The organism is Psychrobacillus sp. NPDC093180 (genome assembly GCF_044754065.1).
In the GTDB taxonomy this organism is placed as follows: Bacteria; Bacillota; Bacilli; order Bacillales_A; family Planococcaceae; genus Psychrobacillus.
In genome coordinates, this window is record NZ_JBIVOJ010000003.1 from 57,672 (window position 1) to 115,342 (window position 57,671).

The 57,671-nt window shown below is 37.0% G+C and carries 60 protein-coding genes, 1 pseudogene and 1 riboswitch (2 of these 62 cut by a window edge); of the genes and pseudogenes, 42 read left to right on the forward strand and 19 right to left on the reverse strand.

The genetic code is table 11. The annotated features are described in order from the left end of the window. The 3 genes from ACIP9W_RS05760 to ACIP9W_RS05770 form a co-directional block, all read right to left on the reverse strand. A protein-coding gene (locus ACIP9W_RS05760; RefSeq protein ID WP_400787013.1) for a hydroxymethylglutaryl-CoA reductase, degradative crosses the window boundary here: on the reverse strand, positions 1-495 show its start. The gene continues 774 nt to the left of window position 1, outside the view; 495 of the gene's 1,269 nt are visible here — the first part of the coding sequence; its start codon is at positions 493-495; its stop codon lies beyond the left edge, outside the window. 240 nt (positions 496-735) lie between these two features. Beyond that, positions 736-1,296 (reverse strand): helix-turn-helix domain-containing protein, encoded by a 561-nt coding sequence (locus ACIP9W_RS05765; protein ID WP_400787627.1) that lies wholly within the window; start codon positions 1,294-1,296, stop codon positions 736-738. A gap of 209 nt (positions 1,297-1,505) precedes the next feature. Beyond that, on the reverse strand, positions 1,506-2,003 hold the full coding sequence (locus ACIP9W_RS05770; RefSeq protein ID WP_400787016.1) for a TspO/MBR family protein: 498 nt from the start codon (positions 2,001-2,003) through the stop codon (positions 1,506-1,508). A gap of 385 nt (positions 2,004-2,388) precedes the next feature. Between ACIP9W_RS05770 and ACIP9W_RS05775 the strand changes: the two genes are divergently transcribed. Continuing rightward, positions 2,389-3,783 (forward strand): bifunctional metallophosphatase/5'-nucleotidase, encoded by a 1,395-nt coding sequence (locus ACIP9W_RS05775; RefSeq protein WP_400787019.1) that lies wholly within the window; start codon positions 2,389-2,391, stop codon positions 3,781-3,783. Continuing rightward, a complete protein-coding gene (locus ACIP9W_RS05780) occupies positions 3,747-4,826 on the forward strand; it encodes a DmpA family aminopeptidase (protein WP_400787021.1) in 1,080 nt (359 codons plus the stop codon). Before ACIP9W_RS05775 ends, ACIP9W_RS05780 begins: the two co-directional genes overlap by 37 nt. A gap of 165 nt (positions 4,827-4,991) precedes the next feature. Here ACIP9W_RS05780 and ACIP9W_RS05785 read toward each other — a convergent pair whose 3' ends face one another. Continuing rightward, on the reverse strand, positions 4,992-6,410 hold the full coding sequence (locus tag ACIP9W_RS05785) for a sigma-54 interaction domain-containing protein (RefSeq protein ID WP_400787023.1): 1,419 nt from the start codon (positions 6,408-6,410) through the stop codon (positions 4,992-4,994). Between the two features lie 297 nt (positions 6,411-6,707). Between ACIP9W_RS05785 and ACIP9W_RS05790 the strand changes: the two genes are divergently transcribed. The 5 genes from ACIP9W_RS05790 to ACIP9W_RS05810 all read left to right on the forward strand — a co-directional run bounded on the left by ACIP9W_RS05790 (position 6,708) and on the right by ACIP9W_RS05810 (position 12,998). Then, positions 6,708-7,883 (forward strand): aminotransferase A, encoded by a 1,176-nt coding sequence (locus ACIP9W_RS05790; RefSeq protein ID WP_400787026.1) that lies wholly within the window; start codon positions 6,708-6,710, stop codon positions 7,881-7,883. A gap of 1 nt (position 7,884) precedes the next feature. Continuing rightward, positions 7,885-8,082, forward strand: coding sequence for a DUF3311 domain-containing protein (locus ACIP9W_RS05795; RefSeq protein ID WP_400787028.1), 198 nt, complete (start codon positions 7,885-7,887; stop codon positions 8,080-8,082). Next, complete coding sequence (locus ACIP9W_RS05800; RefSeq protein ID WP_400787031.1) at positions 8,079-9,557, forward strand: sodium:solute symporter family protein; 1,479 nt, start codon at positions 8,079-8,081, stop codon at positions 9,555-9,557. The genes ACIP9W_RS05795 and ACIP9W_RS05800 overlap by 4 nt, the downstream gene beginning before the upstream one ends. Before the next feature lies 1 nt (position 9,558). After that, complete coding sequence (locus ACIP9W_RS05805; RefSeq protein ID WP_400787033.1) at positions 9,559-10,674, forward strand: M20 metallopeptidase family protein; 1,116 nt, start codon at positions 9,559-9,561, stop codon at positions 10,672-10,674. Between the two features lie 251 nt (positions 10,675-10,925). Then, entirely contained in the window at positions 10,926-12,998 is a 2,073-nt protein-coding gene (locus tag ACIP9W_RS05810) for a DUF4179 domain-containing protein (protein WP_400787036.1), read from the forward strand. Between the two features lie 72 nt (positions 12,999-13,070). Here the strand turns inward: ACIP9W_RS05810 and ACIP9W_RS05815 are convergent, their stop codons facing one another. After that, the gene (locus ACIP9W_RS05815) at positions 13,071-13,517 is read right to left on the reverse strand and encodes a MarR family winged helix-turn-helix transcriptional regulator (RefSeq protein ID WP_400787039.1); all 447 of its coding nucleotides are present in this window, start codon (positions 13,515-13,517) and stop codon (positions 13,071-13,073) included. 333 nt (positions 13,518-13,850) lie between these two features. Between ACIP9W_RS05815 and ACIP9W_RS05820 the strand changes: the two genes are divergently transcribed. From ACIP9W_RS05820 to thiE, 7 genes are all read left to right on the forward strand, one after another. Next, positions 13,851-14,303 (forward strand): MaoC family dehydratase, encoded by a 453-nt coding sequence (locus ACIP9W_RS05820; RefSeq protein WP_400787042.1) that lies wholly within the window; start codon positions 13,851-13,853, stop codon positions 14,301-14,303. A gap of 86 nt (positions 14,304-14,389) precedes the next feature. Continuing rightward, positions 14,390-14,494, forward strand: a riboswitch (TPP riboswitch). A gap of 98 nt (positions 14,495-14,592) precedes the next feature. Further along, positions 14,593-15,870: an acetylornithine deacetylase gene (locus ACIP9W_RS05825; RefSeq protein ID WP_400787045.1), complete on the forward strand. Its 1,278-nt coding sequence runs from the start codon at positions 14,593-14,595 to the stop codon at positions 15,868-15,870. 30 nt (positions 15,871-15,900) lie between these two features. Further along, positions 15,901-16,584, forward strand: coding sequence for a thiaminase II (gene tenA, locus ACIP9W_RS05830; RefSeq protein ID WP_400787051.1), 684 nt, complete (start codon positions 15,901-15,903; stop codon positions 16,582-16,584). A gap of 17 nt (positions 16,585-16,601) precedes the next feature. Continuing rightward, the gene (thiW, locus tag ACIP9W_RS05835; RefSeq protein WP_400787054.1) at positions 16,602-17,123 is read left to right on the forward strand and encodes an energy coupling factor transporter S component ThiW; all 522 of its coding nucleotides are present in this window, start codon (positions 16,602-16,604) and stop codon (positions 17,121-17,123) included. Then, entirely contained in the window at positions 17,092-17,898 is an 807-nt protein-coding gene (gene thiD, locus ACIP9W_RS05840; RefSeq protein WP_400787057.1) for a bifunctional hydroxymethylpyrimidine kinase/phosphomethylpyrimidine kinase, read from the forward strand. The genes thiW and thiD overlap by 32 nt, the downstream gene beginning before the upstream one ends. Before the next feature lie 16 nt (positions 17,899-17,914). Beyond that, on the forward strand, positions 17,915-18,724 hold the full coding sequence (gene thiM / locus ACIP9W_RS05845; protein WP_400787060.1) for a hydroxyethylthiazole kinase: 810 nt from the start codon (positions 17,915-17,917) through the stop codon (positions 18,722-18,724). Then, positions 18,714-19,331: a thiamine phosphate synthase gene (gene thiE / locus ACIP9W_RS05850; protein ID WP_400787063.1), complete on the forward strand. Its 618-nt coding sequence runs from the start codon at positions 18,714-18,716 to the stop codon at positions 19,329-19,331. The genes thiM and thiE overlap by 11 nt, the downstream gene beginning before the upstream one ends. Before the next feature lie 49 nt (positions 19,332-19,380). Here thiE and ACIP9W_RS05855 read toward each other — a convergent pair whose 3' ends face one another. After that, a complete protein-coding gene (locus ACIP9W_RS05855) occupies positions 19,381-21,525 on the reverse strand; it encodes a type IA DNA topoisomerase (protein ID WP_400787066.1) in 2,145 nt (714 codons plus the stop codon). Positions 21,526-21,718: 193 nt separating this feature from the next. After that, the gene (locus ACIP9W_RS05860) at positions 21,719-22,615 is read right to left on the reverse strand and encodes a LysR family transcriptional regulator (RefSeq protein WP_400787069.1); all 897 of its coding nucleotides are present in this window, start codon (positions 22,613-22,615) and stop codon (positions 21,719-21,721) included. A 129-nt stretch (positions 22,616-22,744) separates the two neighbouring features. Between ACIP9W_RS05860 and ACIP9W_RS05865 the strand changes: the two genes are divergently transcribed. Next, entirely contained in the window at positions 22,745-23,284 is a 540-nt protein-coding gene (locus tag ACIP9W_RS05865) for a flavodoxin family protein (protein ID WP_400787628.1), read from the forward strand. A 713-nt stretch (positions 23,285-23,997) separates the two neighbouring features. Continuing rightward, positions 23,998-24,822 (forward strand): ABC transporter ATP-binding protein, encoded by an 825-nt coding sequence (locus ACIP9W_RS05870; RefSeq protein WP_400787072.1) that lies wholly within the window; start codon positions 23,998-24,000, stop codon positions 24,820-24,822. A gap of 162 nt (positions 24,823-24,984) precedes the next feature. On the opposite strand, the gene ahpF is transcribed toward ACIP9W_RS05870, so the two are convergent. Then, positions 24,985-26,514 carry an alkyl hydroperoxide reductase subunit F gene (gene ahpF / locus ACIP9W_RS05875; RefSeq protein ID WP_400787630.1) on the reverse strand — a complete coding sequence of 510 codons (1,530 nt, stop codon included), beginning with the start codon at positions 26,512-26,514 and terminating at the stop codon, positions 24,985-24,987. A gap of 12 nt (positions 26,515-26,526) precedes the next feature. Further along, a complete protein-coding gene (gene ahpC, locus ACIP9W_RS05880) occupies positions 26,527-27,096 on the reverse strand; it encodes an alkyl hydroperoxide reductase subunit C (protein ID WP_400787075.1) in 570 nt (189 codons plus the stop codon). A 553-nt stretch (positions 27,097-27,649) separates the two neighbouring features. Here ahpC and ACIP9W_RS05885 point away from each other — a divergent pair. From ACIP9W_RS05885 to ACIP9W_RS05965, 17 genes and pseudogenes are all read left to right on the forward strand, one after another. Next, positions 27,650-28,393 (forward strand): IclR family transcriptional regulator, encoded by a 744-nt coding sequence (locus tag ACIP9W_RS05885; protein ID WP_400787078.1) that lies wholly within the window; start codon positions 27,650-27,652, stop codon positions 28,391-28,393. Positions 28,394-28,415: 22 nt separating this feature from the next. Further along, on the forward strand, positions 28,416-29,348 hold the full coding sequence (locus ACIP9W_RS05890; RefSeq protein WP_400787081.1) for an aldo/keto reductase: 933 nt from the start codon (positions 28,416-28,418) through the stop codon (positions 29,346-29,348). Positions 29,349-29,369: 21 nt separating this feature from the next. Beyond that, positions 29,370-30,512, forward strand: a complete 1,143-nt coding sequence (locus ACIP9W_RS05895) for an NADH-dependent flavin oxidoreductase (RefSeq protein ID WP_400787084.1) — start codon at positions 29,370-29,372, stop codon at positions 30,510-30,512. A gap of 204 nt (positions 30,513-30,716) precedes the next feature. Continuing rightward, positions 30,717-31,049 carry a metal-sensitive transcriptional regulator gene (locus ACIP9W_RS05900; RefSeq protein ID WP_282245657.1) on the forward strand — a complete coding sequence of 111 codons (333 nt, stop codon included), beginning with the start codon at positions 30,717-30,719 and terminating at the stop codon, positions 31,047-31,049. 75 nt (positions 31,050-31,124) lie between these two features. Beyond that, a complete protein-coding gene (copZ, locus tag ACIP9W_RS05905; RefSeq protein WP_400787087.1) occupies positions 31,125-31,331 on the forward strand; it encodes a copper chaperone CopZ in 207 nt (68 codons plus the stop codon). A gap of 71 nt (positions 31,332-31,402) precedes the next feature. Then, positions 31,403-33,820 (forward strand): heavy metal translocating P-type ATPase, encoded by a 2,418-nt coding sequence (locus ACIP9W_RS05910; protein ID WP_400787090.1) that lies wholly within the window; start codon positions 31,403-31,405, stop codon positions 33,818-33,820. Positions 33,821-33,987: 167 nt separating this feature from the next. Beyond that, the gene (locus ACIP9W_RS05915) at positions 33,988-34,551 is read left to right on the forward strand and encodes a beta-class carbonic anhydrase (protein WP_400787093.1); all 564 of its coding nucleotides are present in this window, start codon (positions 33,988-33,990) and stop codon (positions 34,549-34,551) included. 526 nt (positions 34,552-35,077) lie between these two features. Further along, a complete protein-coding gene (locus ACIP9W_RS05920; RefSeq protein WP_400787096.1) occupies positions 35,078-35,338 on the forward strand; it encodes a metal-sensitive transcriptional regulator in 261 nt (86 codons plus the stop codon). Between the two features lie 78 nt (positions 35,339-35,416). Further along, positions 35,417-35,644, forward strand: a complete 228-nt coding sequence (locus ACIP9W_RS05925) for a sulfurtransferase TusA family protein (RefSeq protein ID WP_400787099.1) — start codon at positions 35,417-35,419, stop codon at positions 35,642-35,644. A 70-nt stretch (positions 35,645-35,714) separates the two neighbouring features. Next, positions 35,715-36,077, forward strand: a complete 363-nt coding sequence (locus ACIP9W_RS05930; protein ID WP_400787102.1) for a rhodanese-like domain-containing protein — start codon at positions 35,715-35,717, stop codon at positions 36,075-36,077. A gap of 19 nt (positions 36,078-36,096) precedes the next feature. Further along, positions 36,097-36,393 (forward strand): rhodanese-like domain-containing protein, encoded by a 297-nt coding sequence (locus ACIP9W_RS05935; RefSeq protein WP_400787105.1) that lies wholly within the window; start codon positions 36,097-36,099, stop codon positions 36,391-36,393. Positions 36,394-36,441: 48 nt separating this feature from the next. Next, a pseudogene (locus tag ACIP9W_RS05940) lies at positions 36,442-36,582 on the forward strand (glutaredoxin family protein); the annotation flags it as partial. Continuing rightward, positions 36,575-36,970 (forward strand): DsrE/DsrF/DrsH-like family protein, encoded by a 396-nt coding sequence (locus tag ACIP9W_RS05945; protein WP_400787108.1) that lies wholly within the window; start codon positions 36,575-36,577, stop codon positions 36,968-36,970. The pseudogene ACIP9W_RS05940 and the gene ACIP9W_RS05945, both read left to right, overlap by 8 nt. 177 nt (positions 36,971-37,147) lie before the next feature. Continuing rightward, positions 37,148-38,275 (forward strand): MBL fold metallo-hydrolase, encoded by a 1,128-nt coding sequence (locus ACIP9W_RS05950; protein ID WP_400787111.1) that lies wholly within the window; start codon positions 37,148-37,150, stop codon positions 38,273-38,275. Between the two features lie 51 nt (positions 38,276-38,326). After that, complete coding sequence (locus tag ACIP9W_RS05955) at positions 38,327-39,103, forward strand: sulfite exporter TauE/SafE family protein (protein WP_400787113.1); 777 nt, start codon at positions 38,327-38,329, stop codon at positions 39,101-39,103. A 61-nt stretch (positions 39,104-39,164) separates the two neighbouring features. Next, positions 39,165-39,500, forward strand: a complete 336-nt coding sequence (locus tag ACIP9W_RS05960) for a thioredoxin family protein (RefSeq protein ID WP_400787116.1) — start codon at positions 39,165-39,167, stop codon at positions 39,498-39,500. 48 nt (positions 39,501-39,548) lie between these two features. Continuing rightward, on the forward strand, positions 39,549-40,160 hold the full coding sequence (locus ACIP9W_RS05965) for an SAM-dependent methyltransferase (protein ID WP_400787119.1): 612 nt from the start codon (positions 39,549-39,551) through the stop codon (positions 40,158-40,160). Positions 40,161-41,039: 879 nt separating this feature from the next. Here ACIP9W_RS05965 and ACIP9W_RS05970 read toward each other — a convergent pair. Beyond that, the gene (locus tag ACIP9W_RS05970; protein WP_400787122.1) at positions 41,040-41,702 is read right to left on the reverse strand and encodes a DUF2306 domain-containing protein; all 663 of its coding nucleotides are present in this window, start codon (positions 41,700-41,702) and stop codon (positions 41,040-41,042) included. Between the two features lie 250 nt (positions 41,703-41,952). On the opposite strand from ACIP9W_RS05970, the gene ACIP9W_RS05975 reads away from it, so the two are divergent. Continuing rightward, entirely contained in the window at positions 41,953-42,585 is a 633-nt protein-coding gene (locus tag ACIP9W_RS05975; RefSeq protein ID WP_400787125.1) for a LysE family translocator, read from the forward strand. Between the two features lie 103 nt (positions 42,586-42,688). On the opposite strand, the gene yiaA is transcribed toward ACIP9W_RS05975, so the two are convergent. After that, positions 42,689-43,159: an inner membrane protein YiaA gene (gene yiaA, locus ACIP9W_RS05980; RefSeq protein WP_282245638.1), complete on the reverse strand. Its 471-nt coding sequence runs from the start codon at positions 43,157-43,159 to the stop codon at positions 42,689-42,691. Between the two features lie 239 nt (positions 43,160-43,398). Next, positions 43,399-43,728, reverse strand: coding sequence for a YflT domain-containing protein (locus ACIP9W_RS05985; protein WP_142538096.1), 330 nt, complete (start codon positions 43,726-43,728; stop codon positions 43,399-43,401). 156 nt (positions 43,729-43,884) lie between these two features. Between ACIP9W_RS05985 and ACIP9W_RS05990 the strand changes: the two genes are divergently transcribed. Together ACIP9W_RS05990 and ACIP9W_RS05995 are read left to right on the forward strand one after the other, a co-directional pair. Then, positions 43,885-44,382: a flavin reductase family protein gene (locus ACIP9W_RS05990; RefSeq protein ID WP_400787129.1), complete on the forward strand. Its 498-nt coding sequence runs from the start codon at positions 43,885-43,887 to the stop codon at positions 44,380-44,382. Between the two features lie 182 nt (positions 44,383-44,564). Continuing rightward, positions 44,565-44,960, forward strand: a complete 396-nt coding sequence (locus ACIP9W_RS05995) for a VOC family protein (RefSeq protein WP_400787131.1) — start codon at positions 44,565-44,567, stop codon at positions 44,958-44,960. A 57-nt stretch (positions 44,961-45,017) separates the two neighbouring features. Here the strand turns inward: ACIP9W_RS05995 and ACIP9W_RS06000 are convergent, their stop codons facing one another. The 3 genes from ACIP9W_RS06000 to ACIP9W_RS06010 form a co-directional block, all read right to left on the reverse strand. After that, complete coding sequence (locus ACIP9W_RS06000) at positions 45,018-46,055, reverse strand: PTS sugar transporter subunit IIC (protein WP_400787134.1); 1,038 nt, start codon at positions 46,053-46,055, stop codon at positions 45,018-45,020. 208 nt (positions 46,056-46,263) lie between these two features. Continuing rightward, positions 46,264-47,004, reverse strand: a complete 741-nt coding sequence (locus ACIP9W_RS06005) for a metallophosphoesterase family protein (protein WP_400787137.1) — start codon at positions 47,002-47,004, stop codon at positions 46,264-46,266. A gap of 15 nt (positions 47,005-47,019) precedes the next feature. Next, positions 47,020-47,712 carry a TVP38/TMEM64 family protein gene (locus tag ACIP9W_RS06010; protein ID WP_400787140.1) on the reverse strand — a complete coding sequence of 231 codons (693 nt, stop codon included), beginning with the start codon at positions 47,710-47,712 and terminating at the stop codon, positions 47,020-47,022. A 137-nt stretch (positions 47,713-47,849) separates the two neighbouring features. On the opposite strand from ACIP9W_RS06010, the gene ACIP9W_RS06015 reads away from it, so the two are divergent. Next, a complete protein-coding gene (locus tag ACIP9W_RS06015; RefSeq protein WP_400787143.1) occupies positions 47,850-48,584 on the forward strand; it encodes a class I SAM-dependent methyltransferase in 735 nt (244 codons plus the stop codon). 77 nt (positions 48,585-48,661) lie between these two features. Further along, entirely contained in the window at positions 48,662-49,909 is a 1,248-nt protein-coding gene (locus ACIP9W_RS06020; protein ID WP_400787146.1) for an erythromycin esterase family protein, read from the forward strand. A gap of 50 nt (positions 49,910-49,959) precedes the next feature. Here the strand turns inward: ACIP9W_RS06020 and ACIP9W_RS06025 are convergent, their stop codons facing one another. The 3 genes from ACIP9W_RS06025 to ACIP9W_RS06035 are packed head-to-tail and all read right to left on the reverse strand — an operon-like array spanning position 49,960 to position 51,774. Next, entirely contained in the window at positions 49,960-50,775 is an 816-nt protein-coding gene (locus ACIP9W_RS06025; RefSeq protein ID WP_400787149.1) for a DUF2785 domain-containing protein, read from the reverse strand. Continuing rightward, a complete protein-coding gene (locus tag ACIP9W_RS06030; RefSeq protein ID WP_400787152.1) occupies positions 50,772-51,443 on the reverse strand; it encodes a DUF1129 family protein in 672 nt (223 codons plus the stop codon). Before ACIP9W_RS06030 ends, ACIP9W_RS06025 begins: the two co-directional genes overlap by 4 nt. Beyond that, a complete protein-coding gene (locus ACIP9W_RS06035; RefSeq protein WP_400787154.1) occupies positions 51,430-51,774 on the reverse strand; it encodes a PadR family transcriptional regulator in 345 nt (114 codons plus the stop codon). Before ACIP9W_RS06035 ends, ACIP9W_RS06030 begins: the two co-directional genes overlap by 14 nt. A 219-nt stretch (positions 51,775-51,993) precedes the next feature. On the opposite strand from ACIP9W_RS06035, the gene dacB reads away from it, so the two are divergent. From dacB to ACIP9W_RS06050, 3 genes are all read left to right on the forward strand, one after another. Next, positions 51,994-53,478, forward strand: coding sequence for a D-alanyl-D-alanine carboxypeptidase/D-alanyl-D-alanine endopeptidase (dacB, locus tag ACIP9W_RS06040; protein ID WP_400787156.1), 1,485 nt, complete (start codon positions 51,994-51,996; stop codon positions 53,476-53,478). Between the two features lie 108 nt (positions 53,479-53,586). Beyond that, positions 53,587-54,195 carry a TetR/AcrR family transcriptional regulator gene (locus ACIP9W_RS06045; protein WP_400787159.1) on the forward strand — a complete coding sequence of 203 codons (609 nt, stop codon included), beginning with the start codon at positions 53,587-53,589 and terminating at the stop codon, positions 54,193-54,195. Between the two features lie 104 nt (positions 54,196-54,299). Continuing rightward, on the forward strand, positions 54,300-56,393 hold the full coding sequence (locus tag ACIP9W_RS06050; RefSeq protein ID WP_400787161.1) for an MMPL family transporter: 2,094 nt from the start codon (positions 54,300-54,302) through the stop codon (positions 56,391-56,393). Positions 56,394-56,448: 55 nt separating this feature from the next. On the opposite strand, the gene ACIP9W_RS06055 is transcribed toward ACIP9W_RS06050, so the two are convergent. Beyond that, positions 56,449-57,177 (reverse strand): polysaccharide deacetylase family protein, encoded by a 729-nt coding sequence (locus ACIP9W_RS06055; protein ID WP_400787164.1) that lies wholly within the window; start codon positions 57,175-57,177, stop codon positions 56,449-56,451. 208 nt (positions 57,178-57,385) lie between these two features. Here ACIP9W_RS06055 and ACIP9W_RS06060 point away from each other — a divergent pair, with 208 nt between their 5' ends. Then, positions 57,386-57,671 carry the 5' portion of a histidine kinase N-terminal 7TM domain-containing diguanylate cyclase gene (locus ACIP9W_RS06060; protein ID WP_400787167.1) on the forward strand. It continues 1,250 nt past the right edge of the window, so 286 of the gene's 1,536 nt are visible here — the first part of the coding sequence; the start codon lies at positions 57,386-57,388; its stop codon lies beyond the right edge, outside the window.

Genomic DNA, 57,671 nt, shown 5'->3' on the forward strand with positions numbered 1-57,671 from the left:
GGTAGGGATAATATGCACTTCTAAGTCTTTCGCTCCTCCACCTAAAGACACTAATGTAGGGTCTTTTTCATTACAATAGTTTAAAATTTCTTCTTTATGTTCAAAAATCTTTGCTCTTGCTGCATATGGATCCGAAATATTTAGTACTTGGATTTGTCCACGCATAATTGTTCCACTCATGGATGTATAAAAACCACCAAGATCATAAGCTGCTTTTGCTGCATTACTAGCTGCTGCGACAACGGAAGGTTCTTCAGTCGCCATAGGAATGAAAATATCTTTTCCATTTATCTTGAAATTAGTGGCAACTCCTACTGGTATACCAATTTGCCCTACGACATTTTCAATCATCGAATCTGCTAATTCCATCGATAACGGATATTCACCAGATAAAAAGTTTATTTCATTTTCTGTTAAATCGCACCCCTTTGTAACGATTTCAAATCTTTCTTTTGTAGATAGACGATAAAAACCTGGAATTCTAGAATTAGACATAAAGAACACCCCTTCTTTTTGTGTAGTAGTATTCAACATAGTTGAATACTACTACACAAAGGTACAATAATTATTATTGAATGTAAATACTTAATATATAATTTATTCTGAAAAAATCACTAGTAATGATATTAAAAAAGAAGGGGATTTGGTGAGAAGTCTACAAATAGCGAATTGATACTAGAACACTCTTGCTGATTTTATTTGTCTTTTCGACGATAAAAATCAGCATGGTAGTTATCAAAGTGCGTTTCCTTGAATGAATAAAGTTAAAACCTTTGCCTCGGTATTTTTATCGGCTGAAAGAAAAATGTGGGGGATATTCCCCTCGAAATATGCACTATCTCCTTGTTCTAAAAAATGTAATTCACCATCATAATATAAATTTATAGATCCAGATAGAATATAAATAAATTCATCTTCTATATGTGTAAATGGCTCTACTAAATCTGCTTCGGGCAGTACAGTAACTACTACAGGCTCTATTTTGCTAAACTGATTACGATTTGCGAGTGCTTCATATGTGTAGCCAATTTCTTTATTTCCAAGTCTTAGCTTTTTTTCATTGTTTTTTACGATGGATAATTTGCTTTGATTATTTGCCTCTAAAAACCAAGACAATGGTGCATTTAATTCCTGAGCAATTTTCGAAAGTGTCGCAACTGCTGGAGCAGCTTGCCCATTTTCAATTTTTGAGATATGGCTCTTTGTTAAATTACATTTTTCAGCCAATTCTTGTTGCGTAAAAGATTGATTTAATCTCGCTTCTTTAACTTTTTTCCCGATATGATGAAGATAAATGTTACTCTCCCCCTATGTACGTCTAAAATTTTGCTTTCTTTGATGAAATTGTTTCAGTTATTAAACAAATAATACTATTTTTTTTATAGAGAGTTAAGGGATTTAAATAATTTTCTCATGTTACCTAGATGAAATTATATTTCTTAAAAAGATCGGCATAAAAAAAGAGTTTGATAAACAAACTCCCCAAAAAATCTAGAACCGAATTTCTATTTGTTTAGTTTCCATATAGCGTAATTAAGACCGAGTGCAAAAGCAACCCATCCAATATACGGCACCATAAGTGCTCCGGCAGTGTTGTCTACTTTTTGAAACTCATATGCAGTTAAAGCTATTACGGCAAGCATAGCAGTCATTTCGATCAATGCAGTCCCTCGAAGACCCCAACGAAAAAATAAGAATGACCATAAGAAGTTGAGACCCAACTGTAATTCATATAAGGGGATTGCAGGTGTATTTTCTTTTGTGTGTTTAACTTTTTCATCCGCTCGATATTTTGCTATACCCATTATTGTATAAAGGGATGTCCATACGATTGGAAAGATAGGGGCTGGAGGAGCAAAGGAAGGCTGTTTAAGTTTTTTATATTTACTTTGTGCATTTCTATTAGCTAACCATCCTGTAACAGATCCACCTACAACAGGGACAAGAATACTAAGTGCTAATCGTTTTTTATTGAGACGTCCGTCTACTTTTAAAAATTCCATGTTACTTACCTCCTGATATTTAATACTCCTACTATTCCCTATTTCACAAAGGAAAACCAAAAAGTTATTTATGATATCTATTTTTATCCCGCATTAACGGGCAGTAAGAATCCCACTTCAAGATTAAAGAAAATCGAAAAGATAAGTGGGAGATCAACTGCTGGCATGCGCCCGATGAAATGATTCCAGACTAAGTACGCAACATCTGTGTGACCCACATCGTGTGGGACACAACTAACAATCAGTGGGGATGACGGGAACTAAAAGCGCAACGGCATCACTAGCTCGTCCTGTGCGTCGAAAAACCCCCCACTGATTGAAGTTTCACTTTATAGAATTATCAGAAATGGTAGAATGGAATAAATACTAAAATATGGGGGATCTCATGAGATTAAAAATTCTACATACAAATGATGTGCATAGCAATTTCGATAGCTTTGCAAAGGTTGCAAAACTTATCAAACAACATAAAGATGATGATACAATCTTGCTGGAAGGCGGCGATTTTGCCGATTTTAAAAGCATTGAGCTACAGGGTACAAGAGGAATTGCAGCAATTGAGCTACTAGAAAGTTTAGGCTATGATGCGCTCACTATTGGAAATAATGAAATGTTCAATGGGGTAGATACGCTTGAACATATGGCGAGTAGTAGTTCTTTTCCGTTCATCAGTAACAATTTATTCAAAAAAGACAAGACTGAGATTAATGGTGTAAACAAGAGTGTCGTACTTGAGAAAAACGGTATTCGTATTCTAATTACTGGTTCATCCCCTAATATGGGGGTTTTTAATGAAGGGCTAGGAATATATATGACCGATTATAAAGAAGCCATTATAGAAGAAATAGAAAGAAATGCAGGGAACTATGATATTTGTATCCTATTAAGCCATGTGGGGACATTTGCAGATGAGCCACTTGCGATGGAAATACCGGAAATCGATATTATTATTTCTGCGCATGACCATAAACTTTTTGCTGAAGCCAAAGTGGTAAATAATACGATTATGAATAGTGCGGGGAATTATGGCGAGCATTTAGGGATGCTTGAGCTGGAAATTAAGGAAGGGAAAGTGAAGCTGGTTAATTCCTCCACTATTTCTTCACTAGATGTAGAAAGAGATGAACAGATTTTATCCCTCTTGAAAACAAATAAAGAAAAAGCAATAGAAGCATTGAGTAAACCACTTTATAAGCTTCCTCAAGCTCTATGGCATGATGTACTGGAAGAAAATCCAATGACGAACTTAATAGCAGAGGGCTTAAAGGATATGCTTAAGTGTGATATCGGGCTTATTAACAGTGGTATTTGTAATGCAGGGATTTTTCATGAAATGACAAGGAAAAAACTAATTGAAATTTGTCCTTCTCCATTAAACCCAACCTCTTTCGAAATTCAAGGAAAGTATATAAAGGAAGCATTGGAACAATCTTTGGATGCGCAACTTTGCCTAGCGGATGGACGGGGACCGGGTTTTAGAGGGAAATTTACTGGTAGATTGCACATAGCTGGAGCGGAAATAGTACATGATGGTAAGAAGGTGCATAATATCTATGTGAACGAAATACCGCTTGAGGATGAAATGTGGTATACAGTGGCTAGCTCCGATTTTTTACAGCGTGGTTCTATATATGAAAGCCTCGCAAACAACCGAAACGAAAAATATCTTGCCGAAGAAATTAAAGATGTCATTCGTTTATATGCCAATAAAAATGATTTTGTCGAGAAAGCATATACAAATAGATGGAAAGAAACAGCCGAATTGGAGGTACTACTTTGAAACAAAACGAACCAAAGAAAATAAGGCAAAGAGGCGTAGTAATTGGACGTCTACCTGTCGGTGAAAAAAATTGCATTACTGATGTAGCGGATGTAAAAGTGGGACATGTAACACTAGACTATTCTCTGGGGGAAGGAGAATACGCTTGTACAGGAGTGACTGCTATTTTGCCGCACGGTGGTAATTTGTTTCAACAGAAAGTAGTTGGGGCAAGTTATGTATTGAATGGGTTTGGCAAAACGACGGGTCTTGTGCAAGTAGATGAACTAGGTCTTATTGAATCTCCTATTATGCTTACAAACACATTTGCTGTTCCAGCAGTTACACAAGGGACGTTGGAATATATGTTAGAGGGAAATCCAGAGATTGGAGACACAACGGGAACGATCAACTTGGTTGTCGGAGAATGTAATGATAGCAGGTTGAATTCCATTCGTAAATTACCAATCGAGCCGAAGCATGCAATAGAATCTATACAAAAAGCTTCAACGGGTGTTGCTATTGAAGGTGCAGTAGGCGCTGGCAAGGGAATGATTTGTTTTGGATACAAAGGTGGTATTGGTTCCTCCTCCCGTCTTGTTGGAGACTATACAATCGGTTGTTTAGTGCTTAGTAATTTTGGAAGAAAAGAAGAGTTTCAAAGTGATCACTATAGAGTGAAAGAAACGAGCTCTGTCCCGACATTCCCGAAACCAGCTGATGGTTCTATTATGATTGTTTTGGCAACAGATGCACCACTTAGCAGTAGACAGCTAAAGAGAGTCGCAAAAAGATCTGGTATTGGTCTTGGAAGAACTGGTAGTCATTTTAGTAATGGCAGTGGGGATGTAGTAATTGCATTTTCCACAGCAAATAAAGTCACACACTTTAACGAGGAACGCGCAGTAACCAGTGTTCAATTGAGAGATGATCATGCAATTATGAATGATCTGTTTCAAGGAGCTGCTGAAGTGACGGAAGAAGCGATATTGAATTCATTATCCCAGGCAATTACTACAGAAGGACGTATGGGAAATATTGCATATAGTTATTCTTTCGAATGAGTGTGTTTTAAACAATCTATCCGATAAGAAAAGGCTGCTATTGAGCAGCCTTTCATCATTAACAGGGAAAATTGACATATTAGTAGCTAGCTACGGCTATTTAAGATGTGGAATGAGAAGTTAGGCTGATATATTATCACTTTATCCACAATAAGTTTCTCAAATCTACTCATCAATCAATTCTTTCCCACTTATTCTCAAATTGTATTTTTTTAATCGACGAATAACATAGGATTGAGATACACCAAGTTTTGTGGCTGTTTTCCATGTGCTATTCGTGTCGTTATAGGTTTTAATGAGAATGCTTTTTTCAATCTGTTCTAGATAGCGTGGTAAACTCATTTCTTCTACGTTTTGAAGAAACATTTGCCCAGACTGCTGAAGAGGGAAGTCGCTTGGTAAATCATCGTTATCAATTTGTGGTCCAGCTGATGTAATCACTAATCGCTCCATTAAATTTTCAAGCTCCCGAATATTTCCTTCCCAACTGTAATTATATAGGGTATCCATTATATTTTTGGACAAAGTATGTTGGTGTCCATACTTTTGATTGAATTTTTTTAGATAAAAATTCAAAAGCGGAATAATATCTTCTCTTCTTTCACGTAGAGGGGGAATTTTCATCGGAAGGATATTTAAACGATAAAATAAGTCCTTTCGAAATGTTCCTTTATCGACGCGTTCCTTTAAATTTACATTGGTGGCTGCAATAATTCGCACATCTGCTTGTTGGACTTGGTTATCCCCAATCATCCGATAAGTTTTGTTTTGTAAAAATTGTAGAAGCTTCGATTGGAGTGGAAGTGGAAATTCCCCAATTTCGTCTAAAAACAAAGTTCCCTGATCAGCTGCTGCGATTAACCCAAGTTTTCCATTTGCATTGGCCCCTGTAAATGCTCCTTTTTTATAGCCAAATAATTCAGATTCGAGGAGTGATTCTGGGATTGCGGCACAGTCTAGATGAATAAATGGCTTATCATTTCGACTGCTCAGTTGGTGGATTCGATAGGCATAGGCTGTTTTCCCAACTCCTGTTTCTCCGTTTAAAAGAACTGTTGTATCGACATCCGCAATTTTTTGAGACCAAACAGAAATAGATTGGGCAGCTTTACTTTTTCCTACATAGAAATCTTCATCCTGTTCATTTTTTTGCAAGATTAGTTCGCGAATTTGCTGTTTATATAGTTGTAAAATAAACTCCACTTTTTCTAATTCATTCGATTGATTGATCGTTTGTGATAATTGTCTTGCATGCGTAACGACATATTGTATCTCTTGATTTTCATCTAGAATATAGTCCCCGGAAACTAGCAATTGAACATTATTGTGAGTAATTTGCGTGGTGCTTATAAACTGTTTTTGTTCGATGACAAGCCTTGCGATAGAAGGTGAAAATAAACCTTCTTTTTCCATCTTAAAAACGTTTTGGCCAATTAGTTTACCGACTGAAAAATTTTCTTCAGCAGCTTCATTCACCAACAATACATTCCCGTTTTTTTCGATAAGCCAAATGGGATCTTTTAATGTATTAAGAATCTTTAATAGTAATTGATCATCAAATTGTTGTAAGACCTTTGTTGTCAAAGTATTTCCCCCATCCGTAAGTAAATTCAGCATGCCAGAAAGATTTTAAATATTGAGTATTTGATTCTTAATCGACTCATTTTAAACGCTAATATAAGAAAATATAGCATATTACAAGGTGTATTTATATATATATCGCCATAGAATGAATCTATTTAGAATCAACGAATTAAATAAGAATCAAAATTTAAGGAGAGTTTTTTTAGAAAGTAATGATTTATCTGCATTTCTAAAGTTGGCACACTTCTTGCATATATTTAAAAATGTATGCAAAAAGGGATATAAGGGGAGAGCACCATGAAACATTTACTTAGTAAAACTGTAAAAGACATCAAAATTTCTGCCATCCGAGAAATCGGAAACATAGTGGCAAATGATCCTGCGATTATAAACTTTACAATTGGACAACCGGATTTTGTCACACCGGATTCTATTTTAGAAGCAGGAAAACATGCGATTGAAGCACGTAAAACCGGTTATACCCATAATGCAGGTGTGCTTGAACTTAGACAAGCTGCGTCTGACTTTGTGAAAAGACGTTATCAATTAAACTATAGCCCAGAAGATGAAATATTAATTACAATGGGAGCTAGTGAAGCATTGGATATTGCTTTTCGTACAATCTTAGAGCCGGGTGATGAAGTCATTTTACCTGCACCTGTTTATCCAGGTTATGAACCATTGATTCGTATGTGCTATGCAACACCTGTGTTTGTAGATACTCGTAAGAATAATTGTAAAATCTCAGCAAAATTAATTGAAGAAAATCTAACCGAAAAAACAAAATGCGTTGTATTACCGTATCCATCGAATCCTACAGGAACTATTTTGAACGCACAAGAGTTAGAAGAGATTGCAAATCTATTAAGAGGGAAAGATATTTTTATTGTTTCAGATGAAATATACAGTGAACTAACATATGGATTGAAACATATTTCAATCGCTTCATTCCCCGAAATGAAAGAGCAATGCATAGTTATCAATGGTTTGTCGAAGTCACACGCTATGACAGGTTGGAGAATTGGCTACACATTAGCCCCGGCTTATATAACAGACGAAATGTTTAAAGTGCATGCATATAACTGTGTCTGCGCAAGTTCAGTCAGTCAATATGCTGCCATTGAAGCGTTAAAACATGATTTAACAGAAGTGGAAGAAATGCGAAAAGCATATGAAAACCGTCGTAATTATGCTTATCAATGTATTACGGATATGGGTTTAGAAGCGGTTAAACCTGATGGTGCGTTTTATTTATTTGTTTCAATTGAAAAGACGGGTTTAAGTTCAAATGAATTTATCAATCGACTTGTCGTTGAAGAGAAAGTAGCCGTCATTCCTGGATATGGCTTTTCTGAATATGGCGAAGGGTATATCCGTATTTCGTATGCATGCTCAAGAGAGAATCTGGAAGAAGGTATGAAGCGCATGAAACGGTTTGTACAAACTTTATCTAAAGTAGAGGAGGTTATTTAATTTGAAACCATTATATTTTTTGGCGTTTATTCCTGTTGTGGCATTCCTTGTTGGTGTACCTTTAACGAATCAGATTGAACCTTATGTATTAGGGCTGCCTTTTTCAATGTTTTGGATAGTATTATGGGTTATTTTAAGTTCTTTAACTTTACTTATATTGTATAAGTTTGATCAACATGAAGATGAGGTGTCAGAATGAATATTTCATTGACGATTATGATAGCTGTTGTTATTTTTTGCATGTATACGGCGATAAAAGCAGGTAGAGGTAAAAATGACAAACTGGAAGAGTGGGCATTAGGTGGACGAGGTATGGGTGCTATCATTACTTTCTTCTTGTTAGCAGGGGAGTTTTTTACAGCCTTTTCTCTAACTGGGTTAGTGGGACTAGCCTATAATAGTGGAATTGCGACGCTTTATATCATGTCCTATATCTCGATTGCTTGTATTATTGGATATTTTATATTACCGAAGATTAGACGCTATAGTAAGGAGCATAATCTAATTTCACAAGGTGACTTTTTCGAGAAAAAATATAATAGTTCGTTTTTAGGGAAACTTGTTACAATCGTTGGTGCTATTGCCATTATTCCAACAATCGTAATGGCACTAAAAGGGATGGGATTGCTTGTGTCTGTCGCATCCTACGGGGCAATTTCTTCTACAGCAGCCATTTGGTTTGGAAGTATTATTGTCTTAATCTATACACTTATCTCGGGACTTCATGGATCTTCTCGTGTAGCTTTGGTAAAGGATGTTCTAATGTTTGGAGTCCTTTTATTTCTAGGTCTTTACTTACCATTCCATTTTTATGATGGCGTTGGATCAATGGTGAAAGAAATTGCAGTGGCTAAGCCAAATATATTAATATTTCCGGAAACAGGCTTAAGTCTAGTATGGTATGTCTCTACTGTTATTTTAATGTGTTTAGGTTTATATCTTTGGCCAAATTCATTCTTATCGACTTATGCAGCGAAAAATGACAAAGCCCTTCGTAAAAATACAATTTTAATGCCTTTATATTCCTTAATGCAGCTATTTGCATGTCTTGTCGGTTTAACTGCAATATTAGCGATTCCGACTTTAGCAGGCGCTGAAAGTGATTTGGCATTAATAAAGTTGGTGCTTGAAACATTTAATCCATGGTTTGTAGGGTTCATTGGAGCGACGGGATTATTGGCATCTTTAGTACCGTGTTCTGTCGCGCTTATTACCATTGGTTCGATGATCACTTCTAATATTTATATGCCGTTGAAACCAAATACTTCTGTTCGTAAGCAAATGAATATCGCTCGTCTTTTTGCGAGCATTGCAGCGCTTATTAGTCTATATGCATCATTAAATTCACATGGTGCAATCGTGTTCCTCCAATTAATAAGTTATAACTTTATTATGCAGCTATTCCCAGCGCTAATTTTTAGTTTGCAAAAGAAGAACTTTGTTACGATACAAGGCGCAATCAGCGGTATTGTCATTGGTGTATCATTGGCATTATATTCTGCAGCGACAGGGACTACTGTAGCAACGGTATTTCCAAATTTACCTTCATTTATTTTAGATATTAATAATGGTTTATATATGTTAATCATTAACTTAATCGTTACGGTAGTTGTCAGCCTTGCGACTCAAAAAGCGACAGCAACAAGTAAGAGATTAGAAAGTGAGACTGTATAAAATGAAAAACGAGAATTATGAATTAGCAAAAAAACTAAGACATGAACTACATCAACATCCTGAACTATCTAACGAGGAAGTTTGGACGAAAAAACATTTAATGGACTTTTTGGGAGCGAATACAAAACTAGAGATTATAGATAATGGAAGTTGGTTCTATTGCATATACCGGGCAGGAACTGATAAGCCAAATATTGCTTTCCGTGCCGATTTTGATGCGCTTCCAATGGATGAATATATCGAACTGCCATGGGGTTCTCAAATCCCTGGAAAAGCACATAAATGTGGTCATGACGGCCATTCAGCAACACTAGCAGGATTTGCGCTTGAGATCGATCAAATGGGTGCTGATAGAGATATTTTTTTCCTCTTTCAACCTGCAGAGGAAACAGGGGATGGTGCTATTCAATGTGTTGATTTCGTTAAGGAACACAATATTGATGAAATTTATGCCTACCATAATATGAGTGGATTCCCTTACAAGTCTGTTGGGATTATAGATGGCACAACGATGTGTGCATCTAAAGGGATGACCATACATCTAGAAGGTGCTCCTACTCATGCCAGTCAGCCAGAAAAGGGAGTCAATCCCTCTTTCGCTATCGGTAATATTCTCGGTGCGATTCCTAGATTCACCTCACCGGAAAAAAACAAAGGTCTTATCCTATGTACAGTTGTACAAATCGATGTAGGAGAAAAAGCTTTTGGTATTGCTGCATCCAAAGGAGATCTTCGTATGACGATACGTGCTCTTTACGAAGAGGAGCTAGATCGACTACAAGAAAACCTTGAAAACTTTGCAAAAGCCCAAGCAGAGGAATTCGGATTAAAAGTAAGTTTCCAATATAATGATGAATTTCCAGAAACGTTCAATCATAAAGAAAGTGCAGATAAAGTTCGTTTCGTTACAAAAGCCAAGGGAATAGAGTTAGTGGAAATGAAAGAAGCATTCCGTGGGTCAGAAGACTTTGGACACTATACAAAGTTGACAAAAGGTGCATTTTTCTTTATTGGTAATGGGGAAGATTACCCACATGTTCATACAAATGAGTTTGACTTCCGCGATGAACTGATTGAATCGGGTGTTGAATTATTCAAGGAATTAGTTAAATTATAATTTTATATCTGACTATTTAAAAGCTGAACTAATCCAATCGATTAGTTCAGCTTTTAAAATTCCAGACTTAGTTAAAGGTTTAACAAAAGGAAGAATTTTTATTAGATGGAATCTAGACACATAGACTTACGATTTACAAAGAAGTTTGTTATTCTATAAATAAATCATTATTTACAATCATCGTAATTTATAGAAAAATATTATATTCAAATGAAGTAAATGATTTGCGAACAAAAAGGGGGGACAATTGGATGATTACGGCAACAGCAAATTCTATTTCTATCGCTACCATTAGAAGAGAAGGTGGGGATTTAATCGTCGATTGGTTAAATCAGCATCAACAATCGTTCTATATACTCGGCTCTTGTTATCTCAGTAGTCCACAACAAATCGAAGAGATTTTTTACCGGACCATTTTATATGCCCAAAAGGAATTGCCTCGTTTTAAAAGTAAAATGCGATTCGAAACGTGGGTTACGTCCATATTCGTACATAACTGCCGAGAGGTTTCTCGGGATAAAAGTAAAGAAAGTGGAGCTCGTCAAGGTATCTTCAAAGCACTGGATCAATTGCAACAGGATGAGAAAGCAGCGATCGTCCTTACATACGTACAACGATTTACTCAAGAAGAAGCCGCTTATCTTCTCCAAGTTTCAGTGGGGAAGTTGAAAGAGTTGTTGACTTCAGGAATCCAGAAACTCAAAAATGAAGTATGGTCGGGTTCGAACTTTCATGGTTGTATGGAATATCAAAAGGATTATCTCGATTACTTAGAACAAACAATGGAACGCTCGAAAAAGATCGATTTAGAAGTACATATATACGGATGCCAACAATGTCAGGAGGAGTTGGCTGCCTTTCAGGATGTTATATCGACTCTATCAAATCTTACAGATAGAATAGAAGACTTGCATATGCCGACTGATCTCATGGAGAACATCAAAGAAAAGCTAAAAGAAAACGAGAAGTACAGGCAACAGAAGAATAAGAAACGTAAAAGAATGGGACTTGTTTTGGGCAGTGCATTCGCCATATTAATAGGTATAGGTTTTATTACAGGTACATTTGCCAACCTCTACTATTCATGGACAGAAGAAGATCCGGAATTGATCTCCTTTTTACAACAAGATCTTGGTCAAAGGCTGAACCTGGAAGCAGAAAACGAAGGAGTAAAAATTACGATAAAGAGCGTAATTGCAGATGATTTTCAGACACTCATATTTTATGAAATTGAAGATACAGTGGAAGACAGCCAATATATGATGAATTATGATAATGGAATGCTAGTAAAAAATGGATTTGAAATTATGAACAATTCAACATATCCAAGGTATTATCCTCCTGACCTAGAATCAGATGTCAATAATAGAGAAAAAAACGTGTATCGAGGAAAAGTTAGTATGTTGCCTCTTAATACCGATAGCGCAACAATCGAAATTCAAATTACAGGTCTTTATAAATTGATTCGTAATTCTTCTGAATCCCAAAATTTCATGGGCTATGAAAATATTGAAAATAAAACAGGAGAGTGGAACTTCGAGATACCTGTAACCAAAAAGCCTTCCACCGTGTATACCGTGGATGAAGTAATAGAAATAGAAGGAATTCCGATTCGATTTGAAAAACTAACCGTTGCACCTACAGCTACAACAATTCAATTTAGTATTAATCATGGTTTAACAGAAAAACGGATAAACAATCTTAACTTGAACAATCTAGAAGTGAATAATAAAAAGATGGAAGCGGATATGTATGGAAACTCTTATGTAGATTTACAGCAAGATGTGAATTGGACAACTTTTCAAACGCATTTTGACCCTCTTTTTGGAGAAAAACCAAAAGAGGTTAATGTTCAACTAGAATCTGCTAATTTAACGTTTGATATCAAAAAAACGATTGAATTGGATGATAACCGGGAATATCCACAAACTTTTGAATATGCAGGAAGTACAATCTCTATAGACAAGCAGGAAGATGAGCAGTCTACCAATATTATCATAAGTAATCGTGAATTGGAGAATCGAGCTTATGAGACGTTTCATTACAATTTTGTAAATGAGTATGGTGGGTCATCTAGTGCAATGGAGATGAATTCGGAGGCAGTACTTGTTGATAAAAATGGGGTAACTTACGAACTGAATCAACCTGATTTTAGATATGAAGAACTTGAACAACCTCGTTATTTCACTACGGTTGATAGTGCTAAGTTTTATAGTGAAAATGATATTCCAAAAAAAATGGAGATTTACGGATATCAAACAACGAAATATTTAGATGATGTTGTGAAGCTTTCTTTGAAATCACAGATCAAGGAAAAGAAATAAAAGATATAAATATTATCTGGCGCATTTCTTGTTACAGGAATGCGCCATTTTAAATACTTGTTTATCTGAGTCTTATTCGATAGATTCTTGTAAATTCATTAGCGTTTCTAACAAATTATTATATTGTTCCTTACCCATACCATTTTCAACTTTTTCTTGGATTTGTAACCAAATAGGTGTTGCTTCCTCTAATTTGGCAAGACCTATATCAGTTATATAAATAGTTTTTGTTCTTGAATCATTTTTATCTCTAGTAATGTTAACATAGCCGCTTTCCTTTAGGAGGTTCACATTACGAGTAATAGTAGTTTGGTCAAGCAACATAATCTCTCCTAGCTTGCTAATAGAAATATCTTTATGCCGGACGATGTTTACTAACATATAGTATTGAGTGACTTTCAAACCCGTAGGTTGCATTTGTTTTTCATAGGCTTGTGTTACAGTTCTTGCTGCTTTTCTAAGGTTGGCACAGGCACAAAATTGTATGATATAATCCATCTCACTGTTTTTGTCGGTCATCAAGCTTCTCTCCTTTATCATTCATTCACTAGATTTAATTAAAATAAAACATTCGCTTATTTATCTGAAAATTGCCTCTTGACAGATAAAGTTTTAATTTATACCATTATATATGTATATACATGAACTTGAAAAGAAATATGTCTTTTCATTTTCACTGTCTATCAAATATATGTATATACATATATTTTGAAAAAGGAGGATTTCCAAAGGTATACAAATGATTATGCCTTTTTTATGTAAAGCACTGACACTAATAATCTGCTCAATGAAGTAGTAAATAAGCTTAGTTTTTTCTACAAGAAAATAAATTTTATCGGGAGTGTGATTTAGTTGATTAAACAAGCTTTGTATTTAGAGGATTTAAAAGTAGGGGACACTTTTATCAGTGAAAAATATACTTTAAGCGCCGACAAAATCAAAAGCTATGCTCGTGAGTTCGATCCCCAAGTTTTCCACTGTGATGAGGAATTGGCGGAAAATACTTTTTTCAATGGATTAGCTGCTAGTGGCTGGCATACTGCATCGATTACGATGAAATTGTTGACAGAGAGTTTGCCTTTTGCTCAAGGGGTGATTGGAGCTGGCGGAGAGATTAACTGGCCGCGACCTACTCGTCCAACAGATGTTTTATATGTTAAGAGCACAATTAAAGAGATCAAGCCTTCTAAATCAAAGCCCAACCAAGCCATAGTAGTAGTGGAGAGCGAAACACTAAATCAACATAATGAGGTTTGTCAACATTTGCAGGCTAAACTTTTAAGCTTTAAAAAGAGTGAAGATTAGCAAGTATAGTTATACAAGTATTTAGCGAAACATTCTTGTAATTCTAAATAGTTGTGTTAAGATTTAGATGCATGAACAATTAAATAGATGACTGCTAGGGGAGCCTATTATAGGCTGAGACACATCATGGATGTAAACCCTTTGAACCTGATCTAGTTAATACTAGCGGAGGGAAGCAGCTGGGCCCCTACTGTCGTTCGTTTAGTTTAATTATGTAGAAAACAGCCGCTTTCCGTTTATGGAGAGCGGTTTTTTGTTTAGAAAAATATTGCTTGGAAGGGGAAAAGCAATGGAGAAAGAAATACAAAATCGAATTATTAAAGCAGTAAATGAACGTAAAGAGGAACTCCTTCTGATACTGGAAGAATTAGTTGGATTTCCAACAGTTAGTCCTCCTGCAAGAAATACAGAGGAGATCCAAAATTATATTGCCAACTTTTTAGAAGCACACCAATTTGAAACCGATAGTTGGGATGTGTTTCCAAATGATCCGAATGTAGTAGGAATAAAAAGAGGAGCAGATGGATTGCATTATCACAGTCTAATCATTAACGGACATATTGATGTGGCAGAAGTTGGGGATGAGAGTGCTTGGACTGTGCCAGCATTTAAGCTAACAAATAAAGATGGATATGTATTTGGCAGAGGTACCTCTGATATGAAAGGTGCAATGGCCGCAACGTTATTCGCTGTCAAACTATTTAAAGAGTTAAATATTGAAATAAAAGGTGATCTACAAATTCAGTCTGTTATTGGAGAAGAGGCGGGAGAAGCGGGAACGCTTTCTTGTATAGAAAGAGGATATACGGCTGATTTTGCTCTAGTAGTAGATGGAAGTGATCGTCAAATTCACGGCCAAGGTGGAGTAATAACTGGTTGGATAACGATTAAAAGTAAGGAAGTTTTCCATGATGCCATGCGGATGAAAATGTTGCATGCAGGAGGATTAATAAAAGGCGCAAGTGCCATAGAAAAAATGATGAAAATTATTGCTGGTCTTCAAGATTTGGAGAGACATTGGGCAGTAACAAAACAGTATCCTGGATTTGCTCCAGGCACAACAACGATAAATCCAGCGGTTATTGAAGGTGGCAGGCATGCAGCTTTTATAGCAGATGAATGCAGACTTTGGATTACGGTACATTTTTATCCGGATGAAACGTACGAATCAGTTACTACTGAAATAGAAAATCATTTAAACCAAGTAGCGATGGCGGATCCTTGGTTAAGAGAAAACCCTCTTCAATATCGTTGGGGTGGAAAATCTATGATTGAAGAAAGAGGAGAGATATTTCCGGCATTAAAAATGGATGTGGAACATCCAGCAGTTTTACTACTGGCAGCGTGTCATGGGCAGATAGACAAAAATCCAGTCCAAATTGGGATGTCCAAATCTGTTACTGATGCAGGCTGGCTTGGACAAGCTGGAATTCCGACAGTTATTTATGGTCCAGGAAAACTGGAAGAAGCGCATTCGGTTAATGAAAAACTAAATATAGAGGAACTACTCTTGTTTACTCAAACTCTATTGTTATTTATTTACCAATGGTGCAATACCAAAAAATAAAAGAAACCAATATTTCAGGAGGTATATCTTATGATTTCTACAATGAAATTTAGTGAACGATTATTTGAAAATGTAAAACCAATTTGGGCGAAGAATCATCAACATCCATTTGTGCAGGAATTAGGGAAAGGAACATTGGCTGAAGAAAAGTTTATTCATTATATGAAGCAGGATTATGTCTATCTATTAGACTATTCGAAGCTTTTTGCGGTAGGAGTTCAAAAATCACTTGATTTAGAAATGATGACCAACTTTTCTAAAACCCTTCACGATACACTCCATTTTGAAATGGATTTACATCGTGCTTTCGCTGCAGAGTTTGGCATTTCTAGAGAGGAGTTAGAAGCTACTAAGCCAACTCCTACTAATTTAGCCTATACACGCTATATGTTAAATGTTGCTCAAAATGGTTCGCTTGTAGAATTAGTTTCCTGTTTACTCCCTTGTGCTTGGGATTACTGGGAAATTGGGAAGCTACTTCGCGCACAATATGGGGATAGTTTGTCCACAAACAAATATGCAAAATGGATTGAAACATATGATTCCGAAGAATTTGCAGCTGGCGCAAAGTGGTTAATCCAGCTAATGGATACGTTAACGGAAGGTAAACCCGAAAGAGAACTTTCTCGGATCGAAGAGCATTTTCAAATGACGTCTAAGTTCGAGTATCTATTTTGGGAAATGAACGATCAATTAGAAGAATGGCCAATCTAAGGTAGAAGGTGAAAAGAATGAATAAAACAAGAAAGCTAACTTTGACATCGGTCATTATTGCGATAACGACCATATCTAGTCATCTCATATTTATACCGGTTGGTTTTGCTAAGATTTTCCCAATCCAGCATTTCGCAAATGTACTTTTGGCTGTGTTGTTAGGTCCATGGTATGCAGTTGGGGGAGCATTAATCGTTTCTACTTTACGAAATTTATTGGGTACGGGCTCTATTTTTGCTTTTCCAGGAAGTGTAATTGGCGCACTTCTATCTGGTTTCTTGTATTCAAAAACGAAAAAGCTTGGATTTGCATTTGTTGGAGAAGTTGTTGGTACTGGAATTCTCGGTGCCATTGCAACGTACCCAATAGGCGTCCTTCTATTTGGAAAAGAACTAACACTTTTTGGATTTGTGCCAGCCTTTATGTTTAGTTCGTTTACCGGAGCCTTTTTAGCGTTTGGATTGTTAAAAGTGATGATGAAAAACAAAATGATGGGAGGATTATTACATGAAAACAGTGCTTACAATAGCAGGATCTGATTCAGGAGGAGGAGCAGGTATCCAAGCGGATATTAAAGCAATTTCTGCAAATGGGGCATTCGGAATGTCTGTCATTACGGCGGTGACTGCCCAAAATACAAAAGAGGTGCGCTCTGTTCAACAAATTGATTTGAATATCATTCAAGACCAATTAGAAGCAGTCTTTGACGATATTCAAGTCGATGCAGTGAAAATTGGGATGCTTGGAAATGTTAAAACAGTTCAGGTGGTAGCAGAAGCATTAAAAAAATATAAACCTAAGTATATTGTAGTAGATCCAGTAATGATCTCAAAAGGTGGCCATTATCTTTTGGAGAAATCTGCAGTGGAAGCTTTAAAGGAAAAAATACTTCCTCTATCATCCATCGTCACACCAAATATTCCAGAAGCGGAAGTATTGATAGGTAGAACATTGCAAACGGAAGAGGAAATGTATAAAGCGTGTGAGCAAATAATGGAGATGGGGGTGGATGCTGTACTGATAAAAGGGGGACATTTGATGGGGCCTCCAAATGATCTTTTCTACAATGGAGTGGACTTTCATTGGTTAAAAGCGAATCGAATTCAGACAAAAAATACACATGGATCGGGCTGTACATTATCTTCTGCAATTGCAGCAAATCTAACAAAAGGCTTTACTTTACTTGAAGCGGCGACATTAGCAAAACAGTATATAACTACTGCGATTAAGCATAGTTTGTCTTTAGGTTCAGGACACGGACCGACACATCATTTTTATGATTTATATGAGAGTTCGAAAATGGGATTGAAATAGATAGGAGAAATACTAGATGAATAGAAAAGTAGTAAGTGACTTATTCTCACTTGTCCGCAGTCGAAACCCACTCGTACATCATATTACCAATATGGTGACAATCAATGATTGTGCAAATGTAACCCTTGCAATTGGAGCTTCTCCTGTAATGGCAACAAGTGTTGAAGAAGTAGAGGAAATGGTGCAATTAGCAAACGCACTAGTGCTGAATATAGGAACAATTCAAGCTGAGACTTTTTCTGCAATGCTATTAGCTGGGAAAGCTGCAAATGAAAAAGGAATCCCCGTTATATTTGATCCGGTCGGAGTAGGAGCTACAACGTATAGAAAAAAGTTAGCAGGAGAACTAGTAGAAAAGATAAAAGTAGCAATTATTAGAGGGAATGTAAGTGAGATAGATTCACTAATTGGTGGAAATGGGAAAACACGTGGTGTAGATGCAGGGAATAACTCATTGGATAGTGAAGAACTTGCGAAGAAAGCTGCAAATCTTTTTTCATGTATTGTAGTAGTGAGTGGAAAAGTTGATATTATTTCTAATGGAAAAGAGATTGTTCAAATTGAAAACGGCGATATATGGTTAACAAAAGTAACAGGTACAGGATGTATGACAACCTCCTTAATAGCTAGCTTTGCAGGAACAACAGATGATTATTTTTCTGCGAGTATCGCGGGAATGTCAGCAATGAGTTTAGCAGGAGAGCGAGCGAGAGGAAGACTTTCTGAAGGAGCCGGAATTGGCCAATTTAAAGTTAAATTGATGGATGAGATTTTTCAGTTAGATGAAAATATATGGGGAAAAGAGGTCTCTATTCTTGAATCTTGATATGACATTGTATTTAGTGACGGAAGAATCAGTACAGATCGATTCATTGTTAAAAGTAGTGGAGCAAGCAATCAAAGGTGGCGTGACGATTGTACAACTCCGGGAAAAAAGTAGTTTAGGAAAAGTATTTTATGAGAAAGCAAAGGCAGTAAAAGAACTGTTAGATTCATATAATGTTCCGTTAATAATAAATGATCGAATAGATATAGCGATTGCAGTAAATGCAGCAGGAGTGCATATTGGACAGTCTGATTTACCTCTTGCTGTTGTAAAGAAAATCGTCCCTAAATCATTTATTATTGGAGTTTCAGCTGGAACTCTAGAAGAAGCGAGGAATGCGGAAAGGGATGGAGCAACTTACTTAGGAGTGGGCTCTGTGTTTCCAACGGGTTCGAAAGAGGATGCGAAGCTATTACCTCACGGAGTACTGGAAGAAATAACGAAAACTGTTTCAATCCCTGTCGTGGCGATCGGTGGTATCGCAATAGAGAATGTCGATACATTGCAACATACAGGAATTGCTGGTATTGCTGTAGTGTCTGCGATAATGAATGCAGATTCCCCTTCACTTGCAGCGGAAAATTTTTTAGAAAAGATTAAGAAGTAGAAAAAAGAGGATATCCTTTATATTTGATAGGGACATCCTCTTTTTCTATTTATTCTTTTGCAAAATCTAACTTTACTTTACCTTCTACGAAAGTAAGGCTAGCATTAAACGTTTGTCCGTTTTCTGCTACGAAACCTTTTATTTCATTTGTCTTGCCTTTTGTACAAAGAAGTTTAATCTGGCTTGGGGTAATCTTTTTCTTTAAAAAGAAGCCATTGAATGTTTGAGTACAGCCGTTTTTGTATTCTGTGCAACCATAAAAACTTTTATGGGCAATTATGGACCCTTTTTTACACTTGGGACAGGTTACAATAGGATCTCTCTTGAATTTCGAATCATATTTTGATGCTCGAGGAGCGAGTTTTATATCAATATTTTTTGTTTTTAATTGATTCGGGACTTCTTGTAACAAGCTTTGAATAAACTTTGCGATGCTACCAAGAAACCGTTCCTGTGAACCTTCTCCATTGCCGATTTTTCGCAAGTATGTTTCCCATTTTGCAGTCATAGATGGGCTTGCAAGAAGATTTCCTTCAATTGCTTGGCAAAGAACACGTCCCTTATCAGTAATAGACACGATGTTTTTCGTTACATTAATATAGCCATGTCGTTTAATAGTTTCAATAATCCCACTTCGAGTAGCTTCTGTTCCAAGACCTTCAACTTCTTTTAAAATATCTGTTTCATTTTTATCCTCCACAAGTTTTCCACAAGTTTTCATCATCGCGATGAGTTGACCTTCTGTGTAAGGTTTTGGAGGTTGGGTTTTTCCTTCTTTTATTCCAATATTACTCTCTACTTTTTCTTGTTCAATTAAAGGAGGAAGTGAGGGTTCTTCTTTTTCTGTTTCTTTAGAAGAACGAACAAATAATGCCTTCCAACCTTTATCGCGCTCTGTTTTACCGGTAGTAAAGAAAGGTAATTCGTTTACATCGGTTGTCACTTTTGTTTCCGTATATAAATAATCGGTATGAAACATAGCGAGTGTCGTGCGTACGATTTCTTCGTATAGATTTCTTTCAATATTAGATAACCCCGCAAGCTTAGCTTGTGTAGGTAGTTTTTTGGTCGGTATAATTGCATGGTGTTCCTGAACTTTTGAATTATCCACATAACGCTTTTTAGGCACGAGCGAAGCAACAGGGAAGGGGTGTCCAATAAGCTGTTGATATTCCGATACTTGTCCAGCAAGATAAGAAAACTCACTTGTGGTTATAAAGCGAGAATCCGTTCTTGGATACGTCACAAGCTTCTTTTCATATAGTCCTTGCATCGTCTTTAAGACATCTGCCGGGCTCGTTTTCCACAAGCGATTGGCAGTTGCTTGTAATGTGGACAAAGAATGGAGCTGCGGTGGTGGCATTCGTTTATCCAGCTTTTCCACAGAAGTAATAACTCCAGGTGAGTTTGGATGGATATGATGTTTCGAGAGCAGTGCTTGAATGATTTCTCTTTTTGGCTCTTTTGCTTTTGCTTTTCCTTTATAGGTCCCATGCTCTGCTGTAAACATTGCTTCAATCTCAAAGAACGGTTCTGAAACAAAGTTTTCTATCTCCATTTGTCGTTGATAAATTAAATAGATCGTTGGCGATTGAACACGTCCGATTGGAAATACTTCTCGAATACCCTGCGATTGCAGAAGGAGAGAATATAACCTTGAACCATTCATCCCTACAAGCCAGTCACTAATTTGACGGGCTTTCGCTTCTTCATACAACAGAAGATCTTTGCGATTGTCCTGTAGATTAGCAAATCCTTTTTGAACTTCTTCAACTTCCAGTGAATTTATCCACAATCGTTTAATCGTTTTTCCTCTCGCACCTGTTTGGTTATATATACTATAGAAGATATTCGAACCTTCACGGTCTACGTCGCATGCATTAATAACAGTATCTGTCCCTTTTATGAGCTTCTTCACAATCGTAAACTGTTTGAATTTACCCTTTGCCACTTGGAATTCATATCGGTTTGGTAAAATTGGCAAACTGTTTAGCGACCATTTATCCCATTTCGGATCATATGCTTTTGGTTCTTTCAATTCTACTAAATGACCGATTCCCCAAGTTATATATGCTCCTTCAGGGAAGATTGGGCATGGGTTTATTTCTAAAAATCCCTCGTGGCGCTTAACAGAAAAAGCGTCTGCGTATGCCTTTGCTTGGGATGGTTTTTCGGCTAGGATGACAGGTTTCATAGCGGCACCTCATTTCGGGTAAAATAGAAACGTTCGTTCTTTTATTATCGCATAGATTAAGAAGGTTTTCTAATGCAATGGGAGTCTTAATTTTATTAATTCAGACATGATAGGTTATTTCATCATCCGCCTATGGGAGAAGGGGACCCTTTACTTGAGAGAGCATTAAAAGCGATTAGGGTTTCTCAGCGCTTCATGTAAAAGCTTTAAAGGTTTCATGAGTTAATCGTATAAATGCTTGTAGAGGAGGAGTCATCAACTTATCTTTGTGCCAAGCAATCTGAGTAAAAACTGGTGTTGAGGTATTTAGCCAAGCCAATTCCTTCATTTTCCCTGAACGGATGTCAGACTCGATTGCCATTTCAGGTAGTACGGCTATACCCAATCCTGCAATAACACATTGTTTTATGGCCTCTATACTTCCGAACTCGTATTTATTTAATGGGTAGACCTTCGCTGAACGAAGATTGTCTTCTAATAGAGTTCGATAAGAACACCCAGTTTCAGTAAGCAAAAAGGTTTCTTGTTCTAGATCTTTTGGACAAACTTCCTTTTTTACAAGCAATGGATGATCAGGAGCAACAACTAATTTGATATTTTCTTGTATAAGAGACTCTATTTTTAAGGCATCTCCTGGTTTCAATGCATCCATGATAAATGCAATATCGAGCAAACCCTCCAGTAATTGCTTTCTAGCCATTTCGTCGGAATGTGCAGGCTTAAAAATGACTTTGACGTTAGGATATGTCTTCTTAAACTCCATGAGGATGGGAGGAAGCCGGTAAGTGCACTGGCTTTCCTGTGCCCCAATTGTAAGAGTCCCTGATAGTTCTTCATCTCCTCCAACAGCCATCTTTGCCTCTTCATTCAGCCTAATCATTTTATCAGCGTATAATTGAAACTTTCGCCCGGCTTCTGTCAAAATTAAGCGTTTACCTAGACGTTCAAACAACGGTGTTCCCAGTTCGGATTCAAGCGATTTCATTTGTGCTGTTACGCTCGATTGAGCAAAATTCAACATTTTAGCAGTTTGGGTAAAGTTCAGAGTTTTAGCTGCTATCTGAAAGGTAATAAGATGTTTGTTCTCCAAATGTTTCACCTTCTTAAATCGTATTTTACGATTGATTCAATCAAAATAATCCGTTTTAATGATTAATGTTTTCATTATATAATGGAAACTATAGAATAACAAATTCGCGATAAAGTGGAGGGATTTATGATGACCATAGCAGTTCTGTACGGAGGAACTCGTCCAAACGGCAATACAGAGACATTAACAAAGAAGGCGATTCAAGGATTGGACGTGGAAGAGATATATTTGAAGGATTATTTGATTAAACCGATAGAGGATAAGCGACATGCTGAGGAAGGGTTTACGAAAATCGATGATGATTATAATTCAATCATTGATCGCATACTTCAGCATGATATTCTTATTTTTTCTACGCCGATTTATTGGTATACCATGTCGGGAACGATGAAAAATTTTATTGATCGCTGGTCTCAGACATTGAAAGACGCACAGTATCCTGATTTTAAAAATCAAATGGCTCAAAAAAAAGCATATGTGATTGCAGTGGGTGGAGATAACCCATACGTGAAAGGCTTACCACTAATTCAACAGTTCCAACATATTTTTGATTTTATGGGAACAAGTTTTGGAGGATATATTATTGGAGAAGGTAACAAGCCGGGGGACATTCTTCAAGATATGCAAGCATTATATGCGGCTAGCCAATTTCAGAAAAGTATACGTTAGTAAATCCTGTGTTACTAATTTGGAGAATGGTACTACGAAATGCACATAAATCCAGCTATTAATCTGGTTATGTGCATTTTTTTATTGGTTAGTAAACTATAGAAGGTTTAGATATGTGGGAGCTTTTTTCAAGTAGAATTATAGGGAAACTGCGTCGTAAGAAATTTTATTAGGTGACCACTAAGAATTTAGCACGGCGACGCTTCGCTTTCCGCGGGCTCGCGCCACCGCACTAAAACCCTTCAATTAAGTAGTTGCAGAATAAGTATCTCCAGAAAATGGATAAGGGCAACCAAACAGCAGTGAAAGCAACCAGTCGTAGCCTGAGAGCAACCAAACGACTGTTGAGAGCAACTAGAGGCAGTCTGAAAGCAACCAAATCCCTCTTGAGAGCAATCAATTTCATAAAACAAGTTTTCTTGAATCGAGACGCAGATCACTACCGCGCAGTTTCCCTATTCTGTGCGTTATTGCATTTTATCGTTCTCATGAGCTTAAATTGGCCAGTGACAGGTGCCTAGCAACCTTGTTCCTTTATGCATTCTCTTATAAGAGTTTTTACTAATCTACTCTTCTATAATTTAAAGTAGATTAACTTGTGTATAATATATAGTGATAAACGAATATTCACAATGATCAAACGAATATATTCTGAGCAACATTGCACAACTCAAGGTGAAGTATGAAATTATTTCAAATATGGGGGAAAGGCTATGGACAGAGTTATTACTTTTAAGGATGTATCATGGAGAAGAAGTGGTCAGGAAATATTAAGTCAGATTAACTGGGAAGTAAAAGAAAATGAGCATTGGGCCATTCTAGGGTTGAATGGTTCTGGAAAAACATCATTATTAAACATCGTCAATGGCTATAACTTTCCAAGTTCAGGAAACGTTTCAGTTCTAGGCAATAAATTTGGCAAGACCAACCTACCAGAGCTACGGAAGGATATAGGGTATGTGAGCAGTTCATTAGAGAGGTTTTCTCAAATTTTAGAGCGTGAAACAGTAGAGGAAATTATTGTTAGCGGTAAATTTGCCTCATTTGGTTTATACGAAAAAGTGTCAAATGAAGACTGGAAAAAAGCGGATGCTTTACTTTCTGCATTGCGTTTAGATTATTTGAGTGGAAAATCATATAATTTGTTGTCACAAGGAGAGAGAAGAAGGGTACTTATTGCTCGGGCTTTAATGAGTGATCCAAAAATTCTTATTCTCGATGAACCATGTACAGGTTTAGACGTATTCTCCCGTGAAGAAGTATTATTTTTAATGAATGAGATTGTCCAAAACGATTGTCATTTACTTTATGTGACCCATCATATTGAAGAAATTGTGGATGTCATTTCGCATGTGATACTTCTTAGAGACGGAAAAATAGTTGCTTCGGGACCAAAGGAAGAAGTTCTGACAGATGAACTATTATCAGAAGCTTATAAAATGCCGGTAAAAATTCGTTGGGAAGAAGATCGTCCATGGCTAACGATACAAAAGGATTTTGAAAAGATAAAGTTTAGTAATGTAAAAACTTTACTATAAAAGTATAACTATCATATTTCGAGGATGGTTGGCTCACTCCCAGACGGAAGAGGGGGCTGATGTCTAAAATAAACAGAGTGCCACACAAGTTTACACAGCTTTTTGTTTGTGCACAAAAAAGGAACAGGCTCATTTTAGCCTGTTCCTTTACCTGTTTATTCATTAATTTCGAACTAGATAATCGAATGCACCTAAAGCAGCGGTCGCACCTGAACCCATCGAAATGATAATCTGTTTATAAGCGCTATCTGTGCAGTCTCCTGCAGCAAATACACCTGGCACGTTTGTTGCGCCACGCTTATCGACAACGATTTCTCCAAATTTCGTACGTTCAACTGCGTCACCTAGCCATTCCGTACTCGGCACAAGACCGATTTGAACAAATACGCCAGCTAGTTCAACATGCTTTTCTTCACCTGTTTCACGCTCAATGTAAGTTACACCGTTTACGCTATCAGTACCGGTAATTTCTTTCGTTTGAACGTTTTTTAGAACCGTAACATTAGACAAGCTATAAAGACGTTCTTGTAAAACAGAATCGGCTTTTAACTCAGGCATAAATTCAAGAACAGTTACATGGTTTACAATTCCTGCAAGGTCAATCGCTGCCTCGATACCGGAATTACCTCCACCAATAACAGCAACATCTTTACCTGCAAATAATGGGCCATCACAATGAGGGCAATATGCGACGCCTTTGTTTTTAAACTCAGCCTCGCCAGGTACACCAACATTGCGCCAACGCGCTCCTGTTGAAAGGATAACGGTTTTACTCTTTAGAACAGCACCATTCTCCAGTTCAATTTCGACTAAATCTTTCTTCTCCAAACGTTTTGCACGCTGTAAGTTCATCACATCGACATTGTACTCTTTAACGTGTTCCTCAAGACTTGAAGCAAGTTTTGGACCTTCCGTATGTTTAACACTAATGAAGTTTTCAATCGAAGCTGTATCTAAAATCTGACCACCGAAACGATCGGCAACAATCCCAGTACGAATGCCTTTACGTGCTGCATAAACAGCTGCACTTGCACCCGCAGGCCCACCGCCGATAACTAGTACATCATACGGATCTTTATCCGCGAACTCTGATGCATCTGGACCGCTTCCCAGTTTTGCTAGAATTTCTTCGACAGACATACGACCGCTAGAGAATGATTCTCCATTTAATAATACAGTCGGAACAGCCATGATGTTTTTGCTTTCCACTTCATCTTTAAACGCTGCCCCATCAATCATCGTATGCGTTATGTTAGGGTTTAACACGCTCATTAGGTTAAGTGCTTGTACAACTTCCGGACAGTTTTGACAGCTTAAACTAATATACGATTCGAAGTGATAAGTTCCCTCAAGATTTTTCACTTGCGCGATCACTTTCTCATCGACTTTAGGGGCTCTGCCACTTACTTGTAATAAAGCGAGAACGAATGAAGTGAACTCATGTCCTAGTGGTATACCAGCAAAAACAACGCCAGTATCTTCACCAATACGATTAACACTAAAGCTTGGTGTTCTTTCTAAGTCTACCATTTCTACTTTAATGCGGGATGACATCGTGGCTAACTCATCCACTAGTGATGCCATTTCACGCGATACTTTATCTTCTCCAGCGCTAACTTTTAGTAGCACATCGCCCTCCATCAATTCAAGATATTGGGCTAATTGGGCTTTTATATCTGCGTCTAGCATAATTCTATCTACTCCTTAAATTTTCCCTACAAGGTCAAGGCTTGGTTTAAGTGTTTCTTCGCCTTCTTTCCATTTTGCTGGGCAAACCTCACCTGGATTGTTGCGAACATATTGTGCTGCTTTGATTTTATCAACTAGGATGCTTGCGTCACGACCAATGCCATCTGCATTGATTTCAGCTGCTTGAACGATTCCGTCTGGATCGATGATGAATGTACCACGTTGTGCAAGACCTGCTTCTTCGTCAAGTACATCAAAGTTGCGTGAAATAGTTTGTGCAGGGTCACCGATCATAATGTATTCCAGTTTGCTAATTGCATCTGAATGATCATGCCATGCTTTATGTGTAAAATGTGTGTCCGTTGAAACAGAATATACTTCAACGCCAAGATCTTTTAGTGTCGCATATTGATCTTGAAGATCTCCAAGTTCAGTAGGGCAAACGAATGTAAAATCTGCTGGGTAAAAGCAAACAACACTCCATTGACCTTTTAGGTTTTCTTGAGAAACCTCGATAAATTCACCGTTACCGCTATTAAAAGCTGAAGATTTGAATGGTAATATTTCTTTTCCTATTAAAGACATAATTAATATTCCTCCTAGTGTGTTTTTGTACATAGTTAGTTTAGGTTATATAGTCCAGTCCTAAACGGCAGCAATAATAAAAAATACTGCATCTTAACTATAATAATTATAATTACATAATTATTGTCGTATAAGTGTTCCTTTTTGTCAATAAAAATGCCCTGATTAATCATGGAGATTATTAGTTAGTACTTATGTTTATAATAGATGTATTAATGAAATGTATAATGTTATTTATTTTTATACACTCCATAAAGAAAGAAATTAAGTTTTAATTCCATCAATATATTCTCAATTGTACTGATAAATTCTCAATTACAGAGTATTCAGTTAATTGGAAGCGATTACTGGTACTTTTTCAAATAGGCAATGTAGGGTGCTAGAATAACTGAGAATAATTCATTCCAAATAATGGGTTTTTACAATCAATACCCAAAAAACAATCTTTCTAAATAAAGAATTGAAACTTGTTTCAAATAATGAAACAAAGTGTCGAGTTGTTGTATCGCAGAAAACGGTAACTTAAGATGATGTCAGAGAAGAGGTGAATGGGATGGGTAAATATGAAGTTTCAACGTTAAAAAAAGGGCTTCAAATATTAGATTTACTGCAGGAAGAAGAATTTCTAACATTAACAGAAATCACAAAGGCTCTAGATATAAATAAAACAACGGCTTTCCGGTTGCTAAGCACCTTGGAGAATATGAATTATATTAGCAAAAAAGACAGGTATTTTATGCGAAATGTTGAAAAGTTTCGAATAGATGGAAGGAAACGCGCCATTGACTGGCTCACACTACGAACTCCTTACCAATTGGGGGTAAGTGAAGCTGAAGGTATATATATTGGGGAATTGGAAGGAACAGACGTGGTGATGAGGCAAATGATCAAACCTCCCTTTAGGGAACCACACCATTCAGAAATTGGAGATCGTTCACCGTCCCATATAAGTGCGCTAGGTAAAGTAATCTTGGCCAATTTAAAATTAGCTAAACAGCAAGAAGCTTTTGCTTGCCTTCCGTTTCACCAAGCCACAGACAATACATTTAATGATAAAGAAATGTTTGCTCACCATTTGGAAGTGATAAAAAGCCAGGGGTTTGCGATTGATGACGAAGAACGATTCGTGGGGGTACGTTGCATTGCTGCTCCTGTATTCCATAAAGATTATGTCATTGCAGCGGTCGCAATAGCCGGTCCTGTAGACAAGATGAAAAAGTCTATATTAAGAGGTTTAACAAATAAGGTTGTAACGGTAAGTAAAGAAATAACAAAAGAACTAAACATTCGATATTAAAATTGCGAAGAGGAGATTCATTATGAATACCAAAAAACAAATTGGCAAATCAGGAATTTATATTAATCCAATCGGTCTTGGCACTAACGCGGTAGGGGGACATAATCTTTATCCGAATTTAGATGAAGAAGCAGGAAAAGAGCTTGTACGAGTAGCGATTGAAAATGGAGTCAACTTCATTGATACAGCTTATTTATATGGGCCAGGCAGATCAGAGGAATTAGTTGGAGAAGTTCTAAAGGAAACTGGAAAACGAGAAAACATTGTACTTGCGACGAAAGGATCTCCTAAGTTTGTAGGACAGGAATTGCAAAATGACAATACACCAGCCTTTTTAAAACAGGCAGTAGAAGATAGCTTGAAACGTCTGCAAACCGACTATATCGACTTATTCTATATTCATTATCCAGATGGGGTTACACCGGGATATGAAGCGGTTGGCACTTTAAAAGAATTAAAAGATCAAGGGAAAATCAGAGCAATCGGCTTATCTAATTTTTCGTTGGATCAGTTAAAAGAAGCAAATAGAGACGGCTATGTGGATGTGTATCAAGGAGAATATAATCTACTACAACGATCAGCTGAAAAAGAAATTCTGCCATATACTGCTGAACAAAATATTTCATTTATTCCATTTTTTCCACTTGCCTCAGGTTTGTTAGCAGGGAAATATAATAAAGAAATGACATTCAATGACTTACGTGCCAACATGCCGCATCTTCAAGGAGAGGAATTTGAAAAGAATCTGGCAAAAGTAGAACAACTCCGTGAGATTGCGCATGCAAAACAGGCTGAAGTGGCGCATGTCGTTCTAGCGTGGTATTTAACTCGTGACTCGATTGATGCTGTTATCCCAGGTGCTAAACGCGCAGATCAAGTGCTTAACAATTTAAAAACACTAGATGTTCAATTAACAGAAAACGAAATTGCTAAGATTGACAGTATTTTTCGCTAAATGAAGGAGAGAAAGTCTGCAATGAAAGAGTTATACAAACCATTGTTTGAACCGTTTACTTTAAAGAATGGCGTTCAGTTAAAAAATCGAATTGTCATGCCACCGATGACCACCTTTTCTGCAAATCCGGATGATACTGCCTCAGATGCTGAGTTAGCATACTATGCGGCTCGTTCGAATGGACCGGGTATGGTCATTACAGCGTGTGCGTATGTACAGGCAAATGGAAAAGGCTTTGAAGGTCAGTTCGCAGCTGATCGGGATGAGATGATTCCTAGTCTGAGAAGAGTTGCATCTTCTATAAAAGAAAAAGGGGCGAAAGCTGTACTACAACTTTATCATGGTGGAAGATTGGCTGTACCACATCTAATTCCAAATGGAGAAACAGTAAGTGCAAGCAGTGTTGCTCCATTACTTGATAGAGGTTTTTACAGTATTGATGCAACCCCTCGTAGCTTGAGTGAAGAAGAAGTTTTAGAGCTCATTCAAGCTTTTGGAGAAGCGACTCGTCGCGCTATAGAGGCTGGTTTCGATGGGGTGGAATTGCACGGTGCGAGCGGGTATATTATTCAACAATTCTATTCTCCTCATTCTAATACGCGAACAGACCGCTTTGGAGGTAGTGTTGCAAAGAGGCTCTCATTCCCGCTTGCAGTTATAGAAGAAGTAAAAGCCTCTGTTGCTAAGTATGCAAAAAATCCATTTATATTAGGCTATCGTCTATCTCCTGAAGAACCAGAAACACCAGGAATAACGATGGCTGAAACTTTTACTCTTTTAGATGCACTAGTCGAGGCGAAAGTAGATTATATTCATATGGCATTAAATGATTTATGGTCGAAGCCTCGTCGTGGCGTGGAAAGCAATCGTTCACGAGTGGAACTCATCCAAGAATATATTGGAAACAGGGCTCCTATCATAGGGGTAGGCTCTATTCACACACCTGAACAAGCATTACAAGCACTCGAACAAACTGGTATTCCGCTCATCGCTTTAGGAAGAGAACTTATAATGGAACCTGAATGGGTAGCAAAAGTGGGACAAGGAAAAGAAAACGATATCAAAACGACAATAAGTCCAAATGATCAAGCGCGTCTCCAAGTACCAGATCCACTTTGGGAACTCATGATGACAGTACCAGGTTGGTTCCCTGTTAAAAATTAATAAAATTCATAATGCTAATTTGTCCCTAGAAGTTGAAATATAACTGGGGACATTTTTTATTCACTACAGGCTCGTTTACAAAATCATTTAACCTCACTTATAGGGCTCTAGCAATTACAACGAATCTTTTAAAAAATAGAACTCCAAGCTTTACATACCCCCTAAAGGTATGTTAGAGTGTAATCAAGATAGGAGGTTAAACAGATGGAAAACTTAGTGGAGGAAGTAGCTTGCCATAAAGAAGAGGTTACCTCATGTCGAAAAAGTCATCATCCAGAACATGTGAAAAATAATTTAACAACTCGATTGAATCGAATTGAGGGTCAAATTCGTGGTATTAAAGGCATGATTGAAAAAGATGTTTACTGTGATGATGTGATTACTCAACTGTCTGCTACACAATCTGCGTTAAATAGTGTTGCCAAAATTCTATTAGAAGGTCACTTAAAAGGTTGTGTCGTCGATCGCCTTTCAGAAGGTGATGAAGAAGTATTAGACGAATTAGTAGTGACGATTCAAAAGCTCATGAAAAAATAAAAAGAATAGTGACTATTTTTTTAATTGATATATACCCCCATAGTGTATAAGGGAAATACAAAAGGAGAGAAAAAAATGAAAAATATAACATTAGAAGTACAGGGTATGTCTTGTGGACATTGTGTAAATGCAGTCGAGGGAAGCGTTGGTAAATTAGCAGGAGTAGAACAAGTAAAGGTTAACCTAGCGGATGCTCAAGTCGATGTGGCATTTGATGAATCGCAAGTAACGCTTGATACTATTAAAGAAACGATTGAAGATCAAGGATATGAGGTAGAATAAAGAGTGCTATTTAAAGCACTCTCTCATTTTCAACAAAGCATACCCCTATTAGGTATAAGGAGGTAAACATCATGAGTATAGAAGTAAAAGAATCAAGTATACAAATTACTGGAATGACTTGTGCGGCATGTGCAATCCGTATAGAAAAAGGGCTAAATAAAATGGAAGGTGTCGAGCAAGCAACAGTCAATTTAGCATTAGAAAAATCATCGATTAAATATGACCCGTCCAAACTGAATGCAGTAGATTTCGAAAAGAAAATTGAAGCACTTGGTTATGGTGTGGTGAAAGAAAAAGCAGAGTTTGAAATTACAGGAATGACTTGTGCTGCGTGTTCTACTCGTATTGAAAAAGGATTAAAGAAAATGGAAGGTGTAGCATTAGCAAATGTTAATTTAGCGCTTGAAAAAGCAACAATCGAATTTAATCCATCAGAAGTAACAATTGCGGACATTATTGCGAAGGTAGAGAAGCTTGGTTACGGTGCACAACAAAAGCAGGAAGACAAAGAACAGGTAGATCACCGTGAAAAGCACATTAAAGATCAACAACGTAAATTCATTGTTTCTGCAATTTTATCGCTTCCGCTATTATGGACGATGGTAGGTCATTTTTCTTTTACATCGTTTTTATATGTGCCAGACATCTTGATGAATCCATGGTTTCAAATGTTATTGGCAACACCTGTTCAATTTATAATAGGAAAACAGTTTTATGTGGGAGCTTATAAGGCACTTCGTAATGGTAGTGCCAATATGGATGTACTTGTGGTGATGGGTACTTCAGCTGCTTATTTTTATAGTGTATATCAAGCGATTGTAACAGCGGGTACACATCATGGTCCACATTTATATTTTGAAACGAGTGCAGTTTTAATCACGCTTATTCTTTTAGGTAAATTATTTGAGGCAAAAGCTAAAGGACGTTCCTCTGAAGCGATTAAAAAATTGATGGGACTTCAAGCAAAAACAGCAGTCGTTTCACGGGATGGTATTGAAAAGGAGATACCTTTAGCAGAAGTGATGATTGGAGATACAATTCTAGTCAAACCCGGTGAAAAAATTCCCGTTGATGGAGAAGTATTAGAAGGAACTTCAGCCGTTGATGAATCCATGTTAACAGGCGAAAGTTTACCAGTCGATAAAAAAACCGGCGACGTCTTATACGGGTCGACGATTAATAAAAATGGTTTTATCAAAATGAAAGCTACAAAAGTTGGTCGTGACACAGCATTGGCTCAAATTATTAAAGTTGTAGAGGATGCACAGGGATCAAAAGCACCAATCCAACGTATGGCGGATCAAATTTCAGGTATTTTTGTACCGATTGTAGTAGGAATTGCGATTCTCACTTTCCTAGTTTGGATCATTTGGGTTAAGCCAGGGGAATTTACACCGGCACTGGAAGTGTTAATCGCAGTGTTAGTTATCGCTTGTCCATGTGCCCTTGGTTTAGCGACACCAACTTCTATTATGGCAGGTAGTGGTCGTGCGGCGGAATTTGGAATTCTATTCAAAGGCGGCGAGCACTTAGAACAAACACAAAGTATTGATACCGTCGTTGTAGATAAAACGGGTACTGTAACACATGGTAAACCTGTATTAACTGATGTTTTAGTAGTAGATCATCAAGACGAAGAGAAATTTTTATCATTGATTGGTGCAGCAGAAAAACAATCCGAGCATCCATTAGCACAAGCAATCGTTCAAGGGATTGGGGAAAAAGGTATTGAACTTGGTGACGTCCAATTCTTCGAAGCGATTCCAGGTTATGGTGTGCAAGCTACTGTTTCTGGCCAAGGGGTTGTCATTGGCACACGTAAGCTCATGCAGCAATATGGCATCGATATTACAGCAGTTCTTCCAGCGATGGAGAAATTAGAAAGTGACGGAAAAACAGCGATGTTAGCTGGAATTAATGGACAGTATGCAGGGATGATTGCCGTAGCAGATACAATCAAAGACACATCCGTGGAAGCTGTACGTCGTTTAAAAGAAATGGGTATTAAAGTCATCATGATGACAGGTGATAATAAGCGTACAGCACAAGCTATTGGGAAAGAGGTAGGCGTTGACGCAGTGATTGCAGAAGTTCTTCCAGAAGGTAAAGCAGAAGAGGTGAAGAAACTGCAAGCGACCGGTAAAAAAGTAGCCATGGTCGGTGATGGTATTAATGACGCTCCAGCACTAGCTACAGCTGATATTGGAATGGCTATTGGTACAGGGACAGACGTTGCAATGGAAGCCGCTGATGTAACGCTAATCCGTGGGGATTTAAATAGTATTGCAGATGCAATTTTAATGAGTCGCAAAACAATGCGCAATATTAAACAAAACCTATTCTGGGCATTTGGCTACAATACACTTGGTATTCCGATTGCAGCCATCGGGTTACTCGCTCCATGGGTTGCAGGGGCAGCAATGGCATTTAGTTCTGTATCAGTCGTATTAAATGCTTTACGTTTACAAAGAGTGAAATTAGAAAAATAATTATTTAACTATAGAGTGAACGGTGTCTACACTGTTTACTCTATAGATTACATATTACTCCATGTAAATTCAGAGGCTTCTATATATAAGAACAATTGGAATTATTGTATATTGAATATAAAAGAAAGATATGAAATAATTTTATAAACTATTGAGGAGTGATATAAATGACATTAATTTCTGAGATTCTTGAATACAATAAACAATTTGTTGAAGATAAAGAATATGAAAAATATAAAACGACCAAATTTCCTAATAAAAAAATGGTGATTCTTACTTGTATGGATACCCGTCTTGTGGAATTATTGCCCAAAGCAATGAACGTAAAAAATGGTGACATCAAGCTTATTAAAAATGCAGGAGCAATTGTGTCGCATCCATTTGGAAGTGTTATGCGAAGTATATTAGTTGCCGTTTATGAGCTTGGTGCAAAAGAAGTCGCGATCGTGGGACATCATGGTTGTGGAATGAATGGGTTAGAGCCTAATTCTTTCTTAGAAAAATGTAAGGAAGGCGGATTAGATGAAACCGTCCTACCAACCTTAATGAATGCAGGTATTGACGTTAAAAGCTGGTTAACAGGATTTCAATCAGTTGAAGAAAGTGTCGAACAAAGCGTTAATATGGTCAAGAATCATCCGATGTTTCCCAAACACATAAGTGTCCATGGGCTTGTAATCTGCCCGGAAACAGGAAAGTTGGATATAGTAGTAGACGGTTATGAGAATTAATTGATTGTAATGATGTTTTTGCATTCATCGATTTTAAACGAGGAATTCTGTTTTTAAAGAGGAGATTTTAATCTCCACAAAAAAGATAAGGATGCACACTTTGTAGATCTTTTATCACATGGAAATACTTATATCAAACGACCTCATTGAGTGTAATGAATAAAGACTGTCCAGAAAAAATAACATCTGGGCAGTCTTTTACATTTAAATGTACATCATGAGTTGTTAGGATTTATATAGTAAATCTCCCGAGAATTCTAAAGCACAATACATACCGTCTAGGGTACCGATGAATGCTTAATGAACTTGTTCGGCTGAAACTGCCTTACCTGAAAAAAGTTTTGCGTTAGAAGTAGCTTGATATATTTAAAAACATTATCTAAGGAAAATATTAGATGATTTCTGGAAGGCTTATGTCCTCAATAAGTAGTGTGTAAGAATAGAGTATGATTAGTTGACAACATACCAGAGAGGGTATATCATACTGCATGTCAGTAATTTTATGATTCAAAGGGAGGGGATTTCCGTGGATTACAATGATCAAATGAAAAATAGAGTCAAGCGCATGGAAGGCCAACTGCGAGGGATTTTGAAAATGATGGAAGAAGACAAGGATTGTAAAGAGGTCATCACACAGTTGTCAGCTGTTCGATCAGCAGTAGACAGAACGATAGGTGTGATAGTGAGTTCAAACTTAGTTGAATGTGTTCAAGATGCTGGGGCAGATGGAGAAAAAACAGACCAACTAATTAAAGAAGCTGTCAACTTGCTTGTAAAAAGCAGATGAAACTTAAGGGTTGACATCTTTTTTTTCTTCCATTAATATACCCATAGGGGTAATTGTAAAGGGAAAGGAGGAACAAAAATGAATGTTGATAAAGTATTAGATGTAAAAGGATTAGCATGCCCAATGCCAATCGTAAAAAGTAAAATGGCCATAAATGAACTGGAAGCAGGTCAATTACTAGAGGTTCACACAACAGATAAGGGAGCCAAAAATGACTTTCCAGCCTGGGCTAAATCTGGTGGACACGAGCTTCTGAAACATGAGGAAGAAAATGATGTATTAAAGTTTTGGATTAAAAAGGGTTAATTCTATTTTTTTATAAAAATAAATACCCCTATCAGTATATAAATGATATTTATTTAAGGTGGTAAAAAATTTGGAATATGTAACATACATCATTATTGCGCTTTTCTTGGTTTTCATTTTACAGCGTGCTCTACCAACAAAAGGTGTGAGACAACTATCAACAACCGATTTAAATGGAGAGTTAGGTAACAAGGAAAAGCAATTTGTTGATGTTCGAACATCTGGTGAATTTAAAGGCAATCATATCAAAGGCTTTAAAAATATTCCTCTCCATCAACTTTCTCAGAAAGCGGATAAGGAGCTTTCAAAGGAAAAAGAAGTGATTATCATTTGTCAAAGTGGGATGAGAAGCCAAAAAGCGACTAAGATACTAAAAAAAATGGGCTTCACAAAAGTAACAAATGTAAAAGGTGGCATGAGCACCTGGAGATAATAGAATAGGGGGACTTAAAATGAAAGAAATGACTGCAAAAGAAGTGGAGTCTTTAATAAATGAAGGGAAGCTATTAAATATCATCGACGTACGTGAGGTAGATGAAGTAGCAGAAGGAAAAATTCCAAGAGCAATAAACATTCCACTAGGATTAGTTGAGTTTCGTATGCATGAATTAGATAAGTCAAAAGAATATATCATGGTTTGTCGTTCAGGAGGAAGAAGTGGCCGTGCAACAGAATTTCTTGAAGACCAAGGTTATAACGTGATCAATATGCAAGGTGGCATGCTTTCTTGGGAAGGCAAGGAAGAATAAATTTTTTTTGAATTTTATATACCCCTGACGGTATTTGATTGACGACAACCTGAAGTTATGCAACGACTTGTAAAAACAACAGGACAAATGGGTGTTCCTCAAACTGAAGTGAATGGTCAATGGATTGTAGGCTTTGATCCAAACAATATCATGATTGCATTAAGAAATGGAGGAAAAGTAGATGAATAATAAAGTAGCAATTATCGCAAGTAATGGTGGATTATTTGATGCATACAAAGTGTTTAATATCGCAACTGTAGCTGCTGCAACAGATCAAGAAGTAGCTATTTTCTTTACATTTGAGGGTTTGAACTTAATTCATCAAGAGGCATATCAGCAACTTCCAATGCCAGAAGGAAAAGAGCATTTTGCAGAAGGATTTACAAAAGCCAATGTTCCGGCTATCCCGGATTTAGTAGCAATGGCAAAAGAGATGGGTGTTACATTCATTGGCTGCCAAATGACAATGGATGTTATGGAATTAGATAAAGAGAACTTTATTGATGGAATTGAAGTAGGCGGAGCTGTTACATTTTTAGAGTTTGCTAAAGACGCGGACGTAACATTGACATTTTAACCTGACTTAACAAATGTTTATTACGACGAGCTTGTACAGGAGCAGATAAGGTGCGGAGTCGGAAATTTATTGAAAATAGCAGACGTTATTATTGAAGTACAAGGTAAATTTTCTTTGAAGATGTTACATCGACTTTTTAATTTTTTTATAAATAAATATACCATAGGGGGTAAAAGTATGACTGTGAATACCATGACTTCAAAAGAGGTAACAAAAAAAGTATTTAACAAAGAAGAGCTATTTATTTTAGATGTGCGGAATGAAAGTGATTTCGCAGATTGGAAAATCGAAGGGGAAAACTTTGATTATTTAAATGTACCATATTTTGAATTACTTGATGGTGTGGAAGGGATTTTGGCTAAGATTCCTTCTGATAAAGATGTACTTGTTGTTTGTGCCAAAGGGCGCTCGTCTATGGTAGTGGCAGAGATGCTTTCAGCAGCAGGACTTTTAGTTTCTTCCCTAACGGGTGGAATGAGTGCATGGAGTGAACATATAGAACCTGTAAAAATTGGGGATCTAAAAGATGGGGGAGAAATTTATCAGTTTGTACGAATTGGTAAGGGATGCTTGTCTTATATGATCCTCTCAAACGGTGAGGCTGCCATTATTGATGCGGCAAGAATGACGAATGTCTATCTGGATTTTGCAAATCGTATTGGGGCAAAAATTACCCATATTTTCGATACGCATCTACATGCCGACCATATTTCTGGTGGGAGACAACTTGCTGAAAAAACAAACGCAATATACTTGCTTCCACCAAAAGACGCTGTGGATGTTACCTTTGAATATGAACCATTAGAAGATGGAGATGTAGTGACAATTGGTAATGCTTCTATAAATATTCATGCGTTATATTCTCCAGGACATACAATTGGATCAACGTCTTTTGTTGTGGACGAAAAGTTCTTATTATCAGGAGATATATTATTTATTGATTCCATTGGAAGACCAGACTTAGCTGGGTTAGCCGAGGACTGGGTTGGAGATCTAAGAGAAAGTCTATACACGAGATACAAAGAGTTATCTGGGGAACTAATCATTCTACCAGCACACTTTATGATTATAGATGAATTAAACGCAGATGGTAGTGTATCTGAAAAGTTAAGTACGCTCTATGAAACAAATCATGGGCTAAACATTGAGGATGAAAATGAATTTACAAAAATGGTGACTGAAAATTTACCGCCACAGCCAAATGCATATCAAGATATTCGTGAAATGAATATGGGGAGAAAGAGCACTGATGAAGAAACGCAACGTGAAATGGAAATTGGACCAAATCGTTGTGCAGTTCGATAAGGAAATTAAAAAGGGAGCTATTGTAGCTTCCCTTTTTAGTAGGAGGTTAAAATGGATATAAGCTTTATTGCTATCATCTTCTTCATAGGATTAATAGGCTCATTTATTTCGGGAATGTTAGGAATAGGTGGATCCATTATTAATTTTCCTATGTTGTTGTATATCCCTTCAGCACTTGGCATTGCTCATTTTACAGCCCATGAAGTGTCGGGAATAACTGCAATTCAAGTATTTTTTGCGACAATCGGTGGTGTCATTGCCTATCGTAAAGGTGAATTATTAAATAAAAAACTGATTGCTTACATGGGTGTTAGTATTTTAATTGGTAGTTTCATTGGAGGATTGAGCTCCACACAGATTCCTGAAAGCGGAATTAATATAGTCTATGGAATTTTAGCGATAATTGCTGCCATCATGATGTTCATACCTAAAAAAGGACTTGATGACATACCCCTTGAGCAAATAAAGTTTAACAAATGGCTTGCCGCATTACTTGCCTTAATCGTGGGGATAGCTGCAGGAATTGTTGGTGCAGGAGGAGCGTTCTTGTTAGTGCCCATCATGCTTACTGTATTAAAAATACCAACACGAATGACGATTGCTTCCTCCTTGGCAATCACCCTTATTTCATCACTAGGTGCCATTAGCGGAAAAGTGTCAACCGGCCAAGTAGAATTCTTACCATCAGTTATCATGGTGATTGCCAGTTTAATTGCTGCACCACTTGGGGCAATGACTGGGAAAAAGTTAAATACAAAAGTGTTACAGATAATTTTAGCTGTATTAATATTTGTAACTGCAGTGAAGATTTGGTTAGATATATTATAATGTCGCTGACTTGAACAAACTGTATCACAAAATTAATACTATGAAAACGAAAGGAGAAGATATGATTACATTAACATCGCTCACTTCAGTAGAAAAGTTTATCGAGGAACATCAATTTAGTTTCTTATATGTATCCAGAACTAATTGTGGCGTATGTCATGTTATATTGCCTCAGTTAAAGGAGTTGTTAAAAGAATTTCCACTCGTACAGCTAGGGCATATAAATGCAGACGATGTCGAGGAAATAGCTGGACGTCTTTCGATTTTTACGGTGCCTGCGCTACTTTTATTTGTAGATGGCAAAGAAATTATAAGGGAAGCCCGATTTGTTCAAATGCAATCTTTACAGGATAGGATAAGTAAAGTTTATAATATGATTGTTCAAGAAACAGACTGATGTTGTTTCATTCACTTCGCAATTATAGTTTGGAAAGGATGACATAAGATGAATCATTGGAATGCACGTTTTCAAACAGAGGATTATGTTTATGGTAAGGAACCAAATGTCTTCTTGAAAGAATTTCAACATAAATTAAATGTTTCTGGTAATGCTTTGGCCATAGCTGAAGGGGAAGGGCGAAATGCAGTTTACTTAGCTGAACAGGGAATGAACGTTACAGCTTGGGATTATGCGGAATCTGGACTTCAGAAAACAGATAAGCTTGCGGAAGAACGGGATGTAGCTGTCTCGACCGAACTGGTAGATTTAAACGAAGCAAACTGGAGTGAAGCTAAATGGGATGAAATTGTATGCATTTTTGGTCACTTTCCGACCGAGCTTCGAAAGAAAACCCTTCAAGGTGTCAAGGAGGCTTTAAAGCCCGGTGGTTATTTCCTGACAGAGGTGTATTCACATTACCAGATTCCTTATCAAAGTGGTGGACCGCAAGAACTGGATTTTCTATACAAACCAGAGGAGTTTTTGAAAGACTTTGCTGACTGGCGCATAGTTCACTTTTTCATGGGAGAGGTTGTCCGTCATGAAGGTGATAAACATAATGGACTATCACATGTAATTCAATTTGTTGGGCAGAAACCGAAAGATCAACAAAATTAAAGCAAAAATGGTTCCATATATATCTAATCTATTATAAAGGACGACTCTGAAATATGAATTAGAGTCGTTTTTTATGGTTTAGAAGATTATAAGCACTATGGTTTGTCGACCAGTATAGGGGAACTGCGCGCAGTAGTGAATTGAATAAAGAGTCCGCTGCAGGACGTAGTAAAGTTTTCATATTCCTCATTTTTGGAACAAAGGCTAAGAGCGCCACATCGTGTTGGCCTCGGCTAGAGTCGACGTCCTTCCGCTATAATCTATGCAGGATAAATCATTAAATTCCAATAAATGGTTTAACACGACATAATAAGTTGCGAACGCGACAAAGCCAAGCAAGTGGAAGCTTCTTGTAAAGTAATCCCAAATAATATTCATTCATATCGGCATCTCAGTCCAAGTAAACTTGGGTTATGAAAAATTGGTTGCTCTCAGGGGTCATTTGGTTGCTGTAAGACTACAACTAGTTGCTCTTACCAATCAGTTGGTTGCTCTTAGACTAGAGTTGGTTGCTTTCGAGATTTTTTTGATTGCCCTTAGCCATTTTTTGGAGATACTTATTTTGCGGCTACACAATTGGAAGGATTTAGTGCGGCCGCGCAAGATGCCCGCGGAAAGCGAAGCGCCGCCGTGCTAAATCCCAGTGGCCACTTTCTTCAAACTCACTAAGTCGCAGTCTCCCTATTATGTGCGACATTCCACTATTATTGCTCATTTCCATTTGCCATATTTGCCATATCCTCTATTTCCTTCATTTACTTGAAGTAAGGTTTATTGTCACTCATGAAATGGGCTTTGTCAGAGAAGCTGCCGATAGGGGAATGTTTCTAAATCAAGGCATGATTATTAAAGAAATATCCCTCAAAATTACATTTTCTATTATTCTACTACTGTTGGATGATTAGGTAAGTTGGATACTCGCTTTTTAATTAGTTTTCTTTGTATATATAACTCTGCGATAACAATATTAGGCACCCAAGACAACCATGCGATAATAGCATAACTAAGTTCGAATCGCTCTAAACCTAATAACAACATGAACAAAGGTAGCCAAATGCGCAGTGTGACTGCTGCAAAAGTTAAGGAGTAATTACGTATCATCCACTGTTGGTGATCATTCACTCGATTAGCTTTTACTTTAGAAAGTGCTTGATAGGCAGAAACCAACCAAAAAACTGATAAGGAACCAAAACCTAGCTTTCCAGCCAATCCTCCTGTAGCGTAAAATGCAAGATAAAGACCGGAAACACCGCCGAATAGAATACCGAGCATATACAGCTTTCCTAATCGTTTATGACGAATAATATTTTTTTCTCTAAACTTTGCAGATAAAGTGAAAGGACCAATCGCTAATGCTACTACACTTGCTGCAATATGGGTAAATAGCATAACGTACCAGAATGTACTCAACTTAGAAAGCGACATTAACTTCATCTGAACGAGCCCTGCATGATCCACTCCGATAATAAAATACTGAACAATGGCGTAACCGGCTACGCCAATTGCTAAAAAAATAAAAATAAATCCACTTATTTTATTCATCTTGATACCTCACCATTTTTAGTAGAATTAAATTCTGCTTTGCGGCATAAATATACTATCTGCATAAAATTCTGTCAACGATTATAAATTTACAAAAGAGTTAGTGGTGAGAGCTCGAATCGTATTTTCTCAAGAGACAAATATAAAAGTTATAAGAGAATAAGAATATTATATAATTTTTCTGTATTTTTATGCTAAAATAATTACAAACGGACGTATGAAGGGATAAAATTTGGAAGAAGTGTATCTTTTGAGTTTATTTTTTACGTATTTATTAGCAGGACTTGCGATTGCAATGCCTGTAGGAGCAATGACGGTTGAAATGACGAAGCAAGGTTTGAAAAATGGGTTCATGCATGGTTGGGCTGTGGGACTAGGTGGGATGACCATCGACTTCCTATTAATTATTGCCTTATATATGGGACTTGCTTCTGTACTTGCTGAACCTTTTATTCAAATACCAATGTGGATTATTGGTGCAGGATTTTTAGCATTTTTAGGTTATGAATCTATTAAAAATGCAGATCAGGGCATTACGTTGGCTGGTGAGAAACCAACGAAATCATTTTTTAGCTCATATCGCAATGGTTTGCTTGTAGCAGTTTCTCCTGGAAACCTTGTATTTTGGATTTCAGTCTTTGGAGCAGTGCTTGCTGATTCTTACGATACGACACAGCCCGCTACATTTTTAATCGTTGGAGCTGGTATTTTGTCAGGTATCTTGCTTCATGATGTTGGATTACTTGCAATTGTTTCAGTAACAAGAAAAGTAATGAATCAAACCATGATAAAATGGGTATCCATTATTGCTGGATTAATATTGTTTGGTTTTGCTGGATACTTTTTATATGAGTTTGTATTGACGATAAAAGGTATATTATAGTTACCCTTTAACAAAAGGATGGAATTTAACGACTTAGCGATGAACTAATAAGTGCCAGTTGCTCACATGTTTATTAGTGTGAGTGACTGGCACTGTTCATTATTCAATCTGCTTCTCGGGCTTTTTGCGTATCCCTTACATTTTTCTGAACTGTTATCGCTGCGAATATGCTAAGAACAAAAGCCATAGCATAAAATCCTTTTTCGCTTAAAACGATACTTCCTGCATTATATAAGCCAATGCCCATCAATAAAATAGAAATAATAATTGCAACCCAGCTAATTCCATAATAAATATTCGTAACTGGGATTCCTTCCTCTTTGTCTCTTACTGCTTTTTGTAAAGATACAGATGCATAGAGTCCAAATATTAAAATTGCAAAGTAATAGCCTTTTTCATTCAATTCCATTGCGGCATTGAACAAACCTATTAGATAAGCAGAGATTCCTATTATCAGTGCTGCCACAGAAGCCCCTTTGAAAGCGGAAGTAGGTTCACCATCTTTTCTTTCCATTTTCGGTTTTGGGACATTTTGTTTTTCCTTATCAAAAAATCCTTCATGATCATTAGTCATTGAATGTTTCCCTCCTTTATAACCATCATATCCAAACGACTATTAATCGGCAACGTTTTTTGAATAGTCTCTCCTTTCTAAATAAATGAATCAAACAGTTTAAAAAAAGAAATAATTCGAGCTAGCAGGAACAATGAAAGAGGGGATAAAGGTGTAAGTTAAATAATATATGCACAAAAGAAAAATCCTATTTCCCTTTACAGGAAATAGGATTTTTCACTTTATTAACAGATGTACATTTATTCTTGTGGTTTATGCGCAATAATTACTAACTTTCCTTTATCGAGCTCCATTTCTGCAGCTGCAGCTTCTTCTTTTGATAACCCGGTTGCCTCCATTTTGTTACGGAGTTCGTCCCCACGGGAAGTAAAGATGTTTTTCATCGAATCCAGAAGACCTTGTTCTTTTAAACCAACGTCTTTTGTATCTAAAGCATCGTTAATATCGTCGGCTCTTTCTTTGAAATGGGCGAAAATATGAATGTGGTCCTTTGAATAACCTTGTGATTCCAGTGTCTCAATTTCTTGTTTTGCTTGTAAGGCATTTTCTACTGTTAATTTGACTGTCATTATAATTCCTCCATTTGTTGTTTTATTTGTGATATACCTATCTTTACCCTTCCGGATATGATTTAAACAAAAGTGAAAATTCTGTGGAATCAAAAAGTGTGAAAGAATATAATGACTTTGATATGCTTAAAAGAAAATAGAATGGAAGAAGTTCATATGGATAATAAAATAGAGCAGATAGCAAGTTTTAAGGCGGCAATGGGCAATTACCCTACAGGCGTAACAGTAGTAACAGCATTTAACCAAGAGGGGAAACCGATGGGACTGACAGTTAACTCGTTTGCATCGGTTTCCTTAGAACCACTACTTATTTTGTGGTCAATTGATAAGCGAGTGTACTCGTATGAAGAATTTTTAAAAGTAGAAAAATTTACCGTGAATATTTTAGCTTCTGATCAAAGTGATTTATGTACGCTATTTTCTAGCAAAGTAGAAGACCGCTTCAGCCAATGTGACTGGAAAAAGTCTGAACTGAATTTGCCGGTTCTTGCGGATACATTAGCTACTTTACAATGTAAAGTATTTAGCCAAATTGATGCAGGAGATCACACGACGATAATTGGTGAAGTGCTAGATATCCAAAATGAAGATAAAGAACCGCTTCTTTATCATCGAAGAACTATTGGAGCTATACCGGAAGAATTTTATAATTAAGTGCCAAAAAAGATGTTTTCTATTTTATAGGAGGCATCTTTTTTTGCTATCGGCAAAAGCTCGCCGTTTTACCTTCGAGAAGATTCTATTATAGTTATGCAAATTATCATCGTAAAAATTCAGAATATATGGCATAATCAGAATGAATATGTTTCCAATAATTTTAGAAAAGAGGTTCTCAGATGGGGCGAGTTGTACACTTTGAAATTCATGTGGATGATATGGACAGAGCTAAGCAATTTTACGGAGAAGTTTTCGGTTGGCAATTTGAAGACTGGAGTGACTTTGCAGGAACACCTTATTTTGGGGCTATCACAGGAGATAAAGAGGAAAGGGGAATTGATGGTGCCTTAATGCAGCGTAGAACTCCATCACCTGAAAGTGGACAAAGTGTAAATGCATTTGTTTGCACAATGCAGGTGGAAGATTATGATTCTACAGAAGCAGCAATTTTAGCTCAAGGCGGTACAATTTCTGTTCCCAAGCATGCATTGCCTGGAATGGCATGGCAAGGATATTTTACCGATTCCGAAGGGAATATTATTGGGATTCACCAAGCAGACGAAAATGCCAAATAAGTGAATGATGCCAGGAACCGATACTATTTTATATAGTTTGGTTCCTGGCATTTATATCTATTCAAAATCTAATTTATAATCATTTGCTTTAATCAGTTTTAACTTTCGAGAGAAGACATAGATGAGACCGATATTTAATAGAATCGGGAGTATTAAAAACGTACTTAACATGATGGTTATATTTTCTAAAGTCCATCCGCCATCCGCTAAGTTTATGTAATTTAAAGGTCCAACTAATCCGGATATGCCGAACCCAGCACTATAAGGTGTTCCTTGGATGTTAAGTACTCCTGCGAGTGCACCTAGTATTGCTGCACTAATTAGCATAGGAAAAGCAATCTTTGGTTTCATAAAGAAGTTTCTCATTTGAATTTTTGGAGAACCAAGCACATGTGCAAGAGCGGTTCCAAGGCTATTTGCTTTGTAGCTTGCAATGGCCAAACCAAACCCAGTTGCAACAATACCTAGATTTGCGGCACCCGATCCAATACCAGAGAGCATAATAACTGTAGCAACTCCAACGGTAGAAATAGGGGATAGGATAATCAGACTGAAAACTACTGCTATAATGGCACCCATTAAAACTGGTTGTAATGTTGTGAGATGTGCTATACCTTGTCCCAACAAACCAGTCGAGTTTTTAATAAATGGTAATAGTAAATATCCAATCATCCCCGGAACTAAAATAGTTAAAGTAGGAATAACTAGAATGGAATACTCCTTTAAACGGTCACCAACTAGTTTTACAAATAAAACTGCTAGTGCGGCAGTAATTCCCGTGTTAATAACAATTCCGATGCCTTGAAGCGCAAATAAGCCGTCTGCTGTTTTTTGAACCGCACCACTACCGACCATAGCTGCAATACCAACGCTAGCTGTTTGAATGGGTGTTAGTTCAAACTTAATCCCGACCATAACACCAATCATCACAGGTAATAAACTCATAACAAATATAGTAATATCAAATAAATGCTGTAATGCTGGAACGTGAGGGATTATTAATTTTAAAATTTCCCCTAACAATGCATTGGGAATCAATGCTACTACAATCCCAATGCTCATTCCGGTTAATAACTTATTGAAAAAGTCTTTCACGTTACTAATCTCCATTTCTATTATGTATATTGTTGTTCATTATAGGGAGAATTCAGAAAACATTCAATACACTTTAACGCTTTAAAGTGAAAGTGTGAAAAAATGCATCAAAAATATATTATATTTAGTTGGATTTATGTGATTGAAAATAAAATAACTCCCTTTGAACATTTTATTGTTTAAAGGGAGTTGATTTATAAAAGTTAATTTAGTCTCCGACATAAAATAGTTTAAACATGATTTCTCTTTGAGGCACTTGAAGTGTCTCAAATCTTTGTAGAAAAGCTTTTTTATCATAAGGTGCATGATGGATTTGAATAGCTGGCTGCTTCGGTTTCGCAAAGTCAATAATCGCATAAGGAGCAGTACTTCCTTTTGAAACACCTAGTGCACCTGGGTTTACATAAATTTGATGTTCATTTTTAAAAAGGTGCTCCGGATGATGGTGTCCAAAACAAATAATATCAGCAGGGTAATGGCCGAACATTTTCTCCATATTATTTAGAGTTGGCTCTAGTATACTGTGAAAGGGCTCGTCTTTAATATGGGAATCACGCTTATTTAATTCAATATGATAGTGAATTCCAATGGTGCGCGTCTCGTTTATTTCTTTTTCAATAATCCGAGGTAATCGCCGTAGCTGAGCCTCATTTTCAGCAGATAATTGCTTTGCGACCCACTCGTGGTGTTCCCGTGTGTGTTTATAGGTTTCTGGATGTCCTTCCCCTGCAATAAGTGACAGGATGGCTTCATCATGGTTTCCCGTGATCATTCGAATATTTGGACGCGATAATAGTAAATCTAGCACTTCATTGGTGTCTGGACCCATTGCAATCATATCGCCAAGGCACCAAATTTCTTCTATAACTCCATGTGCGTCTATTTCCTTCAAGACTGCTTTAAGTGCTAGTTCGTTGCCATGAATATCTGTTAGTATAGCAATTTTCACATGTATTCTCTCCGTTCAAGGAAATAATTTATCCTTATCATCATGAATAGCATTTCTTTTCCGTTTCACTAGTTTAGATAAATAAAATAAAAGGATTGCTGTTGCGATAATAATCCAAATAATATATTCATCCCAGTTGGCGGACAGTATTCCTGCTGGTATGAGTGCGAGGACGAAGAAATAAATAAAATTACCGATAGAAGTTGCGAGTAAATAAGGAAGCAGTCGGATAGTGCTGAGACCTGCAACAATATTGACTAAACTCGTAGGGACAAAGGGAAAGATTCTCGCTTGGAATACGTAAACAAATCCATTTGCATCTATTTTTTCTATCAGTTTTGTATTAAATTTTTCTGCAATAACCTCTTGAAAAATATAGCGCGCACCATAATAAACAAGCAAAGAGGCAAGCACACCAGTTAGCCAACTCCATATAAAACCATTGATAAACCCAAAGAGTGTCATATTAATCGTAATCACAAGAATGAGTGGGAAAACAGTAAAAGAGTTTTGAATGAGCATAACTAGAAACATGAAAAATAAAGCATATCCCATATTTTTATTTAAAAACGTACGAATTGCTTCCACGTCACCGTTCCAAAGTAACATGATTAACTCTCTATTCAATATAAAAAATAAGCCGAAAAGGAACAATCCACACCATAGTAACCATTGTCTTTTGGTTAGTTTATTTAATATAGTTTTCATAAGTCACCGTGCTTTCTATACAATGTACGGTTCAAAGAGAATTATTATTCAATAGTACCATGATTTTGTAAAATCTAAAGTAAATTGCTAAGCTAGGAATAAAAGAAATAAATTTCAATGGGGATAGAGGGAATGCTATGGAATTTAAAGGGTCAAGTGCATACGATCAAGTAGAGTTCTTCAAAAATTATATGAAGAGAAGGGGAAGACTGGACAGCCCAAACAATGCAATAGAAGGTCCGATCATCTATGAACTGATGGGCGATTTTCAGGAAAAGAAAGTATTAGATTTAGGCTGCGGGGATGCTTCATTCGGGAAAGAATTATTAGAAAAGGGTGCTAAGCATTACTTGGGAATAGAAGGTTCGGAACAAATGGTAGCCACCGCAAAAGAGAATTTACTTAATAGGAACGGGATTGTCCATTTCGGCACAATGGAATCTTTTCATTTTCCTGTAAATGAATTTGATATCATTACTTCCCGATTTGCTATTCATTATATAGAAGATATTCAAAAACTGTTTAACCGTGTATACGATACCTTAAATGATAACGGACGATTCATATTTAGTGTGCAACATCCGCTTACAACGTCCTCATTTGTTAGTAAGCAAACTGGGGATAAGCGAGGAAACTGGGTAGTGGACGATTATTTTCTGGATGGGGTGCGAAAAGAACCATGGATAGACAAAGTCGTTGTTAAATACCACAGGACTATCGAACAATATTTTACCGCACTAAAAAATGCAGGGTTTTCTGTGTTGGATTTACGAGAAGGCACTCCAAAGCGAGCACATTTTAGTAGCGAAGAGGAATATGAAAGAAGGCTTAGAATTCCTATTGTTTTAGCATTTTCTTGTTTAAAAGTATAAGAGAAAAGGAATCGTATCAGTGAAATGAATGAAAGACTTGCACCCAACTCAAACTGAATGGAAAAGGAGTGTATTCATTGATTCCACTAGAAGATACGATTAAAAAATATGCCTTACCATATGAAAACACCGAAGATTTAACACCAATCTTGGAAGCGATTGGAGATGCTAAGATTGTTCTATTAGGAGAAGCAAGCCATGGAACTTCCGAGTTTTATACAGCTCGAGCGGAGTTGTCGAAACGTTTAATAGAAGAGAAGGGATTCACTCTTATTGCGGTGGAAGGAGACTGGCCGTCTACTCAGCATATTAATAGGTATATAAAAGGCTATAAAGAAGGCCCTGAGAATGTGCGACAAGCATTTAAAGCCTTTGAACGCTTTCCTACCTGGATGTGGGCAAATGAAGAAATCGCTGAGTTTGTTACATGGTTAAAAGAGTATAATGCACAAAAAGAAGAGAAGGTGGGATTCTACGGAATTGACGTGTATAGCCTATGGGAATCACTTGATGAAGTAATCAATTATTTGAGTAGGACTAACCCCCAAGGGACGGATCTAGCGTTTGCCAAAAAAGCCTTCTCTTGTTTCGAACCATTTAATCGTCATCCTGAAACCTATGCATTTTCCTCAGTCAATATTTCAGATGCATGTGTTGACGAAGTATCTAAGCTGTTAACTTCTATCCGGGCTCATGAAGACAAATATAAAGATGCCGAAGAAACAGATTTAAATTTAAAAATAAATGCCATGGTCGCTAGAAATGCAGAAGAATATTACCGTGCGATGGTTCGAAGTGATGAGTTATCATGGAATGTTCGGGACGAGCATATGGTCGAGGCGATCAATGAGATTATGGACTACCATGGAAAAGATGCGAAAATAATTATTTGGGAACATAACACGCATATCGGGGATGCATCTGCTACGGATATGGAAGCGGCCGGAATGGTGAATGTGGGACAAATTCTTCGTTTGCAAAATAGAAAAGAAAATGTATTTGCTATTGGCTTTGGTACGCATAGAGGTACGGTTATCGCTTCGAACGAATGGGGACTTCCATATAAGGAAATAGAAGTACCTCCAGCAAGAAAAGAATCATGGGAAGCTGCATTACATAATGCTGGTGCGCATGACAAGCTATTAATATTTAATGAAGAGAATCGATCCATATTTAATAATTGGATTGGGCATCGCGCCATAGGGGTAGTGTATCATCCTGAATTTGAGGCTTACGGCAATTATGTCCCATCCAAAATCGGCAGTCGTTATGATGCGTTTATTTATATGGAACAAACAAAGGCACTTTCGCCGATTCAAACGTAAGGCTGAAAATCAATAAAGGCGCTCTCAGGGTACTGGAGCACCTTTGCTTTCTAATAGAGTAATTTCAATACTAGTTGTTTAACTGTCTCTTTCAAATCACTTTGAATAGCTTCTTTTTCGAGTAAGAAGTAGGTGGATTTCAAGAAGTTTTTAAATGCTAGTTTTGCGTAATAGGGTTGTAATACATCGTCGGCCTTTGCTTGTTTATCAATAAGTGATTGATGAAACCCTAGTAACCAATTAGCGATTTCTGATTCCTGAAAGTGATGCTTTGTTAGCGTTACAAACGCATAAGATAAGCGTTCTTCTTCGTCGTCTTGGTAACCATGAGCGATGGTGATAAATCGAGTGATATGTTGTAGCGCTTTGCGTGCATCCTCTTCAGTTGCTAATGGATGTTTGATCAATGAATCTAACAAATCTGCCCCGTGTGCTACTGCATGAGCCCAACCTTTTTGAGCTACATGACCTCTTAGATCATTCTCTTTTGTCATATAGTCATGAGTAGTATCTATTACTTTTCTTACTAGATCCTCATCGACTACTTGTTTGCTCGAATCGTATTCTAATATGGCAGCGTATACAAGAGAAGTGAACGATCGTGTAAATACAAAGTCGGACGAAGATTGTTCGATATTCTTTACTAGTAATTCATTTTCTAGTAGCTTATTTAAAATATATTCCAGCTGCTGTTTATTTAGATGATCTTTAAAAATTAACGTCCAAAAAGCAGTGTATATTAATTTATCTCTTAAAAAAGGGTCTGTTGAACCGATATTTTCAATCATATCATCTAAAATATCAAATGATACAAGTTTCAAATCATCTACTATAAGACAATTTAATTTATCTTCAAACTTCGTCATTTTTTTCTCCCTTTCATGATCCAAGATATAAGTACCAGCACTGCACCGACTCCTAAAGAGGCGATCCAAGGAAATTCAAAGGAAGGACCAAAGTCTTTTATAAAGTAGCTTGCAACCATAATTATTAGAAATCCGCCCGCTCCGAATAAACCGGCTTTTACCATTAGTTTTTTATCGCTGGATTTTTCATCGAATAATGATTGATGGATCAAACTAAAAATTACTTTTACTCCCACGCTAACCATTAAAGCAATTAATACTAATATAATAAACGATGGGATGATAAACACCCTCGAATCGACTTCCTGCATTTGTCCGATAATGAGAAGGGCGATACTTCGAATAACCAAGAACCAGCCTAATAAATTTACTGCTACTTGGCTAACAAGTTTTAACGAGTTCTTCTTTTCTTCCTCAGGTAAGTGGCTAATGATTTCATCTGCATAGCTTTTTGGATCATCTCCGAAAATATCTCTAGCTGTCTTTCCATCCTTTTGACCTTCTAATAAGTGATCTAACATTTCCATTAAAACTTCTTCCGACTGTTGTTCCGATAAGCTGAGTTTCGTTCGTATATAAAGCAATAAATTCGAGTAGTACTTTTCATTTTCCTCTGTAAGCAAATCTCTTTTTTGATTGTTTTGTGCAATTAATTCACTTGCTTTCATTTGAATCTACTCCTTTCGTTAGTAGGGCATTAATGGGGATAGATAATTGATTCCACTCTTCTGAAATGACTATTAGTGCTTCTTTTCCGGCTGGAGTTAATGAGTAATACTTTCGGTTTGGTCCAGATTCCGAAGGTTTCATTTCTCCTGTAATAAGTTTATTTTTTTGCAATCGTAATAAAACAGGATAAATTGTTCCTTCGCTAACGTCCGCTAAACCAATGTTCTGTAATTTACGAGATAATTCATATCCATAAACAGGTTCTTTTTCAATGACAGCAAGCACGCATCCATCAAGAATTCCTTTTAGCAATTGACTTCTGATTGTCACAAATAATCCTCCTAGCAACTATATTGTTAAACAAGATAGTGTTCTAAAAAAGAACTACCTTGTTAAGCAAAGTAGTTGGTTTGAGTATAATATAAAAAGAAAATTAATGTCAACTAGGAAATTAGAACGCATTTTTTAAAAGTTAATAAATCAACTTATTTTCTGACAATTACGTGTTAAAATACAAATAACTACATCATTCAACATGGGAGGTACATAGTGAACAATTGGAGAAAAATTTTAGTTAGCCTCGTTGCTCTTTTCATGATCAGTAGTAGCGTATTTATACCTTTAAAAGAAGATTCCAAAGTAGAAGCAGCCACATCTTATGCAAGTTTACAAAATAAGCTAAATAATATCATGGCAGATAGTAGGATGAAAAATGCCACGTCGAGTGTGACCGTCCGAAAAGCATCCACAGGAGAAATTGTTTATCAATATAATGGGGATAAAGAAATTACTCCTGCCTCTTCTCTAAAACTGCTGACAGGTGCTGCGGCTCTGGAAACTCTTGGAGAGAACTACCGCTTTTCAACTATTGTATTAACAGACGGTAAGTTGAAAAATGGAACACTAAATGGCAATTTGTATGTAAAGGGGCAAGGGGATCCTACATTATTGAAAAACCACTTTGACAATTTTGCAAATAGTTTAGCAAAACAGGGCATCAAAAGGGTTTCAGGCAATTTAGTCGGAGATGACACATGGTACGATAATGTTCGTTTATCTGCAGGGATATTAGCAGAGGACGAGCCTTATTATTATGCAGCGCCAATTTCTGCACTAACACTTTCGCCTAATGGAGATTTCGATGCAGGCTCTGTCATTGTGGAAGCAAAGCCAGGAACAAACGGGAAAGCGACTAAAGTAACGATGACGCCTGTTACAAGCGTTTTAAAAATAGTAAATAACTCCAAAACAGTTCCTAAAGGGAGTAAAAATACATTAAAAATTACGCGTCAAGTCGGGACGAATAAAGTTATGATTACTGGAAACTCACCAATTGGCACTTCCGGGATAAAAGAATGGATATCCGTAACGAATCCAACTATTTATACCTTAGATATTTTCAAAAGGTCACTCGCGGAAAAAGGTATTACATTTGCAGCTTCTTCTAAAGTTGTAGAAGGAAAAACTCCTAAAAATGCAAAAGCATTAGTCTCAAGAAAGTCCATGCCATTGAAAGAACTAATCATTCCTTTTATGAAACTAAGCAATAATACACATGCAGAAATGTTAGCAAAGGAAATGGGCAAAGCCAAATATGGAGAAGGCAGCTGGGATGCAGGTTTACTGGCCATGCATGAATACGCAGCCTCGGTTGGATTAGACGTGACGAAATGGAAGTTTGAAGATGCATCTGGTATGTCATACTCCAATAAAGTTAGTTCTGGCCAGTTGTCGCAGCTACTGTATGTTGTTCGCAAAGAGCCTTGGTACAATACGTATTATAAGAGTCTTCCAATTGCAGGGGTATCCGACCGATTTATAGGCGGAACACTTCGCAATCGATTGAAGTCAGCTCCGGCGAAGGGTAATATACAAGCAAAAACAGGCAGTCTTGAAAATATTAAATCACTTTCAGGTTATGCTAAAACGAAAAATGGAGAAACGCTTATATTCACGGTATTAACCGAGAAAAACAAAACAAGCACAATTCCAGTTATAGACCAACTTGCAACTACAATCACTAATTATAAATAACTAAAAGAAAAGCAATTCGATTGATATTACAGGGTGGTCACCGGTGCCTGGCACCATTACCACTTCTGTAATATTTTTGATTTGAAGATTGTTTATGAAATGGGCGTCATGTACTATAATTACGTAAGTAGCGAGGTGAAAGAATTGGCGCGTGAACGTAAATATACAGATGAGGATTTGTTTCAAGCGACGAAACAAATGATTATTACTGATGGTTATGAAGCATTTACTTTTAGTAAATTAGCAACGGCCTTAGATGTATCAAGAGGAAGTATTTATAAATATTATGAAAATAAGGATGAATTAATATCCGAATTTCTTATGTATGAGATGAATAGTTTTCTAAAGAAATTTAATGAGCTTGATAAGTCAGGGGATTTCCAAACGCAATTTGATCTATTAATCGATTTCATCTTTGAACAGAGCAATATACATCAAGTAGTAGAAATCATCCATCAAATTCCCATTAATACAACAAAAAGAGTGGAAGATAACAAATCCAAGCTAAGTGAATACTATGTGGATATGTATGAACAATTTCAAGGGTTTATCGAGTTAGGAAGGAAAGAAAATGTGATTAAAAATCATATACCTACTGCAGTTTTACTAGGTATGATTTTTCAAACGATAGCAATACCAAACCATTTTGGAATACCGCAAGCGGAATGGATTTCTTCTATCAAAGAAATACTAAGTCATGGAATGTTCGAAAAATGATAATTGACATAACTGTCACCTTTACACATAATGGGAAGGGTAGTTATGTTTTTTTTATTCAAAGTGACACTTGTGTCACTTAAGAAGCTTAGGGAGGGAGAAAAATGAAAAAAGCTTTACGTCATGTTACAGATTTTGTAGCTAAAAAGAGTGGCATGTGGATGACACTAGGAATCTGGTTAGCTATTACAGTTCTATTAACTGTTTTTGCGCCAAGTGCAAGCGAATATAAAGTATCTAGTGTAGATTCATTACCGGAGGATGCAAAATCAGTTATAGCTCAAAAGAATATCGATGAACATTTTAAAGACGCGGAAAGTATTCCAGGAATCCTTGTTCTACAATCGGAAGAAGGGGAAATAAATGTCGAAACCCTTGGAGTGGCTTTAGAGAAAGTAACCTCTGCTAATATAAATGGATTAAAAGAAATGATTTCATTTAGCAGCTTGCCACCTCAAGCACTTACAGGTTTTTTCTCAGAGGATAAAAAAACAGCTGTTATTCCTTTTAGTTTTGATCCATCTTTAGAAACGGATGAACTAGAAGCTAGTTTGGAAGCAACAAAAAAAATCGTAATTGATGAAACAGGTTCTACTGTTTATATGACTGGTCCCGCTGGAATTGCTGTAGATACGACCAACTTATTTTCTAGGGCAGATATTGTTTTATTGTTATCGACCGTAGGCATAATATTGATCCTGTTAATGGTAATTTATCGTTCCCCTTTATTAGCTCTGATTCCGCTTTTGGCAGCTGCAATTGTGTATCAAGTTGTCAATCAGTTGCTCGGCATTTTAGGGGCAAACGGTTTGGAATTAGCTAGTCAATCTGTTTCCATTATGTCCATTCTTTTATTTGCCGCAACAATCGATTACTCGTTATTTGTATTCTCTCGTTACAGAGAAGAGTTGAAGAACTATGAACAAAAATTCGATGCGATGAAGTGGGCGATGCGTGAGACCGGAATTCCAGTATTTTTTGCTGGAGGTACAGTATTTGTTGCAATGCTTGTTCTCTTTTTCGCTAACTTTGGAGATTATAAGAACTTTGCCCCAATTTTTGGTACTACGATGCTCGTCATTATGTTTGCTTCGGTAACGTTGATCCCAGCTTTATTTACTTTGTTCGGGCGTAAGTCGTTCTGGCCGCGTATTCCAAAATACGGAGAGCAAGAAGTAAAAGCAAGTTCATTATGGGGTAAAATCGGTTCTTTTGTTGTGAACAAACCACTAATTGCGGCATTTTCAATACTAATAATATTAGTAGTTTCAGCGTTGAATATGTTTAACATGAAATATGAGTTTGATACGATCAAATCCTTCCCAGATGACATGCCTTCTCGAGAAGGCTATGAAATAATCGAAGAGAAATTTGAGAAAGGGGATCTCGCCCAAACGACCGTTTTGTTTGAATCTGACAGTGAAATTTCAGAAGACGTTCAAGCAAGTGTAATGGAACAGTTATCTAAACAAGAATTAGTTAGTTCTGTTCGTCCATCGGGAGTTTCGGAAGACGGTCTTGCGGTTCAATATCAATTAACATTTGAAGAAAGTCCTTATTCCGCAAAATCCATGGACGCGCTAGAAGAGATGGTAAAAAATGCTAAGAGCATTGTAAAAGCTAGCGACGCTGAAGGAGAGCTGTTTTTCGCTGGTGAGACGGCTATTAAAGTAGATGATCGATCTGTAAATGATCGAGACTTAATCGTCATCGTGTTACTTGAAACTCTGTTAATTTTCACCTTGCTAATCGTTTTAACGAGATCGTTCAAAATGCCGATTTATATGATGGGAACGATATTATTATCTTTCTTAGCGGCACTTGGTCTTGGAATGTTTTTATCGAACCTATTCTTCGATATAGATACGATTAGTAATCGAGTTCCACTGTATTCATTTGTCTTCCTAGTAGCGCTCGGAATTGATTATAATATTATTTTAATCTCGAGGTTTTTAGAAGAACGTAAAAAGCACAATGTAAAAGAAGCCGTTCAAATTGCAGTGACAAACACAGGAGGGGTTATTTCTTCAGCAGGTATTCTATTAGCCGCAACTTTTGCCGTGCTGATGACACAACCGATACAGCTCCTTTTTGTCTTCGGTTTCATCGTCGCTGTCGGAATTATATTAGATACATTCCTAATTAGAGGTATTCTTCTGCCAGCATTAATCGTTCTATTTGAAAAAGATAAAAAATAAAAAGCATAACAGTATTCTTACTAATGCTAGCCGCTTGTAAGAATACTGTTATACGTTAGTTTTTCAAGCTCATACTTGTTATTTCTAGTAGCTCTGATATAGTAACGAACTCATATCCCTGAGCTTGTAGTTTTGGAAGAATTTCTTCCAGTGCCTTTACCGTTTGAGAGCGATCTCCACCTGCATCGTGAAACAATACAATATTGCCTGGTTTGGCACCGGATAAAACGGTCGAAACAATTTTATCCACACCTGGGGATTTCCAATCTTCCGTATCCTGATGCCATGACCACATAACTACTCTGTAGCCATTTTCTACAGCTGTATTGATGATTCGATCATCATAAGTTCCTCCTACAGGACGATAATACAGCGGATAAGTACCAGTAATATCATGGATGATTTCATTTGTCTTTTTTAATTCATCTTCTAGCTTTTCCGGGGTGATTTTATAAGGGTGGGTATACGTATGATTGGCTATTTCATGCCCTTCTTGTCCCATCTTCAAAATTAGATCAGGCATGTTCTCTGCGCGTTCACCAATCACAAAAAATGTAGCTTTGGCATTGTATTGCGCTAGTAAATCCAAAATTTGTGTAGTATACGTGGAATGGGGGCCATCGTCAAAGGTGAGGGCAATAATTTTTTCCTCCGTCTGAATGTCCCAAAGCACATAACCTCTCTGTTCATAATACGGTCTACCTTTATCCATTGCGGAGGAAGCATAAGCGATACAAAAAATTAAAATAATAAATAATCCAATCTTCCATACTAAAGACTTCATAAATAGTTCCTCCTAGTTCGACTACAGTGAGGGAAGTTCGTTTTAATTATTGTTCACTTAGACAGCCAGATTATACGGTAACATTCTCTTTAGATACGTGAAGTTTACATAGGAATTACCTAAAATTTAAGTATAGTCAGAGGGTCATAAGCTACTATATAATACAAATAACGATATGAAGTAATTGGAAATGGAGTAATAATCATTAATGTACATACTAATAGTTATATTAGCTGGGACGATTAGCCTCTTTTTATGTTTGTACGCTCATTTAAAGCTCAAGGAAGCACCTGGAGCACGACCCTATTTTTTTGTCACATTATTATCGACGATTTTTACATTCTCTTATGCCTTCGAACTAGCAAGTACATCCCTGGAGCAAGTGCAATTTTGGTTAAGAATGGAGTATCTTGCCTTACCATTTATACCGGTCTTCGTTTTAATCATGTGTTTTGAATACGTGGGACAAAAGCTGAAGCAGTGGATCTATTATG

What these genes read in the sequence shown, in the direction of transcription:
- ACIP9W_RS05770 (WP_400787016.1), bottom strand. Translation starts at nt 2,003, where the DNA reads ATGGAATTTTTAAAAGTAGACGGACGTCTCAATAAAAAACGATTAGCA.
- ACIP9W_RS05775 (WP_400787019.1), top strand. Translation starts at nt 2,389, where the DNA reads ATGAGATTAAAAATTCTACATACAAATGATGTGCATAGCAATTTCGAT.
- ACIP9W_RS05780 (WP_400787021.1), top strand. Translation starts at nt 3,747, where the DNA reads ATGGAAAGAAACAGCCGAATTGGAGGTACTACTTTGAAACAAAACGAA.
- ACIP9W_RS05790 (WP_400787026.1), top strand. Translation starts at nt 6,708, where the DNA reads ATGAAACATTTACTTAGTAAAACTGTAAAAGACATCAAAATTTCTGCC.
- ACIP9W_RS05800 (WP_400787031.1), top strand. Translation starts at nt 8,079, where the DNA reads ATGAATATTTCATTGACGATTATGATAGCTGTTGTTATTTTTTGCATG.
- ACIP9W_RS05805 (WP_400787033.1), top strand. Translation starts at nt 9,559, where the DNA reads ATGAAAAACGAGAATTATGAATTAGCAAAAAAACTAAGACATGAACTA.
- ACIP9W_RS05810 (WP_400787036.1), top strand. Translation starts at nt 10,926, where the DNA reads ATGATTACGGCAACAGCAAATTCTATTTCTATCGCTACCATTAGAAGA.
- ACIP9W_RS05815 (WP_400787039.1), bottom strand. Translation starts at nt 13,517, where the DNA reads ATGACCGACAAAAACAGTGAGATGGATTATATCATACAATTTTGTGCC.
- ACIP9W_RS05825 (WP_400787045.1), top strand. Translation starts at nt 14,593, where the DNA reads ATGGAGAAAGAAATACAAAATCGAATTATTAAAGCAGTAAATGAACGT.
- tenA (WP_400787051.1), top strand. Translation starts at nt 15,901, where the DNA reads ATGATTTCTACAATGAAATTTAGTGAACGATTATTTGAAAATGTAAAA.
- thiW (WP_400787054.1), top strand. Translation starts at nt 16,602, where the DNA reads ATGAATAAAACAAGAAAGCTAACTTTGACATCGGTCATTATTGCGATA.
- thiD (WP_400787057.1), top strand. Translation starts at nt 17,092, where the DNA reads ATGAAAACAGTGCTTACAATAGCAGGATCTGATTCAGGAGGAGGAGCA.
- thiM (WP_400787060.1), top strand. Translation starts at nt 17,915, where the DNA reads ATGAATAGAAAAGTAGTAAGTGACTTATTCTCACTTGTCCGCAGTCGA.
- ACIP9W_RS05855 (WP_400787066.1), bottom strand. Translation starts at nt 21,525, where the DNA reads ATGAAACCTGTCATCCTAGCCGAAAAACCATCCCAAGCAAAGGCATAC.
- ACIP9W_RS05865 (WP_400787628.1), top strand. Translation starts at nt 22,745, where the DNA reads ATGACCATAGCAGTTCTGTACGGAGGAACTCGTCCAAACGGCAATACA.
- ACIP9W_RS05870 (WP_400787072.1), top strand. Translation starts at nt 23,998, where the DNA reads ATGGACAGAGTTATTACTTTTAAGGATGTATCATGGAGAAGAAGTGGT.
- ahpC (WP_400787075.1), bottom strand. Translation starts at nt 27,096, where the DNA reads ATGTCTTTAATAGGAAAAGAAATATTACCATTCAAATCTTCAGCTTTT.
- ACIP9W_RS05885 (WP_400787078.1), top strand. Translation starts at nt 27,650, where the DNA reads ATGGGTAAATATGAAGTTTCAACGTTAAAAAAAGGGCTTCAAATATTA.
- ACIP9W_RS05890 (WP_400787081.1), top strand. Translation starts at nt 28,416, where the DNA reads ATGAATACCAAAAAACAAATTGGCAAATCAGGAATTTATATTAATCCA.
- ACIP9W_RS05895 (WP_400787084.1), top strand. Translation starts at nt 29,370, where the DNA reads ATGAAAGAGTTATACAAACCATTGTTTGAACCGTTTACTTTAAAGAAT.
- ACIP9W_RS05900 (WP_282245657.1), top strand. Translation starts at nt 30,717, where the DNA reads ATGGAAAACTTAGTGGAGGAAGTAGCTTGCCATAAAGAAGAGGTTACC.
- copZ (WP_400787087.1), top strand. Translation starts at nt 31,125, where the DNA reads ATGAAAAATATAACATTAGAAGTACAGGGTATGTCTTGTGGACATTGT.
- ACIP9W_RS05910 (WP_400787090.1), top strand. Translation starts at nt 31,403, where the DNA reads ATGAGTATAGAAGTAAAAGAATCAAGTATACAAATTACTGGAATGACT.
- ACIP9W_RS05915 (WP_400787093.1), top strand. Translation starts at nt 33,988, where the DNA reads ATGACATTAATTTCTGAGATTCTTGAATACAATAAACAATTTGTTGAA.
- ACIP9W_RS05925 (WP_400787099.1), top strand. Translation starts at nt 35,417, where the DNA reads ATGAATGTTGATAAAGTATTAGATGTAAAAGGATTAGCATGCCCAATG.
- ACIP9W_RS05935 (WP_400787105.1), top strand. Translation starts at nt 36,097, where the DNA reads ATGAAAGAAATGACTGCAAAAGAAGTGGAGTCTTTAATAAATGAAGGG.
- ACIP9W_RS05945 (WP_400787108.1), top strand. Translation starts at nt 36,575, where the DNA reads ATGAATAATAAAGTAGCAATTATCGCAAGTAATGGTGGATTATTTGAT.
- ACIP9W_RS05950 (WP_400787111.1), top strand. Translation starts at nt 37,148, where the DNA reads ATGACTGTGAATACCATGACTTCAAAAGAGGTAACAAAAAAAGTATTT.
- ACIP9W_RS05955 (WP_400787113.1), top strand. Translation starts at nt 38,327, where the DNA reads ATGGATATAAGCTTTATTGCTATCATCTTCTTCATAGGATTAATAGGC.
- ACIP9W_RS05960 (WP_400787116.1), top strand. Translation starts at nt 39,165, where the DNA reads ATGATTACATTAACATCGCTCACTTCAGTAGAAAAGTTTATCGAGGAA.
- ACIP9W_RS05965 (WP_400787119.1), top strand. Translation starts at nt 39,549, where the DNA reads ATGAATCATTGGAATGCACGTTTTCAAACAGAGGATTATGTTTATGGT.
- ACIP9W_RS05970 (WP_400787122.1), bottom strand. Translation starts at nt 41,702, where the DNA reads ATGAATAAAATAAGTGGATTTATTTTTATTTTTTTAGCAATTGGCGTA.
- yiaA (WP_282245638.1), bottom strand. Translation starts at nt 43,159, where the DNA reads ATGACTAATGATCATGAAGGATTTTTTGATAAGGAAAAACAAAATGTC.
- ACIP9W_RS05985 (WP_142538096.1), bottom strand. Translation starts at nt 43,728, where the DNA reads ATGACAGTCAAATTAACAGTAGAAAATGCCTTACAAGCAAAACAAGAA.
- ACIP9W_RS05990 (WP_400787129.1), top strand. Translation starts at nt 43,885, where the DNA reads ATGGATAATAAAATAGAGCAGATAGCAAGTTTTAAGGCGGCAATGGGC.
- ACIP9W_RS05995 (WP_400787131.1), top strand. Translation starts at nt 44,565, where the DNA reads ATGGGGCGAGTTGTACACTTTGAAATTCATGTGGATGATATGGACAGA.
- ACIP9W_RS06010 (WP_400787140.1), bottom strand. Translation starts at nt 47,712, where the DNA reads ATGAAAACTATATTAAATAAACTAACCAAAAGACAATGGTTACTATGG.
- ACIP9W_RS06015 (WP_400787143.1), top strand. Translation starts at nt 47,850, where the DNA reads ATGGAATTTAAAGGGTCAAGTGCATACGATCAAGTAGAGTTCTTCAAA.
- ACIP9W_RS06025 (WP_400787149.1), bottom strand. Translation starts at nt 50,775, where the DNA reads ATGACGAAGTTTGAAGATAAATTAAATTGTCTTATAGTAGATGATTTG.
- ACIP9W_RS06030 (WP_400787152.1), bottom strand. Translation starts at nt 51,443, where the DNA reads ATGAAAGCAAGTGAATTAATTGCACAAAACAATCAAAAAAGAGATTTG.
- ACIP9W_RS06045 (WP_400787159.1), top strand. Translation starts at nt 53,587, where the DNA reads ATGTACTATAATTACGTAAGTAGCGAGGTGAAAGAATTGGCGCGTGAA.
- ACIP9W_RS06050 (WP_400787161.1), top strand. Translation starts at nt 54,300, where the DNA reads ATGAAAAAAGCTTTACGTCATGTTACAGATTTTGTAGCTAAAAAGAGT.
- ACIP9W_RS06055 (WP_400787164.1), bottom strand. Translation starts at nt 57,177, where the DNA reads ATGAAGTCTTTAGTATGGAAGATTGGATTATTTATTATTTTAATTTTT.